Origin of the sequence: Conexibacter sp. CPCC 205762 (assembly GCF_030646155.1) — a bacterium.
GTDB lineage: Bacteria > Actinomycetota > Thermoleophilia > Solirubrobacterales > Solirubrobacteraceae > Conexibacter.
This window is the reverse complement of record NZ_JAUTDN010000035.1, coordinates 1-55,303: the sequence shown is the minus strand read 5'-3', so window position 1 is coordinate 55,303 and position 55,303 is coordinate 1. Positions and strand designations below refer to the sequence as shown.

Here is a 55,303-nt window from a genome sequence, read left to right as displayed (position 1 = left end):
AGCACGACGAGGCCCATCGCGGCCGAGATCAGCACCGCGCCGCGGTAGTCGATCTTCGCCGGATGGCGCGTGTCGGGGATCTTCGCGCGCAGCGTCAGGACCACCGCGATGATCGCGACCGGCACGTTGATCCAGAAGATCGCGCGCCAGGTCCACTCGGTCAGGTAGCCGCCGGCGAGCGGGCCGACCGCGGTCAGGCCGCCGGAGGCGGCGAAGAACAGCGCCAGCGCCTTGCCGCGCTCGCGCACCGGATAGGCGGCGACGACGATCGCCAGCGCGGCCGGGAACAGCAGCGCGGCGCTGGCGCCCTGCAGGACGCGGAAGAAGATCATCCACGCCTCGCCGATGTCGCCGGTCGGCGTCGCGCCGCAGAGGGCGGAGAAGGTCGCGAAGGCGATCACGCCGACGAGCACCATGCGGCGGTGGCCGAGCACGTCGGCGAGCTTGCCGCCGAGCGCGAACAGCGCCGACAGCGCCAGCAGGTAGCCGTTGAGGATCCACTGCGCGCCGGTCGCCGTGACGCCGAGGTCGTGCTGGAGGTCGGGGACCGCGAGGACGACGATCGTCTGGTCGATGAACATCATCGCGACCGCGAAGATCATCGCGATCAGCACAGCTCTACGGTTGGCCATGGGGCCGCCCACCTCCGTGTCGGGATGGGCGGACTCTAAGCCTTGATGCGGCGCACCTGCCAGCAGAGCCACTCGTACGACGACTCGCTGCCGCAGACGCCGCTCCAGCCTCTGAGCGCGCGCTCGACGCCGTCGGCCGGCACGCGGCCGAGGATCCGCACCCCGCCGCCGTGGCCCTCGCCGTCGAGATGGCGGACCGTGTACAGCTCCTGCGTCTCCTCGATCCAGGCGGCGCGGTAGGTCGAGCCGTCGTGCGCTCTCCACCACAGCCCGAGGTCGCGCTCGCGCGAGCGGCGGCGGGCCTCGTCGGCGTAGAGCGCCTTCAGCGAGGGGAGCGACGTCTGGTTTCTCGTCACTGTGGAGGTCACGGCGACAACCTTCCCGCACGCACCTGAAGAGACGCTTGCCGCTTTCTCAGCGTTCGATGAGAGTCGTCGCGGGCCGGTCCCGGCGAGCGCTCGGGGCGCTCCCAGGTTGCTCCCAGGGTGCGGTCGCAGCATGCTCGGTCATGCGACCGAATCCAGCGAAGCTCGAACACGCCGGCGCCGCCGCCGGCAGCGTCGGCGGGCGCGGTGCGCCGGCCGGCGCCGCCCCGGCGGACGCCGCCCGTCCCTCCGCGCGCGACCGCGGCCTGGCCCTCCTCGACGCGCTGCGGCGCCGCCCCGAGCTGCTCGGGCTGCTGGCGCTCGCCGCCGTCCTCTACCTGTGGGCGCTCAGCCGCAACGGCTGGGCCAACGACTACTACAGCGCCGCCGTCCGCTCGATGTCGACGAGCTGGCACGACTTCCTCTACGGCTCGTTCGACAGCAGCGGGCTGATGACCGTCGACAAGCCGCCGATGGCGCTCTGGGTCGAGGCGCTGTCGGTGCGGCTGTTCGGCTACAGCTCGCTGCCGATCCTCGTGCCGCAGGCGCTGATGGGGATGGCGAGCGCCGCCCTCACCTACGACCTCGTGCGGCGCTCCTTCGGTCGTGTCGCCGGCTTCGTCGGCGGCCTCGCGCTCGTGCTGACGCCGGTCACCGTCGCGATCTCGCGCCACAACAACCCGGATGCGCTGCTCGTGCTCTGCTCGGTCGCCGCGATCTGGTTCCTCGTGCGCGGCCTGCAGGACGGCCGCACGAAGTGGATCGTCCTCTCCGGCGTCGCCGTCGGGCTCGGCTTTGAGACGAAGATGGGCGCGGCGCTGCTGGTCGTGCCCGGCATCGCGCTGGCGTGGATGTGGATCGCCCCGCGCGGCCGCGGCCTGCTCGACGCCGCCCGCCAGCTGACGCTCGGCGGGATCGCGCTGGCGGTCGTCGGGCTCGCCTGGCCGGTGCTCGTGTGGCTGACCCCGGCGGCCGACCGCCCGTGGGTCGGCGGCTCGACCGACAACTCGATCTGGTCGCTGATCATGGACTACAACGGCCTCGGCCGGCTCGACGGCCAGGCCGGCGGACCGGGCGGCGGCGCCGGCGGCGGTCCGGGCGGCGGAGGCGGCGGCGCCGGCTCCGTCTTCGGCGGCGACAGCGGCCCGCTGCGACTGCTCGGCAGCTCGCTCGGCGGCCAGGTCGGCTGGATCCTCGGCGTCGCCGTCGTCGGCGGCCTCGGCCTGCTCGTCGCGACGCGGCTGAAGCGCAGCGACGCGCGCAGCGGCTGGCTGATCGCGGTCGGCGGCGCCTTCGCCACCAGCGCGGTCGCGTTCAGCTTCGCGCAGGGCATCTTCCACCCCTACTACGTCTCGGCGCTGGCGCCGTTCGCGGCCGCGCTCGTCGGCGCGGCGGCCGGGCTGGTGCTGGAGGGCGGCGTGCGCGGCCGGATCGTCGGCGCCGCGGCCGTCGCCGGCGGTGCGATCACGACGCTCGCCGTGCTCCACTCCAGCGGCGACATGGGCTGGCTGGCGCCGCTCGTCGGCGTCGGCGCGACCGCGACGCTGGTGGCGCTGGCGCTGCCGGGCGTGACGACGCGGATCCGCAACGCGGTGCTGGCGGCGATGCTGGCGCTGCTGCTGTTCGCGCCGGCGTCATGGTCCTTCCAGACGCTCGGCCACGCGACCAGCTCGACCTTCCCCGCCGGCGGCCCCGCGAGCGCGGGCATGGGCGGCGGGCCGGGCGGCGGCCCCGGCGGCAGAGGCGGCCCCCCTGGGATGAGCCAGCAGGGCGGCGGCGGCTTCGGCGGACCTCCCGGCATGACGCAGCAGGGCAGCACCGGCACGACCCAGAGCGGCACGACCCAGAGCGGCCAGGCCGGCGGCATGGGCGGACCGGGCGGCGGCGCCGGCGGCATGTTCGGCGGCGAGGACCTGACCGAGGCGCTCGCCTACGTCAAGAGCCACGGCGGCGGCACGATCGCGATCGCCAGCCAGTCGGGTGCCTCGGCGTCGATCATCCAGTCGGGCGCGAGCGTCGCCGGCATCGGCGGCTTCTCCGGCCGCGAGTCGACCGTCTCGATCGACTGGCTCGCCAACGCCGTCGCCAGCGGCAAGGTCCGCTGGGTGATCTCCAGCGACAGCACCAGCGGCGGCTTCGGCGGCGGCGGGATCGGCAACGACGGCCGCGCCGGCTCGGAGACGGCGCTGACCGCCGCGGCCCGGGTCGGCACGCAGACGAGCGTCAGCGGGCTCTACGACCTGCAGGGCAAGGCGGCGGCGCTGAAGGCGCTCGGCTCATGAGCGCGCTGCGCGCCACAGCTCACACTCAGGAACTTCCCAGCTTGAGTGGGGATACTGGACCGATGACCGCCACAGGCGAGCAGTCCGCGCATCGCGTCCTCGTCGTCGACGACGAGCCCAACATCGTCGACGTCATCTCGATGGCCCTGAAGTACCAGGGCTTCGAGGTGGCGTCGGCGGCGACCGGCGCGGAGGCGCTGGCGCAGGTGCGCGAGTTCCGCCCGCACCTGATGCTGCTCGACGTGATGCTGCCCGACATGGAGGGCTTCGACGTCGCCAGACGGCTCGGCGCCGAGCGCGCGAAGGTGCCGATCATCTTCCTGACCGCGCGCGACGCGACCGACGACAGAGTGCGCGGCCTGACGCTCGGCGGCGACGACTACGTGACGAAGCCGTTCAGCCTCGAGGAGCTGGTCGCGCGCGTGCGGGCGATCCTGCGCCGCAGCGGCGCCGCCGAGGCGGAGTCGAGCAGACTCGTGTTCGAGGACGTCGAGCTCGACGACGACGCGCGCGAGGTGACGCGCGACGGCCACTTCATCGACCTGACCGCGACCGAGTACCGGCTGCTGCGCTATCTGATGCTCAACCCGCGCCGCGTGCTGACGCGGGCGCAGCTGCTGGAGCACGTCTGGAGCTACGACTTCGGCGGCGACGCGCGCGTGCTGGAGACCTACATCAGCTACCTGCGCAAGAAGCTCGACGCCTTCGGCCCGCCGCTGATCCAGACGGTCCGCGGCGTCGGCTACGCGCTGCGCCTGCCGCGCGGCGCGTGAGGAGCGGGCGCCGGTGAAGTCGCTGCGCACGCGGCTCGTCGCCGGCCTGCTCGCGCTCGCCGCGGTCGGGCTGGTGGCGCTCGCCGGCATCACCTACGCCGAGCAGCGCTCGTTCCTGCTCGACCGCGTCGACCAGCAGCTGCGAGAGGCGCCGATGGCGCTCGCGCACGCGCTCGCTGAGAAGGGCGTCGGGCAGTCGCCCGGACCGGATCGCGGCGGCTTCGGCGGCGAGCCGGGCGGCGGGCCCGGGGGAGGGCCGGGCGGCGCGAGCCTGCCGCCCGGGACCTTCGGCGCCCGCTACGGCGCCGACGGCGCGCGGCTGGGCGCCGTCACGATCCGGCTCGGCGACGAGACCGTCACCGCGCAGCCGCAGCTGCCGAAGACGCTGGAGCCGAACACGACCTTCACCGCCGCCGCCAAGGGCGGCGACGACGTCCAGTTCCGCGTCCGCGTGACGCCCGACCCGGACGGCTCCGGCGGCCTGCTCGTCGCCGCGATCCCGCTGACCGAGGCCAACCAGACGCTCGACCGGCTGCTGCTGGTCGAGGGCCTGGTGATCGCCGGCGTGCTGCTCGTGCTCGGCGTCGGCGCCTGGCTGCTCGTGCGCGTCGGCCTGCTGCCGCTGGACCGGATGGCGCACACCGCCGGGCAGATCGCCGGCGGCGACCTGTCGCAGCGCGTCGACGAGACCGATCCGCGCAGCGAGGTCGGCAGGCTCGGGCTCGCCTTCAACGGGATGCTCGACCGGCTCGAGGTCGCCTTCGAGCAGCGGCGCGAGAGCGAGGAGCGGCTGCGGCGGTTCCTCGCCGACGCCTCGCACGAGCTGCGCACGCCGCTCTCCTCGATCCGCGGCTACGCGGAGCTGTTCCGGATCGGCGCGGCACGCGAGCCCGCCGACACCGAGAAGGCGATGCGGCGGATCGAGGAGGAGGCGTCGCGGATGGGCGTGCTGGTCGAGGACCTGCTCGCGCTCGCGCGCCTGGACGAGGTGCGCGAGGCCGAGCACGGCCCGGTCGACCTCGCCCAGCTCGCGCGCGACGCCGCCGACGACGCGCGCGCGGCCGCGCCCACGCGTGAGATCTCGCTCGACGTGCGCGCCGGCGGCGGCGCGCTGGTCGAGGGCAACGCCCACCAGCTGCGCCAGGTGCTCGCGAACCTGACCCGCAACGCGCTCGTGCACACGCCCGACGGGACGCCGATCGAGCTGACCGTCGAGCGCGCCGGCGGCGCCGCCGCGGCCGTGCGCGTGAGCGTCCGCGACCACGGCAGAGGGCTGCCGCCGGACGTCAGACCGGAGGAGCTGTTCGAGCGCTTCTGGCGCGCCGAGGGCGGCCGCACGCGCGGCCAGGCCGGCGCCGGCCTCGGGCTGGCGATCGTCGCCGGCATCGTCGCCGCCCACAGCGGCAGCGTGCAGGCGCGCAACGCGGCCGGCGGCGGCGCCGAGTTCGTCGTGTCGCTGCCGTCTCGGTGAATTCCCAGGCGGCGCCCACGGTGCTCGCACGGCCGGCCTCGACGCTGGTCTCATGCGAACCGTCTCCACGGCGCCCCAGGTCGAGATCGTCGTCCCCGTCTACAACGAAGAGACGGCGCTCGAGCCCTGCGTGCGGCGCCTCCACCGCTTCCTCTCCGACGAGCTGCCGTTCTCCTGGCGGATCGTCGTCGCCGACAACGCCTCCGTCGACGGCACCGAGCAGATCGGCCGCCGGCTCGCGCAGGAGCTGCGCGACGTCGCCTACCTGCGGCTGGAGCAGAAGGGCCGCGGCCGCGCGCTGCGGACCGCCTGGTCGGCCAGCGAGGCGCCGGTGCTCGCCTACATGGACGTCGACCTGTCGACCGACCTGCGCGCGCTGCTGCCGCTCGTCGCGCCGCTGCTGAGCGGCCACAGCGACGTCGCGATCGGCTCGCGCCTGGCGCACGGCGCGCGCGTCGTGCGCGGACCCAAGCGCGAGCTGATCTCGCGCTCCTACAACGCGATCCTCCACACCGTCCTGCGGGCTCGCTTCAGCGACGCGCAGTGCGGCTTCAAGGCGGTCCGCGCCGACGCGCTGGCGCGGCTGCTGCCGGACGTGCAGGACCAGGGCTGGTTCTTCGACACCGAGCTGCTGGTGCTCGCGCAGCGGCGCGGGCTGCGGATCCACGAGGTGCCGGTCGACTGGGTCGACGACCCCGACTCGCGCGTCGACATCGTCGCGACCGCGAAGACCGACCTGCTCGGCGTCTGGCGGCTGCTGCTGGCCAGCCCGGTCGTCCGCTTCATGTCGGTCGGCGTCGGCTCGACGCTCGCCTACGCGCTGCTGTTCCTGCTGCTCAGCAGCGGCCTCGCGCTCGGCGCGGCGGCCGCCAACCTGATCGCGCTGGGGACGACGGCGGTCGCCAACACGGCCGCCAACCGCCGCTGGACGTTCAACATCCGCGGCCGCGCGGAGCGGCTGCGCCAGTACGCGCTCGGCGTCGTCGTGTTCGCGCTGACGCTGGCGCTGACGAGCGGCGCGCTCGCGGTCCTGCACGGGGTCGACCACGCGCCGGCGCGCTGGCTGGAGCTGACGGTGCTGGTGCTGGCGAGCCTGGCGGCGACCGTGACGCGCTACGTCGCGCTCAAGAGCTGGGTCTTCGCGCGCGCCGCGCGCGCCGCCGCGGCGACGAGTTAGGCTCGCCTAAGGGGGGTCGGATCCCTGGTACCGTCTCGGTGGCGCATGCGCCGTCCCGCCCCCCGATCGCCCCGCTCGCTCCTGCGGATCCTGCTCGCGCTGGTCGCGTTGCTGCTGGCGGTCGCGCTGCCGGCGCAGGCCGACACGGCCGACCCGCTGCTCGCGATCACGGCCGAGGACGGCCAGCCGCCGGTGACGATCCCCTGGTCGCAGCTGGCGGGCCACCTCGACGCCGACGGCGTCGCCTACGACAGCGGCACGAAGACGACGCCGAAGGGGATCTCCCTCGACAGCGCGCTGGCGCTCGCCGGCGTCGCCCCGGAGACCTACTCCCGGGTGGCGGCCGGCGCCAACGTCTCCATCGGCAAGATCGCCCTCATCCGGCATGCCGCGATCCTCTTCCGCAGCGACGACGGCAGACTGCAGCTGCTGCGCTCCAGCGCCGCGGTCGACGACGGCCCCGAGCGGCTCGTCGAGCCGGCCGCCGACGGCACGCTCGCGGTCAGGCTCGACCGCACCCCGCAGCTGTTCCCGTCGATGAGAGAGGTGCGGCCCGGCGGCGAGCTGACCTTCTACGCGACGCTCCCGGCAGAGATCGACCCGAGAACGGTCGTCTACGAGTGGGAGTTCAACGACGGCAAGAACGTGCAGAGAACGACGACGGCGTCGGTCACGCGCAGCTTCCAGGCGCGCAACCGCCAGGACACGCCGTACGACGTCTCCGTCACCTACTACGTCAACGGCGCGCGCTACGACGACATGCTGCCGCTGTCGACGCGGATCGATGTCGTGCTGTCCGACGAGGACAAGTACAAGGGCGAGCGGGGCAGAAACGCCCAGCAGTCGTCGACCAGAGGCAGAAGAAGACCCGACGCCAGACAGCCGAGCAGCAGAACGCCGGCGGAGACCCCGCCGCCGGAGCCCGCGCCGACGCCCAGCTACACGCCGGACGCCGACGGGACCGACTCGGACTCCGGCGCGGTCGGGACGCCGACGCCGACGCCCGCGCCGGCGCAGACCCCGCCGCCGCAGCAGCCGAGAAGAGCGCCGGCCAAGACCAGAAGAGCGACCGTGGCGCCGCCGGCGCCGGCCGGTGAGACGGTCGACGGCTACCTGCTCGCCTCCGCCGACATCGCGCCGGCGCTGGCCGGCGGCGCGGCCGAGAAGGAGCGCCTGCAGCAGCTGAAGGCGCCCGCGCCCGACGACAAGCCGCTCGACGTGCCGACCCCGGTGTGGGTGGCAATCGGCCTGCTGGCGCTGGTCGTGCTTGGATGGGGGCTCGAATCGCGCACGACGCTCCCGTACTTCAGACCATGACGATCGAGAACATCCTCTTCGACATCTCCGACGCGCTCCGGTACCCGGTGCTGATCCTCGCCGTGGTCGCCTTGATCGTCGTGATCTGCGAGGTCGGCAGCCTGCTGGCCGAGATCCGCCGCCGCCGCGTCCGCAGCGTCGCCCGCACCGAGCACGCCGTCGACCTCGCGCGCGACGCGCTCGCGGCCGGCGACAGAGCGACCGCCCTGCGCGCGGTCACGAGCGTCGGCTTCAACGACGCGATGAACGACGCGCTGAAGGCGATCGTCGAGCAGCGCGGCCGGCCCGACTCGGCCAACCGCATCGCCAAGCGCCTGGCCGAGTACGACTACCGCCAGGTGAAGCGGCTGGAGCGGACGCGGATCCTCGTGCGGATGGGGCCGGCGCTCGGCCTGATGGGCACGCTGATCCCGCTCTCGCCCGCGCTCGCGGCGCTCGGCGACGGCGACATCAACCGCCTCACCGACGACCTCCGCGTCGCCTTCAGCGTCACCGTCGCCGGCCTGCTCGTCGGCGCGATCGCCTTCGCCGTCTCGCTCACGCGCGACCGCATGTACGACCAGGACTACTCCGACGTCGAGTACGTCAACGCCCAGCTCGTCGGCGGTCCGCAGCCGACCGCGCTGCACACGCACCCGCGCCAGAGCGTCGGACTGGAGTCCACGGCCGAGAAGCTGTCGGCAGGGCCGCAGGCGTGAGCGAGTGGGGCCAGGCCCCGGCGGGCCAGGAGCAGCCGGCGATCCGCGCTCGCGCCCGCTCGCGCGAGGACCGCGCCGGCGACCCGCTCGACGGCCTCGTCAACCTCTTCGACCTCGGCATCGTGCTGTCGATCGCCTTCCTGCTGTCGTCGCTCTCCTCGCTCAACCTGACCGACGACCTGCTGAAGGGCAGAAGAGACAGCGCCGACACCGCGCCGGCCGGCTCGATCGTGATCAGAAGAGACCAGAGCGCTGACTCGATCGAGGTCAGAAGAGGCGAGAGAGTGCTCGGCCAGGGCGAGAGAGTCGGGACGCTCTACAGACTGGCCGACGGCAGAACGGTGCTGGTGCCCGACAGCGGCACCAGAACGACCCCCTAGCGCGGGAAGCGGTCGCCGAGCGCGGCGACGAGGTCGGTCGGCGAGCCGGCGTGCAGGTCGGCGCCGACCGCGAACGCCTGCGACGGTCTCGTGAAGGCCTGGCCGCCGAGCGCGACGACCGGCGCGAACGGCAGCGCCTTCAGCCGCCGGCAGGCGTCGGCGACCTCGGGGATCCGCAGCGGCAGCGAGACCGAGATCGCGATCACCTCGGCGTGGCGCGCGACGGTCAGCTCGGCGAGCGCGCTGCCCGGCGTCGTGGCGCCGAGGTGGAGCGTGTCCCAGCCGTCGGCCTCGAGGAAGTCGGCGACGATGCGGCTGCCGATCGCGTGCTGCTCGCCGGGGCCGCAGGCGACGATCGCGGTGCGGTTGCGGCGCGGCGTCCGCGGCAGCCGCCCGGCCAGCTCCGCCAGCATGACCTCGCTGACGCTCGTCGCGAGATGCTCCTCGGCGACGTTGACGGTGTCGCGCTCCCAGCGGCGCCCGACCTCGTGCAGCGCGGGGTGGACGACGTCGAGGTAGACCTCCGCGACCGGCACCAGCTCCAGCGCCTCCGCGACGTGCCCGTGCGCGGCGATCGCGTCGCCGTCGAGCAGGGCGCGGACGTAGCGCTCGCGGATCGTTGTCAGCGCATCGTGCGCGGGGGTCGACGTCATGCCGCGTCAATCGTAGTGGCGACTAGGATGGCCGCCTTGTCGGACCGAGAACGAGCCTCAGCGGCGGGTGCGCCCCCGGGCGGCGCCCAACCCCCGGCCGAGGTGATGCTCGACGGCATCTGGGTCGACCTGCGCGCGCTCGCGCGCGAGGTCAGCGTCCGCTTCATCGCCGAGACGCCGGCCTACGTCGACAGATACGGCGAGCACGCCGAGGCGTGGTGCACGCACGACTGCCAGCACATGCTGTCGTGGGCGCTCGGCGCCGAGGAGGGCTACGTCGACCTCGGCGGCCAGGTCGCCTGGCTGGCGCGCGTGCTGGAGGCGCGCGGCTTCCCGCTGGAGTGGCTGGCGCGCGACCTCGAGCTGTCGGCCGCCGTCGTCGGCGAGCGGCTGCCGCGGCGGGCGAACGAGGTGGCGGCGCGGCTGCGCGACGTCGCCGCGACCGTCCGCTCGACGCCCACCTTTCTCGACTGATCCGGCGCGGCGGCGCTCCCGCCTCGCCCGCAGTCGGACGCGAGATCGCCCGCCGCCGCGGGCGATCGGCATCTGTGTGCGCTCGCTCACAGGTAGTTGCACATGCAAACACATCTGGTAATCTAAGTGCTCCCCACTGAGATCCTTCAGAGAGAGCTGAGATATCCATGGCGAACCACGAGCATTCCAGCACCGGCGGCGCGGACACCTGCGCCGTCTGCGGAAAGCGTCCGGGGACCGTTCCGGTCGCTTGGTCCGCGCAGGGTCAGCGCGTCGATGGCGCGCTCTGCGAGTCGTGCGCACGCACGCTGCTCGCGGGCCCGACGACGGCCGGCTCCGGCCGCGACCCGCGGCGCCCGAGCCCCTTCGGCGCCTTCCCGCCGCTCGACGGCGAGGGTCGCGTCGTGCGCGGCCAGCGCGGCATCCCGCAGGCCGGTCCGGCGTGGTCGCCGAACCAGCGCGGCGTGGCGACCGCCGCCCGCGGCGGCGGTGACGGCAACGACTTCGCCACCCCGACGCTCGACCAGTTCGGCCGCGACCTGACCGAGGACGCGCGCAACGGGCGCATCGACCCGGTGATCGGGCGCGACGACGAGATCGAGCAGACGATCGAGGTGCTGGCGCGGCGGCGCAAGAACAACGCCGTCCTGATCGGCGAGGCCGGCGTCGGCAAGACCGCGATCGCGGAGGGCCTGGCGCTGCGGATCGCGCAGAGCCAGGTGCCGGAGACGCTGCGCGACGTGCGCATCGTCGCCGTCGACCTCGGCGGCATGGTCGCCGGCGCGCAGTTCCGCGGCCAGTTCGAGCAGCGCCTGAAGACCGCGCTGCAGGAGGTCGTCGAGAGCGACGGCAAGGTCGTGCTGTTCATCGACGAGCTGCACACGATCGTCGGCGCGGGCGGGGCGGAGGGCGCGATGGACGCCGCCAACCTGCTGAAGCCGCTGCTGGCGCGCGGCGAGCTGCGCGTCGTCGGCGCCACGACGCTGGCCGAGTACCGCAAGATCGAGAAGGACGGCGCGCTCGCGCGGCGGTTCGCGGCGGTCCACGTCGAGGAGCCGACGGTCGCGGCGACGGTCGAGATCCTGCGCGGCCTGCGCTCCGCCTACGAGCAGCACCACGACGTCAAGATCAGCGACGAGGCGCTCGACGCCGCGGCGCGGCTGTCCGATCGCTACGTGACCGAGTACCACCTGCCCGACAAGGCGATCGACCTGGTCGACCAGGCGGCGGCGCGCGTCCACCTCTACGGCGAGCGCGGCGACACCGCCAAGCTGCAGCGCGAGCTGGATCACCTGCACGCCGAGAAGCAGGCCGCGGTCGACGCCGAGGCGTACGAGGACGCGTCCGAGCTGAAGGCGCGGATCGCGCGGCTGGAGCAGCAGCTGGAGGCGCTCGCGGGCGCCGACGGCGAGCCGCTGCCGGCCGGCGGCCTGGTCGTCACCGAGACCGACGTCGCGGCCGTGGTCGGCGCGCGCACCGGGATCCCGGTCGGCGAGCTGGTCGAGGGCGAGCTGGAGAAGCTGGCGCAGCTGGAGTCCGACCTGCACGACCGCGTGGTCGGCCAGGACGGTGCCGTCGAGGTCGTCGCCGACACGATCCGCCGCGCGCGGGTCGGCCTGTCGGAGGGCGATCGCCCGGTCGGCAGCTTCCTGTTCCTCGGCCCGACCGGCGTCGGCAAGACGGAGCTGGTCAAGGCGCTGGCCGAGCGGCTGTTCGGCGACGAGCGCTCGCTGGTCCGGATCGACATGTCCGAGTTCCGCGAGCCGCACACGGTCGCGCGGCTGATCGGCTCGCCGCCCGGCTACGTCGGCTACGGCGACGGCGGCCAGCTGACCGAGCCGGTGCGCCGCCGCCCGTACAGCGTCGTGCTGCTGGACGAGATCGAGAAGGCGCACCCCGAGGTCTGGAACGTGCTGCTGCAGCTGATGGACGACGGCCGTCTGACCGACGGCGAGGGCCGCACCGTCGACTTCACCAACACGATCCTGGTGATGACGTCGAACCTCGGCGCCGGCGGGGCGAAGAAGCGCGGCATCGGCTTCACCGCCGCGGAGGGCGGCGAGCTGAACCGCGAGGAGTCCGCCGAGCGGATGCTCGCGGCGGCGAAGGGCGCCTTCCTGCCGGAGTTCGTCAACCGCATCGACGAGCTGGTCGTCTTCGACGCGCTCAGCGCGGAGCAGATCGAGCGGATCGGCGAGCTGATCGTCGGCCGCGTCGAGGCCCGCCTGCAGGACGAGCGCGGGATCCGGCTCGACACCGACCCGCAGCTGATCGCGCGCCTGGCGCGCGAGGGCTTCGACGCCGAGTACGGCGCCCGCCCGCTCCAGCGCCACGTCCGCCGGACGCTGGAGAAGGAGCTGACGAAGGCGATCGTCGAGGGCCGCCTGAAGGAGGGCGACGAGGTCACCGCCAGCGACGCCGACGGCGAGATCGTGCTGACGATCGCCGCGCCGGCGGTCGCGGAGCCGGTCGCCGCGTAACGCACCGAAAAACGCCTCCCCGCTGACCGGCCCGGTCGCCTTCACGGCGGCCGGGCCGGTTCGCTTTCCGGGCTCCCGAGCTGGCACGATGCCGCGCATGAGAGTGCACGGTGAGGAGTGGGAGGCCGGCGCGCTGCGCCGGCACGTCGGGCGGCTGGAGCAGGTCGCCGGCGTGCGGCTGGTGACGCTCGGGGACGGCGCCGAGCGAGGCGTGCGGGTGCTGGAGTTCTGCACCGGCTCGGGCTTCGCCTTCGAGCTGCTGGTCGACCGCTGCATGGACGTCGGCCGCGCCGAGCTGCGCGGCCGCTCGCTCGCGTGGGAGTCGGCGACCGGCTGGGTCCGGCCCGACCGCTACGAGCCCGACGGCATCGGCTGGCTGCGCTCCTTCGGCGGCGGCCTGATGACGACCTGCGGCCTCGACCACATCGGCGACCCCGACGAGGGGCTCGGCCAGCACGGTCGCGCCTCCAGCCTGCCGGCGCGGCTGGTCGGCTACGGCACGCGCGCCGACGCCGACGGCGGGCTGACGCTGTGGGCCGAGGGGGAGGTGACGCAGACGGCCGTCTACGGCGAGCGGCTGACGCTGCGGCGGCGCGTCGAGGCGCGCGTCGGCGAGAGCCGCCTGCGGATCGACGACGTCGTCGTCAACGACGGCTTCGCGCCGGCCGAGCAGATGCTGCTCTACCACGTCAACGCCGGCTTCCCGCTGCTCGACGCCGGTGCCGAGCTGCTCGTGCCGGCGCGCCGCGTGCGGGCGCTGCTCGACCACCACGGCACGGACGGCTACACGACGATGCTCGCGCCCCAGCGCGGCTGGGAGGGCGAGGTCTACGGCCACGACAACGCCGCGGAGCCCGACGGCCGCGTGCCGGTCGCGCTCGTCAACCGCGCCCGCGGCTACGGCCTCTACGAGCTGTACCGGCGCGACCAGTTCCCGTACCACTGGACCTGGCGGATGCTCGGCGAGGGCATCTACGTGCTCGGGATGGAGCCGTCGACCAACCGCGTCGGGAGCCGCGCGCAGGCGCGCGAGCGGGGCGAGCTGACGCTTCTGCAGCCGGGCGAGGAGCGCGCCTTCGAGCTGGAGCTGGGCGCGCTCGACGGCACCGCCGAGATCGACGCCTTCGCCGCCCGCGTCGCGGCGCTGACGAGCTGAGGCGGCTCCGCCGGCGCGGCTAGATCGCGTCGGCGGCGTCGCTCGGCGACGGGTGCGAGGAGTCGCGGAACTCCTCGAAGTTGCCCGTCAGCATGAAGGCGAGCTGCTCGCCGACGTCGATCGCCTGGTCGCCGATCCGCTCGATCGCGCGCGCGGCGAGGATCATGTGCATCGCCCATTCGCGCGTCTCGGTGTCGATGCCGCTCTTCCAGGCGAAGTGGAAGACGCGCCGGTTCAGCTCGTTGACGTCGCGATCCTCCAGCAGCAGGTCGCGCGCCATCGCGAGGTCGCGCGTGGCGAACGCCTTCCTCGCCTGCTCGACCTCGGCGGCCACGAGCCTTCCCATCACGCCCAGCTCCTCGAGCAGGATCACGTGGACCGGCGGGTGGTAGCCGTCGAGCGGCACGAGCTTGGCGACGTTGACGCACTGGTCGCCCATCCGCTCGAGCGTGCGGCCGACGTGGAACAGCGCCATCGCGCGCCGCAGGTCGGTCGCGACCGGCGCGCGCAGCGCCAGCAGCTCGAGGATGTTCGCGTGCATCTCCGCGTAGAGGCGGTCGATCTCGTCGTCGCCGTGGACGACGGCGCGGGCGAGCGCGATGTCCTGGTGCTCGATCGCGTCGGTGACCGAGACGAGCTGGTCGCGCGCGAGGTCCAGGCCGTACAGCGCGAGCGACTCGACGTGGTCGAGCTGCTCGGTGAAGCGGTCTCCGCTGGTGCGGCTGCGCGCGACCTCGGCCATCAGACCCTCAGCTCGGCATCCGCGAGCGGGGTGGCGACGGCGGCGTCGCTGTCGGGGTCGCCGTCCTCGGCGAGCGCGTGCTGCTGCGGTGAGAAGCGATAGCCGAGACGGTAGTGGGTGTGGATGAAGGTCCACTCCGGCAGGGCGTTGTCGAGCTTGGCGCGCAGCTTGCGGACGTAGACGTCGACCGCGCGGTCGGCCGGATCCATCTCGTGTCTCCAGCACTGCTCGTACAGCCAGGTGCGGGCGAGCACCTCGTCGGGCCGGCGCATCAGCTCGACCAGCAGCTCGAACTCACGCGGTGTGAGCGGAATCACAGAGCCATGTGCGCGTGCTGTGTAGCCAGCGGGGAATACACGCAGTGGTCCCGCTCTCAGCTCCTCCTCCTTGTGCCCGCGTGCCATGCGGAAAGGATGGGCTGCGACCGTTGCCAGCTTGTTACGAATCTGTGTATCGGACGAAAAGCGCTGTGCCCTGACTTGTTACCAAGCGGTTCACAATGTTTAAACAGTCCGACTACGGCGCGATAACAGGATGCAGTCCATCCCCTGTGACGCTGCGATTCACCGTCGCACGGAGAAAGGACTGACATTGAGGTACTCGAAGCTTCTCGCCGCGACCGCGGCCGGCGCACTTGCGATCGGCTTTGCGGCGTGTGGCAGTGATGACGACAACAGCAGCAGCACGTCGGACAGCAGCAGCACCGGCGGCGACGCCACCGCGTCGCTCTCCGGCACGCTGAACGGCGCGGGCGCCACCTTCCCGCAGCCGGTCTACTCCGAGTGGGCCAACAGATTCAGAGAGCAGTTCGGCGTGACGGTGAACTACCAGGGCATCGGCTCTGGCGGCGGCATCGCCCAGTTCACCGAGGGCACGATCGACTGGGGCGCCACCGACGCCGCGCTCGACGACGAGGAGCTGGCCGCGGCGCAGAGAAAGGGCGAGCCGGTTCACATCCCGACCGTCCTCGGCGCCGTCACCGTCTCCTACAACGTCGACGGCGTCGACAGAGGCCTGAGACTCGACGGTGCCACCACCGCCGACATCTTCCTCGGCAGAATCAAGAAGTGGAACGACCCGGCGATCGCCAGACTGAACGACGGCGTCGACCTGCCTGACACCGACATCACCGTCTGCCACCGCTCGGACGAGTCCGGCACGACGAAGAACTTCACGCTCTTCCTGAGCGACTACTCCGAGGCGTGGAGAAACGGCCCCGGCTCGGACAAGAGCGTCCAGTGGCCGACCGGCACCGGCGCCAGAGGCAACGACGGCGTCGCGGGCTGCGTCAAGCAGACGCAGGGCGCGATCGGCTACGTCGAGCAGGCCTACGCGCTGCAGAACGACTTCGCGACGGCCGCCGTCCAGAACAAGGCCGGCAACTTCGTCGAGCCGAGCCTCGAGGCCACGTCGGCCGCGGGCGAGGGCGTCACGCCGCCGGCGGACCTCCGCTTCGCGACGATCGACGCCGACGGCGACCAGACCTACCCGATCGCCGCCGTCACCTTCATGCTCGCCTGGCAGGACGCCTGCAGAGCGGGCCTGAGCAGAGAGACGGCGACCAACGTCAAGGCGTGGCTGAACTACGCCCTCGGCGAGGGTCAGTCGGTCGCTCCGGACCTGGCGTACGCGCCGCTGCCGGACGCGATCAAGGCGAGAGCGCAGGCGAGAGTCGACGCGCTGCAGTGCAACGGTTCTCCGATCGAGGTCCCCGCGGGCTGATCTGAGATGGGAGCCGGAACTATCCAAGCCGCCGGAGATCGCCGCAGAGAGCTGGAAGGCTCTCCGGCGGCCCGGCTTCCCGACCGCTTGCTGCGATGGGGACTGACGGCCCTGTCGGTCGGGGTCATCGTCCTCATCGCCTTCTTCTTCATCCGACTGATCGTCGAGTCGGAGCCGGTCTTCTCCGAGGAGGGGATCTTCAACTACCTCTTCTCGGCCGACTGGGTTCCGTCGAGACAGCTGTACGGCGCGGTGCCGCTGATCGTCGGCACGCTGATCACCTCGGCGATCGCGCTGCTGATAGGCGTGCCGGTCGCGGTCGCGACCGCGCTCTACGTCACCGAGCTGGCGCCCAAGCGCATCAGACAGCCGCTGACCGTCCTGGTCGAGCTGCTGGCCGCGGTGCCGTCGGTCGTCTACGGCCTGTGGGGCTTCTTCTTCCTGATCCCGAAGCTGCTGCCGGCCGAGAGATGGTTCGCCGACACCTTCTCGTTCATCCCCTTCATCGGGGGCAGCGTCACCGGTCCCAACTACTTCATCGCCGGCCTGATCCTCGCGATCATGATCCTGCCGATCGTCTCGGCGATCTCGCGCGAGGTGATGTCGACGGTGCCGCGTGAGCACAAGGAGGCGGCGCTCGCGCTCGGCGCGACGCGCTGGGAGATGATCCGCATGGCGGTCATCCCGTACTCCCGCGCCGGCATCGCCGGCGGCGCGATGCTCGGCCTCGGCCGCGCGATCGGCGAGACGATCGCCGTCACGCTCGTGATCGGCAACGCACCGTCGATCGGTGATTCGATCTTCCAGCAGGGGTACACCTTGGCTGCTGTGATCGCCAACGAGTTCGGCGAGGCCGCATCCGATCCGCTCCACCGCGCGGCGCTGATCGCCGCCGGCCTGGTGCTGTTCGTGCTGACGCTGCTCGTCAACGGGCTCGCGCGCACGTTCGTCGTCCGTGCCGAGCGCGGGACGCGCGCGGCGAAGAAGCCGGCTGCGGGGATGGCGGGATGAGCTCCTTCAGCATCGAGTCCGTCAACCCGCGTCGCCGCCGCACCGACAAGGTCGCGCGCGGCGTCGTGCTGGCGCTGACGCTGATCGCGATCGTGCCGCTCGTGCTGGTCGTCTACTACCTGCTCAAGCAGGGCCTCGGCGCGATCAGCTGGAGCTTCTTCACGACCGACCCGACGGGCTCGTTCCTGGGCGACCCGGGCGGCGTCAAGAGCGCCATCATCGGCACCGTGATGATGGTCGGGCTCGCGACGATCTTCGCCGTCCCGATCGGCGTCGGCGTCGCGATCTGGCTGGTCGAGTTCGGCAGAGAGAGCAAGCTCGCCCACGCCGTCCGCTACTTCATCGACGTGATGACGGGCGTGCCGTCGATCGTCTTCGGCCTGTTCGTCTACATCACGCTCGTCACGAGCGGCTTCGGCGGCACCTCGTTCGCCGGCTGGAAGGGCTCGGTCGCACTGGCCCTGCTGATGCTGCCGGTCGTGACGCGCTCGGCCGAGGTCGTGCTGCTGCTCGTGCCGAACACGCTGCGCGAGGCCTCCTACGCGCTCGGCGCGCCGCGCTGGCGCACCGTCCTGCGCGTCGTGCTGCCGGCCGCGCTGCCGGGCATGATCACGGGCATCCTGCTCGCGGTCGCCCGCGCCGCCGGCGAGACGGCGCCGCTGCTGTTCACCGCCGCGGTCGTCAACGACTCGACGTTCAACCTCGACGAGCGGATGAACTCGCTGCCGGCGTTGATCTTCCAGAACGTCGGCCAAGCGCAGGACCGCCTCGTCCAGATCGCCTGGGGCGCGGCCTTGACCCTCGTGGCGATGATCCTGATCCTGACCCTGCTTGCTCGCCTGATCCAGCGAAGGAGCCGACTGTCGTGAGCGATGACGTAACCCCCCGCACCCGCGAGGACCAGGTCTACAGAGATGACCCCCGCCTCGAGGTGTCCGGCTCGCCGCAGCACGTCGCGCCCGAGACGCCGAGAGTCGAGCAGCGCGAGCCGGGCAGGATAGTCCGCAAGGCGCCGCCGGTCGTGCTCGAGAGACTGAACGCCTGGTACGGCGGGATGCACTCGGTGAGAGACCTGACGCTGACGTTCGAGGCGAACAAGGCGACGGCGCTGATCGGCCCGTCGGGCTCCGGCAAGTCGACCGTCGTGCGCTGCATCAACCGCATGCACGAGGAGATCCCCGGCGCCCGCGCCGAGGGCCGCGTGACGCTCGACGAGGTCGACGTCTACGACGCGAAGGTCGACGTCGTCGCCGTGCGCCGCTCGATCGGCATGGTCTTCCAGAAGCCGAACCCGTTCCCGACGATGTCGATCTACGACAACGTCGGCGCGGGGCTGAAGCTGACGGCCCGCAAGGTCGAGCACGAGCAGGTCGAGAGAGCGCTGCGCGGCGCCGGTCTGTGGGAAGAGGTCAAGGACCGCCTCGACCAGCCCGGCATCGGCCTCTCCGGCGGCCAGCAGCAGCGCCTCTGCATCGCCCGTGCGCTCGCGGTCGAGCCCGACGTGCTGCTGATGGACGAGCCGGCGTCGGCGCTGGACCCGATCTCGACGCTGAAGATCGAGGAGCTGGTCGAGGAGCTGAAGCACTCGATCACGATCGTGATCGTGACGCACAACATGCAGCAGGCCGCGCGCGTCGCCGACTCGACCGCCTTCATGCTCAACGGCGAGCTGGTCGAGCACGGGCCGACGACGAAGATCTTCACCAACCCCGACGACACCCGCACGGAGGAGTACGTCACGGGCAAGTTCGGGTAGCTGGCTGTCGTGGCCACTTCACCGGAGACCCGCAGGCACTTCCACGAGGAGCTGACCGAGCTCGAGCACCAGGCGCTCGGCGGAGTCGACATCGTCACCGGTCAGCTCGGGCGCGTGCTGCAGGCGCTCGAGCACCAGGACGTCGAGCTCGCCGAGCTGGTGGTGGTCGAGGACGATCGCGTCGACGGCCGCTACCTCGAGGTCAACCAGGGGATCCTGTCGCTGCTCGCGCGGCAGGCCCCGGTGGCCGGCGACCTGCGCGTGATCGCGGCGCTGCTGCACGTGATCAAGCATGTCGAGCGGATCGGCGACCAGTGCGTGAACATCGCCAAGCTGATCCCGCTCGCCGGCTACGACGCGCCGATAGACGACGGGCTGTTGCGCAACGTCCTGCAGATGGGGCAGCTCGCCGACGCGCTCGTGCGCCAGAGCAAGGCGGCCTTCGCGGCGCGTGACGTCGAGCTGGCGCGCGACCTCGTGCGGCAGGACCAGAAGATCAACAGGCTGCAGCGCGAGGTCTTCCGGCTCGCGATCGAGATCGGCGACGATCCTGACACGCGCGAGTGGGCGACCCACATGATCCTCGTGGCGCGCGCGCTCGAGCGCGTCGGTGACAACGCGGTCGACATCGGCGAGCAGACGGCGTTCGTCGTGACAGGCCTCTTCCAGGAGTTTTCCGACGCCTCGGCGTAAGCGGTCAGAGCGGCGGCGCTGCGGCGGCTGACGGCTCAAGTCACACCGCCGCGCTGCCGAATCAATCCGAGATGGACCGATCTCGGGCGACTGCACGGGGGCAGCGGCCGAAGCCGCTCTCCGCCCGACTGCTGCGACGACTGAGCCACTGGCGCACCGGCCTCACGACCGAGGCCGGCTCGCTCGGCGTGCTCGTGATCGTGGCGGCGCTGTGCCTGCTGCTCGGCACGATCTTCCCGATCAGCGACAGCGCGCCGGTCGGGCTCGGACGCGTCTTCACGCCGATCGGCTTCGCGCTCGCCGTCGTCGTGCTGGCGGTCGGGCAGCGGCTGCCGCGCTGGGCGATCCACGGCTGCGTCGCGTTCGTCTATCTCGTCGCCTGCGGCCTGATCAGCCAGTCGGCGACCAACGGCGGGATCATGATGACCTCGTGGTCGCTGGCGTGGATGAGCGTCTACGTCGGGATCTTCTTCAGCCGCCGCGCGATCGTGCTGCACGTCTCGGCGATGACGCTGCTGCTGACGGCCGCGGTCGTCGTCGCGTCGGTCCCCGGCACGCTCGTCGAGCTGGCGATGATGACGGTGACGATGTGGACGGCGGCGATCGCGCTCGGCTCGCTGTCGGAGCGGCTGCGCACGCAGGCCGACGGCGATCACCTGACCGGCCTGCTCAACCGCCACGGCTTCGCGAAGGCGGCCAGCCGCGAGCTGGCGCTCGCCGACCGCACCGGCTATCCGCTCGCGCTCGCGCTCGTCGACCTCGACGGCTTCAAGGAGGTCAACGACGAGCACGGCCACGCCGCCGGCGACCGCCTGCTGCGCGATCTCGCGCAGGCGTGGGAGGGGGTCCTGCGGCCCGGCGACCTGCTCGCCCGCTACGGCGGCGACGAGTTCGTCGTGCTGTTCCCGGCGACCGCCGAGGAGGACGCGCGCGCGGCGCTGCAGCGGCTGCGCGAGGCGCACGACGCGCCCTGGTCGGCCGGCGTCGCGCAGTGGCGCAGGGGCGAGTCGCTGGAGGCGTGCGTGGCGCGCGCCGACGGGCAGCTGTACGCCGTCAAGGCAGCGCGCGGCGGGCGCCGCGGAGCGGTTCCGTCCGCGGCCGGCTGAACGCCACCGTTCACACCTGAAACCGGGCGCGCGACGACTGGGAAACCAGGCGATCGTCAACGTCCTTGCGCGGGCGAGACAACTGTGTTTATTGTGTGCTCCTATAGGGCTTTCCGGGCCCGTGCGCGTGGTCGCGCATGGTGGCGGGCGCGGGAAGGCGAGTCGTTCGCAGGAGAGAGGATGGGTCCCCCAATGAAGCTGGCCTTCGGCCGCTGCGCTGCCGCGTGCGCGCACGGCCTTCGACGCTGCCTGCCCAGCCCCGGGCAGTCGCGGCCGGTGCGCAGATGAGGCGCGCCTTCGCAGGGCTGCTGACCGCCGGCGCGGTCGCCGCGAGCGTCGGCGCGCTCGCGCCGTCCGCCGGCGCCGCCGGCAACGCGCTCGAGCTGGCCTCGCCGCTGCGCTCGGAGGGCTTCAACGTCGTCGGCGCCGGCTGGCCCGACGGCAATCACGCCGCCTTCAAGCAGGGCCTGATCGACGCCAACGCCCGCTACGGGGCGCGCAACGCCGACGGCAGCTGGAGCTACGGCACGCTGGAGCCGGTCGAGGCGACGACCAACGCCAACCTGCTCGACGCCGCCGACGACTTCTCGACGAAGATCGTCTACGAGGCGCAGATGTTCCTCAGAGCGGGCGAGCCCGAGACGCTGTGGGTGCAGAACCCCGACGGCTCCAAGAGCACGATCGCCGAATGGGAGCTGGCCGATCCGTTCGCGCCGGCGGCGGACCAGAGAACGGCCAGATACAGCGGCCGCTCGGCCGACGGCCGCACGCTCTACGTCAACGCCTCGACCGGCCTGCTCGACGCGCCGGACAGCAGCGACCACCTCTACCGCTGGCACGACGGCGAGCTGTCGCCGGTCGAGCTGGGCGACACGCGCCCCGACGAGTTCGCGTGCAAGAACGCCGTCATCGGCGGCAGCTACAACCCGTACGTCTCGCAGGGCCAGGAAGGGGTCAGCGACGACGGCGAGACGATCGTCGCGGCGCTGCCGTACTGCTTCGACAGCAACAGCGTCGAGCATCCGCCCGAGCTGTACGCCTGGAACGCCGACGGCGACGCCGTGCTGCTGAACAGACCGTACGCGGGCGCGCCGGCAGCCGGCGCCGAGTTCCGCGGCCTCAGCGCCGACGGCGGCACGGTCTTCTTCACCAGCGCCGGCAAGCTGACCGCCGACGACGACAACGGCTTCCTCGACCTGTTCGCGGTCGACACGACGACCGGCGCGGTCACGCGCCTCTCCGGCGGCAGCGCCGACAGAAGCGGCATCGGCTCGACGATCGTCGCGGCCGGCGGCGGCGCCGTCTGGTTCGCCTCGCCGCGGCCGGTCGACGGCCAGGGCACGAGCGGCAGAGGCAACCTCTTCCGCTGGACGCCGCAGGGCGGCGCGAAGCTGCTGCTGCAGACGCCCAGCCCGAACGACCTCAACTTCCAGACGAGCTTCATCTCGGGCGCCTCCGAGCTGTCCTACGACGGCACGGCGATGGCGCTGGTCAGCACCGCCGACCTGACGCCCGACGCGTCCGGCTCGCAGAAGATCTACCGCATCGACGCGAGCGGCGCGATCGACTGCGTCTCCTGCCGGCCGGACGGCAGAGCGGTCGGCGGGGGCACGCGCCTGACGCCGCCGCCGGCCTCCAACGGCGTCTACTACGGCGTCCCGTCGATCTCCGCCGACGGCTCGAAGATCGTCTTCGAGACCAGCGACGCGCTCGTCCCGCAGGACCAGAACGGCAGATTCGACGCGTACCTGTGGCAGGGCGGCGAGAGCACGCTGCTGTCGACCGGCACGCAGCCGGCCGACGCCAACGCCGCCGGCATCAGCCTCGACGGCGGCACCGCGTACTTCAGCTCGTTCGGCGCGCTGCTGCCGAACACGCGCGACACCTTCTCGAAGCTGTACGCCGTCCGCCTCGGCGCGACGCCGCCGCCGCAGGGCCCGGCGCCGTGCGCCGACGACGCCTGCCAGGGCCCGGGAACGCCCGTGCCGGTGACGCCGAACCCGGCGAGCGAGTCGTTCGAGGGCTCCGGCAACGTGATCCCGGCGCTCGTGCGGTCGTTCGCGCCCACGTGGCCCGGCAAGAGCGCGCTCGGCGCGCTCGCCCGCAGAGGCACGCTCGTGCTGACCGTGACCGGCAGCGACGCCGGCACGGTCGGCGCGACCGTCCAGGCCCGCATCGGCGGCGCCTGGGTGCAGGTCGGCTCGGCCTCGAAGACGATGGCGAAGGGCCGCGTCAAGCTGACGCTGAAGCTGTCCAGAAAGGCCCGCAAGCAGCTGGCCGCCGGCCGCTCGCTGCGGATCCGCGTGACGGTGCGCGCCGCGCGCGTCGCCGGCCAGCGCAGCGCGACGTTCACGCTGAGAGGGACGCGCACGGCGAAGGCCGAGCGCGTGGTGAGGAGATGACGATGAAGCGTTGGATGCGAGCGCTGCTCGCGGCGAGCTGTCTCGCGCTGCCGGCAACGGCCGTCGTGACGAGCAGCGCGAGCGCCGCGTTCGGGATCGAGCCCGGCAGCTTCAGAGTGACGACGTCGGTCGACAACGCCGGCGGTCACCCGGACGTCATGACCTACTTCGGCATCAACAGCCACGAGGTCCCGAGCGAGCTCGACCCGTCGGTGACGATCCCGAACGCGGACGGGGCGACGAAGGACATCGTCGTCGACATGCCGCCCGGCATCATCGGCAACCCGCAGGCGGCGCCGAAGTGCGCGCCGACGGACTTCCCGAACTGCCCGCTGGCGACCCAGGTCGGCGTCGCGGAGCTGAGAACCGACCTGATCCCGCTCGTGGTCGCGCCGGTCTTCAACATCGAGCCGGCCGAGGGCAAGGTCGCCCAGTTCGGCTTCTCGGTGCTCGGCCTGATCACCGTCAACGTCAATGCCAGCATCCGCACCGGCAGCGACTACGGCCTCACGATGACGATCCCGGACACGCCGTCGCTGGCGCCGCTGGTCAGCTCCAGACTGACCTTCTGGGGCGTCCCGGCCGACCCCTCGCACGACGCCGAGCGCGGCCAGACCTGCTTCGACTTCTTCGGCTGGAGCTGCACGGACCCCGGCGGTCACGCGAGCACGTCGAAGCCGCAGCCGTTCATGACCAACGCGTTCGTCTGCGGTCCGCAGCAGCCGGCCGAGCTGCGGCTCAACTCGTGGCAGGCGAAGACCGTCTGGCAGCAGGCGACGACGACGCTGAGAGACGTCACCGACTGCGACGAGGCGGCGTTCGACGCGAGCGTGTCGGCACAGCCGACGACGACCCGCGCCGGCGCGCCGACCGGGCTCGCCGTCGACATCGACATCCCGCAGACCAGCTCCGGCTCGATCCCCGGCACGCCGCCGCTGCGCAAGGCGGTCGTGGCGCTCCCGCAGGGGATGGTCGTCTCGCCGTCGGGCGCCGGCGGCCTCGGCGCCTGCAGCGACGCGCAGGTCGGCGTCGGCGCGGCGACGCCGGACAGCTGCCCGCAGGCGTCGGTGATCGGCAGAGCGCAGATCGTCAGCCCGCTGATGGACGTGCCGCTGAACGGCACGATCGTGCTCGGGCAGCCGACGCCGAACCAGCTGCTGCGTCTGTGGCTGCTGGTCGACGGCGGCGCGATCCGCCTCAAGCTGCCCGGCGTGATCGACGCCGATCCGGTCAGCGGCCGCCTCGTGGCGACCTTCGACGACCAGCCGACGCTCGTCTCCAGCCGCATCTCGCTGCGCTTCAAGGACGGCGACCGCGCCGTGCTGTCGAACCCGGCCAGCTGCGGCGTCGCGACGACGACCGCGACGCTGAACGGCTACGCCGGCGCGCCCGTGACGAGCTCGTCGTCGTACACGGTCAGCGCCGACGGCAACGGCGCGCCGTGTCCGGCGGCCGGCTTCGCGCCGGGCCTGTCGGCCGGCACGACGTCGGCGAAGGCCGGCGCCGCGACGGCCTTCACGCTGTCGTTCACGCGCAACGACGGCGACCGCTCGCTCGGCGGCATCGACGTCACGCTGCCGCGCGGCGTGATGCCGAGGATCGGCACCGTGCCGCTCTGCGCCGAGGCGCTCGCCGCCACTGGCGGCTGCGGAGAGGAGACGCGGATCGGCAGCGCCCAGGTGCTCGCCGGCCCCGGCAGCCAGCCGTTCGGCCTGCCCGGCCGCGTCTACGTCGGCGGCCCCTACAAGGGCGCGCCGTACAGCCTCGCGATCGTCGTCCCGGCGATCGCCGGCCCGCTCGACCTCGGCACCGTGGTCGTGCGCGCCGCGGTCTTCGTCGACCTGCACACGGCGGCGCTGCGGATCGTCTCCGATCCGCTGCCGACGATCCTGAAGGGGATCCCGCTGCAGTTGCGCAAGGTCAACGTGACGATCGACCGCAGCGGCTTCATGGTCAACCCGACCAACTGCTCCGCGCAGACGGTCGGCGCGACGATCGCCTCGGCCGACGGCGCCGCGGCGGCCCGCGGCAGCCGCTTTCAGGTCGGCGACTGCGCGGCGCTGCCGTTCGCGCCGACGCTGACGGTGAAGGTCGGCGGCAAGGGCCAGGTCGGCGCGCGCAAGGCGACCTCGCTGGTCGCGACGCTGACGCAGAAGCCCGGCCAGTCGGCCGCGCGCAGCGTCCGCCTCGACCTGCCGAGATCGCTCAACGCGCGGCTGTCGGTCGTCAACAGAGCCTGCAAGCAGGCCGAGTACGACGCCGCCGGCAGATGCGGCGCGGCCGCGAAGATCGGCAGCGGCAGCGCGGTCACCTCGCTGCTGAGAGCGCCGCTGAAGGGCGACGCCTACTTCGTCAAGAACCCGGCCCGCTCGCTGCCCGACATCGTCGTGCAGCTGCGCGGGGAGGTCACGATCGACCTGATCGGCAGAGTCAGAATCACCGGCACGAGGCTGACGACGACGTTCGACCAGATCCCCGACGTGCCGCTGTCGAAGTTCGTCCTGTCGCTGCCGGCGGCCAACTCGCCGGTGACGGTCACCAGCGGCCTCTGCAGAGCGGCCAGCCGGACGCAGACGGCGACGCAGACGATGAGCGGTCAGAACGGCAAGCGCGTCGTGCGCACGCCGAAGCTGACGATCGCCGGCTGCGCGAAGCGGAAGTAGCGCGCTGAGGTCAGCGCGTCGCGGCTCGCGGCGCGCTGACCCACAGGCTCGATCGGGCTTGCTACATTAGGGCGACCTACTTAGGGCGACCTAACGCGATGAACGACACGACGATCGAGCACACCGAGGACTTTCCCCACGTCGGCTTCCGGGCCCGCCGCTGGCTGCGCTTCGAGCGCGACCTGGCGGAGTGGCTCGCGACGCCCGAGGGTCGGTTCACGCAGTGGTGCGCGCGCCAGCTTGTGGCAGCGCCGCCGACTGCCCCGCTCGACAGCGCCGACGCACCGCGATAGCGTCCGGGCCAGTGGCGGCCGGCGGGTCGGTCGCGTGGCTCGGAAGGAGCAGCGGTGCCCACGACACGGCATGCCTCGGCAGGGATCCTCTCGGACAAGCTCGCCGACAAGCGGCAGGAGATCGTCGAGCTGCTGACGCGCGCGTACTGGATGGAGATGGAGACGGTCATGTCCTATCTCGCCAACGCCTCCAACCTCGACGGCATCCGTGCCGACGAGATCGCCGAGGCGCTCCACGCCGACGTGCAGGAGGAGCTCGGCCACGCGCGCAGATTCGCCAAGCGGATCAAGGAGCTGTACGGCACCACGCCGGGCTCGCTGCAGTTCACGCCCGAGCAGACCTACCTGCAGCCGCCCGAGGACACGACCGACGTCGTGACCGTGATCAAGGGCGTGATCGAGGCCGAGGCCGGCGCGATCGAGCACTACACGCGCATCATCGAGGCCTGCGACGGCGTCGACTGGGCGACGCAGGACATGGTGATCGACGTCCTGCGCGACGAGGAGGGCCACATGCGGACCTTCGAGCGCTACCTCAAGGAGTTCGAGTAGCGCACGAGAACGCCCCGTGCGGAACGCTCGCCGGCCACCACGCCGGCGAGCGGGATCCGCGCACGGGGCGAAGGGTTCAGCGCGTCAGCTCGTGCAGCTTGTCGAGCGACTGCCGCAGCAGGCGTGAGATCTGCATCTGCGAGACGCCCACCTCGGCGGCGATCTCGCTCTGCGTCATGTCGTGCACGAAGCGCATTCTGAGAATCCGCTGCTCGCGCTCGGGCAGGTGCTTGAAGGCCGGCGCCAGCAGCGCGCGCGCCTCGGCGGCTCTGTAGCCCTCTTCGACGTCGCCGAGCGTGTCGGCGATCGTCGCGTCGCCGTCGTCGTCGTTGCCCGCGGGCGTCGCGAGCGACAGCGCGGTGCGGTTGGCGAGCGCGCCGAGCGCTTCGACGACCGCCTCCAGCTCCGCTCCGGTGCGCTCGGCGAGCTGCCGCGGCGTCGGCGCGATGCCGGTCTCGGTCTCGATCGCCTCGGCCGCGGTGCGCACCTTCAGCGCCAGCTCCTGCGTACCGCGAGCGACGTGCACGCCCCAGCCGGTGTCACGGAAGTGGCGCAGCAGCTCGCCGACGATCGTCGGCTGCGCGAAGGTCGAGAACGAGTGACCGCGATCGGGGTCGAAGCGGTCGACCGCCTTGATCAAACCGACCGAGGCGACCTGGACGAGGTCGTCGAGGCTTTCGCTGCCGCGGCGATAGCGGCGGGCGAGCGAACGGGCGAGCGGCAGATGTTCGGCGATCAGCGCCTCACGTGCCCGTGCGTCCCCGTTGCGGGCTCGCGCTGCCAGCATCCGCGTGCGCAGCAGCGAGCTGGCCGAACGCTTCCGTGGCTTCGCGGCACTCTTGGTTGCGAGGTTGGTGGCAGGTCCCATGTGCCTCACGATTACCCGGCGTTCGTCAGGGTCAATCGCGATCGGCTCAGGCTCGATCGCCCTCGACAGCAGTCAGTTCGAAGGTCAGATGGAGGCGTGTCGCCGCTCCGTCGTGGTCGATCTGGACGCCGTCTGCGACCGCGGCCATCAGAGCCATGCCCATTCCGAGGCCGGGGGAGTCGTCGCGCGGGCGGACGCCGCTGCCCTCGTCGGAGACGACGACCTCGAGCGCGCTGCCGTGCGGCTCGGCGCTGACCGACAGCGTCCCGGGCTCGGCCTGCTCGCGGTAGGCGTGCTCGACGACGTTCGTGCACGCCTCGCTGACGGCCAGCGCGACGTCGGCGAGCACGCGCTCGGAGGCGCCGGCCGCGCGCGCCGCCGCGACGACCGCGTGCCGCGCGGTGGGCACACTCTCGACGGTCGCGGGCAGCGTCAGACGCACGGCGCGGATGCTACCCACGTCAGGTGCCCTTGCCACGTGCGCGCGCCGAGATCCCCATCGGAGATCGCCCACCGCGCCATCGGATAGGTTGCGCGGCGAGAGATGGCCGCCGCGCGCGACACCCCGCCGATCCTCTGGACGCCGACGCCCGAGCGCGTCCGTGAGGCGCGCCTGACGCAGTTCGCGCGCTGGCTGCGAGAGGAGCGCGGCGTCGCGGCCGCCGGCGGCTCCTACGCCGAGCTGTGGCAGTGGTCGGTCGACGAGCCGGAGGCGTTCTGGGCGGCGATCTGGGACCACTTCGAGGTGATCGCGCACGCGCCCTGCGAGCGCGTCCTCGGCCGCCGCGAGATGCCCGGCGCACAGTGGTTTCCGGGCGCGACGCTCAACTATGCCGAGCACATCTTCCGCGGCCGCGACGACGCGGCCGTCGCGATCCGTCACGCGACCGAGCTGCGGCCGCTCGCCGCGCTGACGTGGGGCGGGCTGCGGGCGCTGACCGCGCGCATCGCGACCGCGCTGCGCGCCGAGGGGATCGTCGCCGGCGACCGCGTCGTCGCCTACGTCTCGAACCTGCCGGAGGCGGTCGCGACGCTGCTCGCCTGCGCCTCGATCGGCGCGATCTGGTCCAGCGCCTCGCCCGACTTCGGCGCCAGCGGCGTCGCCGATCGCTTCGCGCAGATCGAGCCGGCGCTGCTGCTCGCGGTCGACGGCTACCAGTACGGCGGCAAGCGCTTCGACCGGCTGCCGGTGCTGGCGGAGCTGCAGCGGCGGCTGCCGACGCTGCGGCGGACGGTCGTGCTGCGCCAGCTCGACCCGCAGGCCGACCTCTCCGGCCTGCGCGACGCGGTCGCCTTCGACGCCTGGAGCGGCGCCGTGCCGCTCGGCGAGCCCGATCCGGCCGCGCCGCCGCTGACGTTCGCGGCGGTCCCGTTCGAGCACCCGCTGTGGGTCCTCTACAGCTCCGGCACGACCGGCCTGCCGAAGGCGATCGTGCAAGGGCAGGGCGGGATCCTGCTGGAGCAGCTCAAGCACCAGCACCTGCACGTCGACGCGCAGGCCGAGGACCGCGTCTTCTGGTTCACGACGACCGGCTGGATGATGTGGAACTTCCTCGTCGGCTGCCTGCTGACGCCGGCCTCGATCGTGCTCTACGACGGCAACCCCGGCTGGCCGTCGATGGATCGCCTGTGGCAGTTCGCCGAAGACGCGGGCGTGACGATCTTCGGCACCAGCGCCAGCTACCTGTCGGCGTGCATGAAGGCCGGGATCGCGCCCGGCGCCGCGCACGACCTCAGCCGCCTGCACGCCGTCGGCTCGACCGGCTCGCCGCTGGCGCCGGAGGGCTTCGAGTGGGTCTACCGCCACCTGGGGGAGGAGACGTGGCTGTTCTCGACCTCCGGCGGGACCGACGTCTGCTCCGCCTTCGTCGGCGGCGTGCCGACGCTGCCGGTCCATCGCGGCGAGCTGCAGGCGCGCGCGCTCGGCGCCAAGGTCGAGGCGTTCGACCCGGACGGCAGCGCGGTGATCGGCGAGGTCGGCGAGCTGGTGCTGACCGAGCCGCTGCCGTCGATGCCGCTGTTCCTCTGGAACGACCCCGATGGAAGCCGCTACCGCGACGCCTACTTCGACATGTTCCCGGGCGTCTGGCGCCACGGCGACTGGATCGAGATCACCGCGCGCGGCACCGCGATCATCTCCGGCCGCTCCGACTCGACGATCAACCGCGGCGGCGTGCGAATGGGCACGGCCGAGATCTACCGCTCGGTGCTGGCGCACGACGACGTCGTCGACGCGCTCGTCGTCGATCTGCCCAAGCCCGGCACCGAGGGCTGGATCGAGCTGTTCGTCGTGCTGCGGCCCGGCGCCGCGCTCGACGATCGGCTGCGCGCCACGATTCGCGCGCAGATCCGCGGCGACTGCTCGCCGCGTCACGTCCCCGATGTGATCGAGCAGATCGCCGAGGTTCCGCGCACGCTCTCCGGCAAGGCGCTGGAGGTGCCGGTGAAACGGATCCTCAGCGGGATCGAGCCCGAGCGCGCCGCCAGCCGCGACGCGCTCGCAAATCCTGGCGCGCTCGACTTCTTCGTGGCGCGTGTGAGGTCTGATCAGCATTAGCGCCTTTCCGGTCCGTCGCGCCCATTGGTAAGAATCCCGGCGTGATCGATTGGGCACCAGGGGCCGACTCCAGACCCCAGACCGCGGCCGAGCGCCGCCGGCTGCCGGCGTCCGAACGCCGTGAGCGGATCCTCGACGCGGCCGTGAGACTGTTCGCCGAGCGCGGCTTCCATGCCGCCTCGATGGACCAGATCGCCGCCGCCGCGGGCATCTCGAAGGCGGTCGTCTACGACCACTTCACCTCCAAGCGCGAGCTGTACACCGTCCTGCTGGACACGATCCGGGGCGACATGGACAGCCTGATCGCGGAGGCGATCGCGCCGCTGCCTGAAGGTGACCGCGTCTGGACCGCGATCGACGTCTTCTTCGGCTACGTCGAGAGAAACCGCGACGCCTGCCGGCTGCTGTTCCTGGAGGTGCAGGGGACGACCGAGGTCGCCGCGATCGTGCAGCAGCTGGAGGACCGCGTCGCCGTCGCACTGAGCGCGACGCTCGCGGCTGACCCGGAGATCTTCGACGGCCATCCCGACCGCGAACGGCAGGTGCGGATCCTCGCGGAGCTGCTGAAGTCCGCCATACACGGGCTCGCGAGCTGGTGGTACCGGCACCCGGACGTGCCGCGTGCGGACCTCGTGGCGCGCACGGTCGGGCTCATCACTCCCGCGATCGACGCGGCGAGAGCGTGAACGGGGCGGCGGGGGACGGGGCGCGCTACCAGGCCTGCGCGCTGCCGCAATGCGGGCAGTCGACGCCGGCCGTCACGTCGGCCACGAACACGTAGCCGCAGTGACAGTGGTAGAGCGCGCGGTCCTCGCAGCCGTCGGAAGCAGCCGGCTCGCGGCGGGTGGGCGCGTCGGCGGTCGGTCGCGTCGCTGCCAGCGTCGCGGTCGCCACTGCTGCGTCCCTGCCCGTCCATGGGCGCTTCGTGATGCGGGGCTGTCGAAGTTGCACGGTCATGATCTTTAACAACGAGATCGGCGGATTGTTTCGCGCTCTTGAGCACAAACCCTCGCCTGTCGGCACTCGGAGCGCGACTCCTGCGATACTGGCTGTTCGATGGACCCCAGTCGCAAACGCCGTATCCGCCTCGTCGTCGCCGCCACGGCGGCTCTGCTGCTCGCCAGCGCGCTGATCTACACCAGCTTCAGCGCCGGCTCCGACGAGAAGACCGCCGGTCAGCTGCTGACCAGCGCGAGAGCCGGTGAGACCTACACGCTCGCCGGCACCGTCGCACCGAGATCGGTCAGACGCGCGGACGGCGTGCTGTGGTTCCGCATCCTCGATCCGCACAGAAGAGTCTCCGCGCTGGTGCGCTACACGGGGCTCGTGCCGGATCCCTTCCGCGAGGGCCGCGGTGTGATGGTCAAGGTCCAGCTCGGCAGAGACGGTCTGAGAGACAGCATGACGACCGAGTTCGTCGCCGAGAAGGACTCGATGGTCACGAAGTGCCCGTCGAAGTTCCAGGTCGCGCCCGAGAGACTGCCCGACGGCGCGCCCGAGGATCTTCTGAGAGCGGCGCCGTCGAGCTGATGAGCGCCGTCTCGATGAGCCTGCGCTGATGGCGGTCGTCGGCAGAGCACTGCTGATACTCGCGCTTGGCGTCGCGCTGTACGGCATCGGCGCGTCGGTCTACGGCGGCGTCAAGCGCAGACGCGCCTGGGTCGAGTCCGGCCGTCGCGCGGTCTACGCGCTCGCCGGCACGCTGACGATCGCCTTCGCGATCCTCGAGGTCGCCTTCCTGCGCTCGGACTTCAGCTACTCGCTCGTCACCTCGCACTCGAGCACGACGACGCCGACCTTCTACAAGGCGACCGCCGTCTGGTCCTCGCAGGAGGGCTCGCTGCTGCTGTGGGTCTGGCTCCTGTCCATATGGTCGAGCCTCGTCCTCTTCCTGACGCGCCGCAGCCTGCGCGAGATCGCGCCCTACGCGCAGGCCGTCCTGTGCGGCTTCGCGGTCTTCTTCCTGTTCCTGTCGGTCTTCAAGGCGAACCCGTTCGGGACGCTCGCGTCGGTGCCGACCGAGGGCCAGGGCCTCAACCCGCTGCTGCGCCACCCGGCGATGATGTTCCACCCGCCGGCGCTCTACTCCGGCTACACGCTCTTCTCGATCCCGTTCGCATTCGCGATCGGCGCGCTGATCGCCAACCGCCTCGGCGCCGAGTGGATCCAGGGCACGCGCCGCTTCGCGCTCGCCGCCTGGCTGTTCCTCGGGCTCGGGATCATCCTCGGCGCACGCTGGTCGTACACCGAGCTGGGCTGGGGCGGCTACTGGGCTTGGGACCCGGTCGAGAACGCCTCGCTGATGCCGTGGCTGACCGGCACCGCGTTCATCCACTCGATCATGATCCAAGAGAAGCGCGGGATGCTGAAGGTCTGGAACGCGTCGCTGGTGCTCGCCACCGGCACGCTCGCGATCATGGGCACCTTCCTCGTGCGCTCGGGGATCCTCGACTCGATCCACGCCTTCGGCGCCTCGACGCTCGGGGTCCCGTTCCTGGTCCTGATCGGCGTGATGATCCTCAGCTCGATCGGGCTCGTGCTGTACCGCCGCGAGTCGCTCTCGTCCGAGCACAAGCTCGACTCGCTGCTGTCGCGCGAGGCGGCCTTCATCCTCCAGAACATCATCCTCGTCGCCTTCTGCTTCGTGATCTTCTGGGGCACCTTCTTCCCGCTGATCTCCGAGCTGGTGACCGGCACGAAGACGTCGGTCGGCGGGCCGTGGTTCGACAAATACGTCGTGCCGCTGGCGTTCGTGCTGGTCGCGCTGATCGGGATCGGCCCGCTGATCTCGTGGCGCCGCGCGACCGCCGCCAACCTGCGCCGCAACTTCACCTTCCCGATCGCCACCGGCGTCGTGACGCTGATCGCGCTGCTGTTCGTCTCCGGCGCGACCGCCGAGCCGAAGGCGCTCGCGATGACGGCGCTGGTCGCGTTCGTGCTCGCGGGCGTCGGCCAGGAGCTGTGGCGCGGCGTGCGCGCCCGCCAGGCGATGGCGGACGAGGTCGCGCCGCTGGCGCTCGTCTCGCTGGTGAGACGCAACCGCCGCCGCTACGGCGGCTACATCGTCCACGCCGGCTTCGCGATCCTGCTGTTCGGCGTCGCCGTCTCGTCGTCGTTCGAGCACTCCAAGGACGTCGCGATGAAGCCCGGCGACACGGCCCAGATCAACGGCTTCGACGTCAGATACACGAGAGCCTATGCCGAGGCGCTGCCGGAGAAGATCGTCTTCGGCTCGCAGCTCGACGTCTCCAAGAACGGCAAGCACGTCACGACGCTGAGAACGACGCGCGGCTTCTACCCGGCGACGAACTCGACGACGCTCGGCGTCGTCAGCCGCTTCTTCAACGGCGAGGCGGAGAGCGAGGTCGGCCTGCGGGCCGGATTCGGGCGCGACATCTGGACCGTCGTCAACCCGGACCTGCTGCCGCTGCAGCCGATCATCGATCAGGGCGACAGAGTCTTCGGCGCGCTGCTCAGATCGTGGGCGAACGGCGGCAGACCGGTCAGCAGAGAGCAGCTCGACGCCTTCTACCGGCAGCGCGACGAGGCCGTCAACGGGCTCGCCAGACGCTGGGAGACGAGACCGTGGACGTCTGACTTCCGCCTGATCGTCTCGCCGATGGCGACGTGGATCTGGATCGGCGCGATCATCACGATATTCGGCGGCGCGGTCGCGCTCTGGCCGGCGCCGGCGACCGCGCGCCGCCGCGTCACCGCCACCTACGCCGCGCGCCTCGCGCGCGACCTGCAGCGCAGCTGAGGGCTCGTCCGTGGAGTTCCTGCTGATCGTCGTCGTCTTCGCGCTCGTGGTCCTCGTGATCGCGACGCCGCTGAGACGCGGCCGGGTCGAGCAGAGCGAGCGCCGCGAGGCGCTCGAGCTGGCCGAGCTGGAGGCCGCCAAGGAGGCGAAGTACCACGAGATCCGCGACGCCGAGATGGACTTCCGCACCGGCAAGCTGTCGAAGGAGGATCACCGCATCCTCGACCGTCAGCTGCGCGGTGAGGCGATCCAGCTGCTGCGGCGGATCGACACGATCAAGCCGCCGGCGGAGGCCGCTGCCGGCGGCCTCGGCCCGGGCGGGAGAGCGGCCGCGGAGGCCGCCGCGAGAGCGGCGCCGGACGACGATCCTGCCGACGGCTCCGAGGCCCCGCCGCGCGAGGACTCCACGTCGGCTACGATGCGCTGAGCATGTACACGCTTCTGTCCGTCATCCAGGTCTTCATAGCCGTCGTCCTCGTGCTGCTGATTCTCATGCACAGCGGAAGAGACACCGGCCTCTCCGGCGCCTTCGGCGTCGGCACCGGCAGCGGCCCCTTCGGTGGCGGCTCGCTCGTCGAGCGGAACCTGAACCGCTGGACGATAGCCTTCGCGATCGCCTTCGGTCTCAACACCGTCATCCTCTTGAAATTGAGTTGACGGCGGCGGGCGCTCGTGCGTCCGCCGGCTGCTCACGTCGTGCCCGACGCCCGCGCTTGCGGGCGTTTTGCGTTCTGGGCGATGGGGTGGCGCACGGGTGGCGCGACTTTTGCCGCCAATCTGTCTGAGCAATCAGTAGGATTTGCGAAGACCGCGACGGGCAGGGGTGCGCGCCGCGGTCTGTCGTGCGGTCCGGGACGGCTTCAGAGCAGCGTGCAGCGGAGCTGCTCGAGCGCCTCGTCCGGGATCGCCATGAACTGCGCGGCGACCTCCGGATCGAACTGCGAGCCGGCGCCCTGGGCGATCACGGTGCGCGCGTCCTTGAAGGAGGAGGCGGCGCGGTAGGGGCGATCGCTGGTGAGCGCGTCGAAGGTGTCGGCGACGGCGAAGACGCGGGCGGCGAGCGGGATCTGCTCGCGCGCGAGCCGGTCCGGGTAGCCGGTGCCGTCCCAGCGCTCGTGGTGGGAGCGGACGACGTGGCGGGCCTCGCCGAGGAAGTCGATCCCGCTGACGATCTCGTCGCCGATCACGGGGTGCTGGCGCATCACGTCGATCTCCGGCGCCGTCAGCGAGCCGGGCTTGTGCAGGATCGCGTCGGAGATCGCGACCTTGCCGATGTCGTGCAGCAGGAAGCCGAACTCGATCTGCGGCTCGTCGACCTTCATCCCGCAGGCGCGCGCCAGCGCGAGCCCGTAGGCGGCGACCCGCTCGGCGTGCTTGCCGGTGTAGGCGTCGCGCGCCTCGACGGCGTCCGCCAGCGCCCTGACGGTCGCCTCGTAGGAGCGGCGCAGCTCCAGCGCGCGCATGTGCTCGCGCTCGGAGGCGCGCCGCAGCTGCTCGGCGTAGCGCTGCAGCTCGACCGCGCGCTGCTCCGCCTCGCGCTCGCGCAGCGCCAGCTCGGCGCGCAGGCGGTCCAGCTCTTCACGCAGCTGTTCGAGTTCCGCGCTCACCATCGTCGTCACGAGCCTACCCCGCTGCCTCGTCTGTCGCCTCGCCGCTCGCGATCGGAAGACCGCGGGCGACCCAATCGCTCCACGAACCTGCGTAGAGCTTCACGTCTTCACGGCCGGCCGCGGTCAGCGCGAGAACCAGCGCCGTCGCTGTCACGCCCGAGCCGCAGGAGGCGACCAGCGTGGTGTCGGCCGGCAGGTCCGCCGGGGGCGGAAAGGCCTGCGCCGCCAGCAGGTTGCGGGCGCCGGGGATGTGGCCGGCGACCGGGTCCAGCGGCTCGGCCTCGCCGCGGAAGCGCTCCGGCGCGCGGGCGTCGAGGACGAGGTAGCGGCGCTCGCCGGGCGGCTGCTGCAGGTCGTGCGCGAGCTCGTCGGCGGTGACCAGGTCGTCGGCGAGGTCGGCGGCGCTCGGCGCGAAGTCGCCGGGCGACGGGGGAGGCTCGCCGCCGGCGCCCAAAGGCCCCTCCCAGGCGGCGAGCCCTCCGTCGAGCACGGCGACGTCGCGGAAGCCGCAGTGGCGCAGCAGCCACCACAGTCGCGCGGCGCCGCCGCTCATCGCGTCGTCGTAGGCGACGACAGTCGTGCCAGCGCCGATCCCCGCCCGCCGCACGGCGGCGGCGAAGCGGTCGAGCGCGGGCAAGGGGTGACGACCGCCGACCGGACCCCGCTCCGGCGTCCCCGGCGCGGGTGCGCCGGGCGGATCGGAGAGGTCCGCGTCGAGGTCGAGGAAGACGGCGCCGGGGATGTGCCCGGCCGCGTACGCGGCGCGCCCCGCAAGCGGGTCGCCAAGCGTGAAGCGGCAATCGACGACGCGCAGCCGCGGCTCCTCGAGCCGCGCGGCGAGCCAATCCTGTGACACGAGCGGGTCCATCGGCAGGCTGTGGTTTCCACGCGCAGGACCGGTGTCCTGCGCGGCGGGGCTGGCGCGGGCGCGCTTGTGCAGCGTGGGCGTTCCGTTGCGGGGGTTGCGCGCGGGCCGATGGGGCGGAGGCAAGGTTAGGATGCCACCGTGTCGCGCCGCGTCAGACCGGTCGAGCCCAGACTGCTGTCGGTGGTCGGCTTCACCGACCACGCGATCGAGCGCTTCGCCGAGCGCGCCGGGCTCGACGTCGCCGATCGCCGCCGTGTCGAGCCGATCGCGCGCGATCTGCTGCTGCAGGAGGGCAGCTCGTCCTATGACCCGCCGCGCTGGTACCGCTCCTCCAACGCCGCCGACGGCTACTTGGAGGCGGGCGAGTGGATGCTGTTCGTGCTGCGCACTTCGCGCCGGCGGCCCGGCGCCTGGGACGTCGTCACCGTCCTGAGCAACGGCGACGGCACGACCTGGCCGGTCGCCCGCAGACGCGGCCTGATCCTCACCCCGCCGCCGCTCCCGCCGCGCCCGCGCCGCCGCCGCGTCCGCGTCAGCTGGCTGGGGAGCGTGTGGGCGGGCCTGCGCGCGCGGCGGCGGGCGCCTGCAGCCGTTGCACCCGGCTCGCGCGTGTCGGCAGATGCGGCGCCCGGTCGCTGGGCGTCGATCCGCACCGCCCACGCCGCGCGCCGCGCCGCGGCCGCCGCGCGCGAGGCGTCCGATGGCGCGGCGGCGTGGGAAGCCGCGCGCTCGCGCCATGAGGCCGAGCGCGAGGCCGCGCGAGCGGCGCATCGGCGGCGCTACGCGCGCGGCTGAGTCGCGGCCCGGCTGCGCCCAAATTCCTCGGTGGGGACCCAGCATCCAATCGCACTGCTTTGAGGTAGGTTGGCGCGATCCTGCCCCCGACGTGCGTGCGCCCGCGCGCGCGTGAAAGGACCCTGCGTTGCCTCGAATCTCCGCCGTCATCGCCAGTTCCACCGCTGCGGCCGTCGCACTCGCCAGCCTGGTGATCGTGCCGGCCGCCGGCGCCGCGCTGCCGTCCAACAGAGACAAGACGATCGTGCCCGGCGTCTCGATCGGCGGCGTCAAGGTCGGGATCGGCGCGAGAAAGGCCGTCGCCACGTGGGGCCCATCGGACTGCGCCCAGGCGGCCGACATCCTCTGTCACTACGAGGCGAGCCCGTCGAGCGCCAACTTCAACACCGGCAACACCGCGTTCGAGCTCACCGGCGGCAAGGTCACCGTCGTCTCGATCACCTCGGCCTACGACTTCGACAGAGCGCGCAACCGCGTGCCGCTCTTCAGCAGAGCGCTGACGAAGTACAAGACGGCTGACGGCATCGGCCTCGGCGCGAGCGTCGCGCAGGTCAGACGCGCGTACCCGGCGATCAGAGGCAGAACCTTCGGCGGCGGCATCGCGGCCCTGTACACGCTCGGCCGCGGCGCGAGAGCGACCGCGTTCGACTTCGCCGCATCGAACGGCAGACTGCGCCTGTTCGCGATCCGAATCGGGCGATCGGGCGTCTGAGACAGCCCCAGAACGGCCAGAGCCCCCGATCGCTCGGGGGCTCTGGTGGTGCTGCTCACAGTGCACGCGGCGCGCTGGACGGCCCAGCCAGGGTTGAGACGCTAACGCTGCGCGGTTAGCCCCTGGGCCCAGCGAACTGCGCCTTCGGCAGTCACGAGCGCGGCCTTGCGGTCGAGCGGCGCGGCCGGTTCGTCATAGCGCATGTCTGCCGCCCACGGAGTGAGCCAGTCCGCTTCCCTGAGCGGTTCTGGGAGCGCGACCTCGGCACGCTCCGCGAGTGAGACGAGGAACGTGACGTCATGAGTGCGCGGGAACGTCGTGCGCGTGAAAGCCGATGACGTCGTCGTCGGTCTCGTCATCGGCTGCGAGGATGCGGCAGGCATGCAGGTCGCTCGCGGCGCGGCGGAGGAGCTGCTCGGCGACCTCGCGATTGTCAGCCGGCATCGAGGAGGCGGCCGTCGGTGAGCGCGTGGTGGACCATCGTGCCGGGGACGTTGGCGCGGCTCGCGGCGGTGGTGCTGTCGAGCACGATCACGTCGACCGGAACGCCGACGTCGCCGATCGCGCGGCGCAGCCGGACGGCCTCCTTGGCACGGTCTTCGACGATCGGCTCGATCACGAGGAAGTCGAGATCGCTGTCCGGTCCCGTCTGCTGGCGAGCGGCGGATCCGAAGAGATAGACGCGAGCCGCATCGGGGATCGCCGCCGTGAGGCGGCTGCTGGCCAGGGCGATCGTTCGCTCGTCGATCATGACCGAACGGTACCGGCAACAAGAAGGGCCCGCACGTGGTGCGGGCCCTTCAGGTGCTTCTCACAGTGCGGTCGAGAGGACTCGAACCTCCACGGGGTTATCCCCCACAAGGCCCTCAACCTTGCGCGTCTACCAATTCCGCCACGACCGCGTGGGGACGCGCAGTATAGCCAGGCGGGGGCGCGGGGCGCGTACCGGTCGGCGGGGCGATCGGAGGCGGCGATTTGGAGTCCGTCCGCGGCATGCGTATCATTCTCGAACACATGTTCGTCTCGACCCCAAGCAACGAGGAGTCAGTCGCCTGATGGTGGACCTCACGAAGCGCCAGCAGGAGATCTTCGAGTTCATCAAGTCCTACTCGGCTCGATACGGCTACCCGCCCACGGTGCGCGATATCGGCAAGGCGGTCGGCCTCGCGTCGTCGTCGACGGTGCACGCCCACCTCGCCAACCTGGAGAAGGTCGGCCTGCTGCGGCGGGATCCGTCGAAGCCGCGCGCGATCGAGCTGCTCGACAAGGCCGTCGACGGGATCAAGAACATCGTCAAGCCGGCCGGCCTGCCGCTCGTCGGCTCGGTCCAGGCCGGTCAGCCGGTGCTCGCCGAGGAGGAGATCGAGGACTACATCGAGACCCCGGTGGTCGCGGGCGGGGCGGAGGGCGAGTACCTCCTGCGCGTGCGCGGCGAGTCGATGAAGAACGCCGGCATCCTGCCCGACGACCTCGTCGTCGTGCGCAGACAGGAGACGGCGCGGGACGGTGAGATCGTCGTCGCGCTCGTCGGCGAGGAGGCGACCGTCAAGCGCTTCTTCCAGGAGCAGGACCACATCCGCCTGCAGCCGGAGAACGAGACGATGGAGCCGATCCGCGTCAGGGAGGTTCAGATCCTCGGCAAGGTCATCGGCTTGATGCGGAGCATGTGATGGCGGTCGTCGTGGCGGATCGAATCGAACGCCCGCAGTCGCTGTTCGACTTGCTCGACGGTCCGGCCCCGGGTGCGCCTGGGAGGGTGGATCGCGCGCCGGCGGCGCCGCTTGAGCGGCGCCTGCTGGAGGAGCGTGACGCGGAGGTCGCGCCGGAGGCCGCCGGTGCGGCATCCGCGACCGACACACCCGGGGCCGACCTCGACGCTGGTGGAGTGACGCACGTGCACGGCGGCGTGGGCGCTGAGCCGACGCTCGACGACCTGCTCGTCGGGACGTGGGAGGGGCTCACCGTCCAGTCCGCCGCCGTGCCGTGCCCGCTCTGCGACGGCACGCTGCGCCCGCTCTACGCCGACGCCGGTGCCGCCGCACCGGTCGTGGCCGGGCGCTGCGACAGCTGCGACACCGTGCTGTCGTAGCGCGGACGCGGGCATCGTCTACTGGCACGCGCCGCCGGAGACGAGCAGGTCGGCTGCCGTGCGCCGGGCTTGCGCAGCGCTGATGCAACCGCGTCTGTAACAAACGGAGGCGTCACCTCAGGGCCGTTGTCCGGCCCCATCTGCTTAGACTTCCTCGCCCCCGAATTGGGTGGTCGCGGGTCCGTGTCGCCTGGGGAGGGGAGCGGACTCGCGACCTTGGGGCGCCTTCTTCGCGCGCAAGCGTCTCCAGATCATCCGTGTCGCAGCGGCGGAACCGTGTGCGTGCCGCGGCGGTGTCCCCCGGCGGCGCGCCCGCGCGGGGTGGGCGGTTGGGAGGCTTGTGCGCGCGGGCGGCGGTAGGGGTTGGCCGCATAGACGATCGAAACGAAAGTTGTAATCGCTTTACGCTTCCGATTTGATGGAACGAGTCATCGAACGGAAGGGTCAACGTGGTCTCCGATAGTCGTCTTCAGCAGCTGCTCGCGCGCGAGCGGGAGTCGTTCGCGCAGCGCAACCCGCGCTCGCGGGCGGCGTACGAGGCGGCCGACCATCTCTTCGGCCGCGTGCCGATGACCTGGATGAACAAGACCGCCGGCGGTCATCCGCTCTACCTCGACAGGGCCGAGGGTGCGCACGTGTGGGATCTCGACGGGCACGAGTACGTCGACCTCTGCCTCGGCGACACCGGCGCGATGGCCGGGCACTCGCCCGCGCCGACGGTGGCGGCGGTGCAGCGGCGCTTCGGCGAGCTGGGCGGCGCGACCGCGATGCTGCCGACCGAGGACGCCGCCTGGGTCGGCGCCGAGCTGGCGCGCCGCTTCGGGCTGCCGCTGTGGAGCTTCTCGCTGACCGCGACCGACGCCAACCGCTGGGCGATCCGGCTCGTGCGCGCCGTCACCGGGCGGCCGAAGATCCTCGTCAACAGCTACTGCTACCACGGCTCGGTCGACGAGTCGCTGATCGTCGTCGGCGCCGGCGGCGAGGCGGAGAGCCGCGAGGGCAACGTCGGCGCGCCCTGCGACGTCACGCTGACGAGCCGCGTCGCCGAGTACAACGATCTCGAACGGCTCGAGCGCGAGCTGGCCCACGGCGACGTCGCCGCCGTGCTGATGGAGCCGGCGCTGACCAACATCGGCATCGTGCTGCCCGAGCCCGGCTACCTGGAGGGCGTCCGCCGCCTCACGCGCCAGCACGGCACGCTGCTGATCAACGACGAGACGCACACCTTCTCCGCCGGCCCCGGCGGCGCGACGCGGGCGTGGGGCCTGGAGCCTGACGTGCTGACGATCGGCAAGGCGCTCGCCGGCGGCATCCCCTGCGGCGCCTACGGTCTCAGCGCCGAGCTGGCGGCGAAGATCGACGCGCGCGACGACCTCGACCTGGTCGACATGGGCGGCGTCGGCGGCACGCTCGCCGGCAACCCGGTCTCGACCGCCGCGATGCGCGCGACGCTCGCCGAGGTGCTCACCGACGAGGCGTTCGCGGGTATGACCGCGCTCGCGACCCGCTTCACCGACGGCGTCCGCGCGATCATCGACGAGCACGGCCTGCCGTGGTCGATCCAGCAGCTCGGCGCCCGCGCCGAGTACCGCTTCGCCAGCCCCGCGCCGCGCAACGGCGGCGAGTCGCACGCCGCCCACCAGCCCGACCTGGACGACTACCTCCACCTCCACCTCGCCAACCGCGGCGTGCTGCTGACCCCCTTCCACGCGATGGCGCTGATGTCGCCCGCGACGACCGCCGCCGACGTCGACCGGCACCACGAGGTCTTCGCCGAGGCCGTGCGGGAGCTGGTCGCGTGACGGGGATGGATCTGCGGGGGCGCGTCGCGCTCGTCACCGGCGCCGGCAGCGCCGAGGGGATCGGCTTCGCGGTCGCGCGGCGGCTGGCGCAGCTGGGGGCGGGCGTGCTCGTCGCCGCGACCAGCGAGCGGATCCATGAGCGCGCGCGGGAGCTGACGCAGCAGACCGGGGTGGAGGCCGCCGGCTTCGTCGCCGACCTGACCGACCCGCAGCAGGCCGACGCGCTCGTCGCGGCCGCGATCGCCCGCTTCGGCCGCCTCGACGTGCTCGTCAACAACGCCGGCATGACGGCGACGACCGATCCGCAGCAGCCGCAGGCGCTCGCCGTCACGACCGACGGGCAGTGGCGCGCGGCGCTGGAGCGCAACCTCTCGACCGCCTTCCACGTCACGCGCGCGGCGCTGCCGGCGATGACGGCCGCCGGCTTCGGGCGGATCGTCAACGTCGCCTCGACCTCGGGCACCGTCGGCGCCTACGCCGGCGACGCCGCCTACCACGCGGCGAAGGCCGGCATGGTCGGCCTCACGCGCGCGCTCGCGATCGAGACCGCCGCGCAGGGGCTCACCGTCAACGCTGTCGCCCCCGGCTGGATCGCGACGCCCTCCTCGACCGAGGAGGAGCTGCGGGCCGGTGCCGCGACCCCCGTCGGCCGCTCCGGCACGCCCGACGAGATCGCCGCCGTCGTCGCGCTGCTCGCCGCGCCGGCGGCGTCGTACCTGACCGGCCAGCTGATCGTCGTCGACGGCGCCAACTCGATCATGGAGGAGAAGCAGCATGCCGGAGTCTGAGCGCGTCCTCATCAGCGGCGCCGCGGGCGGGATGGGCGCCGCGACCGCGCGGCGGTTCGCGGCCGGCGGCTGGACGCCGGTCCTGACCGACCTGCCCGGCCCGAGGCTCGACGCGATCGCCGGCGAGCTGGACGCGCAGGCGATCCCGGCCGACCTGCGCACGAAGCAGGCCTGCGACGCCGTCGTCGCGGAGGCGGGCGCGCTCGACTGCCTCGTCGCGGCCGCCGGCCTCTGGACCGAGGGACCCGCCGAGGAGACGACCGAGGAGGCGTGGGATCGCGTCCTCGACGTGAACCTCAAGGGCCTCTTCTTCCTGACGGCGGCGGCGATTCCGGTGCTGGCGCGCGCGGGCGAGGGCGGCGCGCGAGCGGCCGGCTCGATCGTCGCCGTCTCCTCCGACGCCGGCCTCCACGGCAACACCGGCGCGGCCGTCTACTGCGCCTCCAAGGGCGGCGTCTCCAACCTCGTGCGCGCGCTCGCGCTCGAGCTGGCGCCGCGCGGGGTGCGCGTCAACGCCGTCTGCCCCGGCGACGTCGAGACGCCGATGCTGACGTACCAGGCGGAAACCTTCGGCGGCGGCGACCCCGACGGCTACCGCCGCGCGCTGCTCGCCTCCTACCCGCAGAAGCAGCAGGCCCGCTTCACGCAGCCGCACGAGGTCGCGGAGCTGATCTGGTACCTCGCGCAGCCGGCCGCGGCGCCGATCACCGGCGCCAACCTGTCGATCGACTTCGGCCTCACGGCGGGGGTGTGACGATGCCCGCGCCGCGCAGACCCCGCGAGCAGGTCGCGCTCGACGCGACCGACAAGGCGCTGCTGAGAGCGCTGCAGCGCGACGGGCGGATGTCGTACGCGCAGCTCGGGCCGCTCGTCAACCTGTCCGCGCCGGCGGTGCGGCAGCGCGTCCAGCGGCTGCTCGACACCGGCGTGCTGAGAGTCGTCGGCGTGACCGACCCGCTCGCGCTCGGGCTGCCGCTGATGGCGATGGTCGGCGTCAAGGCCGACGGCGACGTGCGCGCCGTCGCCGACCGCCTCTCAGAGCTGCCGGCGGTGATCTACGTCGTGCTGACGAGCGGCGTCTACGACCTGCTGGTCGAGGTCGTCTGCCGCGAGCCGCACGAGCTGCTCGACCTCGTCGAGGACGCGATCAAGCCGATCGACGGGGTGCGCGGGGTCGAGTCGCTCGTCTACCTCGACATCCACACGCACCGCTTCACCTGGGACGTGCCGTAGCCGGCCGACATGGCGGCTCGCCGGAAAGGCGAGCCGCCAGGCGAGCGTTTCCGAGGCGATCCGAGCCGCTAGGCGAGGACTCGCCCCAGCTCGCTCAGCGACGGGATCCCGTGGAGGCCGCTCGCGGAGCGGACGGCGTCGCGGATCGCCGCGGCGACGACCTCGGTCGTGACCGCCTCCAGCGCCAGCGCCGATCTGACCTCGACTCTGCCGGTCGCCACCGCGAAGGCGGTGTCGCCGTCGAATCCGGTCGCGCACGGCGAGATCGCGTGCGCGATCCCGCTGTGGCCGGCCTGCGCCAGCCGCCAGGTCTCGCGCTTGGGCAGCTTCGCGTCGGTCGCGACGAACACGAGCGTCGTCGCCTGACCCCAGTCCAGCTCGGGATCGGCCTCGTTGGCGAGGTACTCCGAGACGCGCGCGAACCTGCCGCTGCGGCGCAGGCCGGCGAGCACCTGGCCGTCCTCGCCGATCACGTCGCCGACCGGGTTGACCGCGGCCCAGGCGGCGACCGTCGCGCCCTGTGCCGTCTTGCGGTGGGCGCGGCCGAAGCCGCCCTTGGTCGAGCTGCGGGCGTCGAGCGCGGAGCCGGCCAGCACCCCGGTGCCGACGCCGACGGTCCCTCTCTCCTCCTCGCCGGCCGGCACGGCGGCGGCGATCGCGGCGGCGGCCGAGTCGCCGTTGGGCCAGGCGTAGTCGCCGATGTGGATGTCGTAGACGACGGCGGCCGGGACCATCGGCACGGGGCCGTCGACCGTTCTGCTGCCGATCCCGTCCTTCGCCAGCAGGCCCGGCACGGCCGCGGCCGCCTCCAGCCCGAAGACGGTGCCGCCGGTCAGCACGACGGCGTGCGCCTCGTCGGCGGAGCCCTGCGGCTCGAAGACGGGGATGTTGATCGTGCCGGTCGACTGGCCGCGCGCCTCGGCGGCGCAGACGTTGCCGGGCGGCAGCAGGAAGACGGTCATGCCGGTGCCGGCGTCGAGGTCGGTCCAGTGGCCGATGCGGATGCCGTCGATCAGTGAGGTCATGCGTGGGGGGTCCTTTTAGATCTCGCTCGCACGCTGGAGCGCGCGCGTGTACGGGTGCGTCGACGGCTCATAGAACGAGGCCGCGGTGCCCTCGTCGACGATCTCGCCGCCGCGCATCACGACGATGCGGTCGGCGGCGTAACGCGTCGCCGCGAGGTCGTGGGAGATGAACAGGGCGGCGAAGCCGTGCTGCCGCTGCAGCCGCCGGATGAGGTTGAGGATCTGCGACTGGATCGAGACGTCCAGCGCGGAGACGGCCTCGTCGAACAGCACGAAGCGCGGCTCGGTGATCAGCGCCCGTGCGACGGAGGCGCGCTGGCGCTGGCCGCCCGACAGCTCGGCCGGGTAGCGATCGGCGAAGTCGCGGTCGAGGCCGACCTCGGCCAGCATCTGCTCGACCTGCGCCCGCCGCGACGCCTTCGTGCCCGTGCCGCTGATCGCGAGCGGCTCCTCGATCGAGGCGGCGACCGTCAGGCGCGGGTCCAGCGACCACTGCGGATGCTGCAGCACGACCGCGAAGCGGCCGCGCTGGGCGCGCCGGTCCAGCGGCGCGCCGTCGAAGCGGACGGCGCCCTGCTGTGGTCTCAGCAGACCGAGGCAGAGCTTGCCGATCGTCGACTTGCCGGAGCCCGACTCGCCAACGAGGCCGACGGTCTCGCCGCGCCCTGCGGCGAGCGAGACGCCGTGCAGCGCCGGCACACGTCTGCGCGCCCACGGCGGCCCGGCGACGTAGTCGAACCTGACCGCGTCGAGTTCGAGGACGGGAGCGCTCATGCGGCCTTCTCCTTCACCGGCGCCAGATGGCACAGCACGTCGTGGTCGTCGCTGTGGACGACGGGACGCTCGACCGAGCAGGCCTCGACCGCGCAGGCGCAGCGGCCGACGAAGGCGCAGCCTCTGAACGCCCCGTGCAGCACCGGCGGGATGCCGGCGATCGGTCTCAGCGTCTCGCCCGGCGCCTCCGCCCCCGGCGCCGCGTCGAGCAGCGCGCGCGTGTACGGGTGCTGCGGCGAGGAGAACAGCTCCTGCGCCGGCGCCGTCTCGACCACGCGCCCGCCGTAGACGACCGCGACGCGCGTGCAGAAGCGGCGCACGGCGCGCAGGTCGTGGCTCATCAGCATCAGCGCCGTGCCGGCCTCGCGCGTCAGCGAGACGAGCAGCTCGAGGATCTCGGAGCGGACGGAGGCGTCGAGCGAGGCGGTCGGCTCGTCGGCGATCACCGCCTGCGGCGCGCGTGCGAGCGCCAGCGCGATCGAGACGCGCTGCGCCATCCCGCCCGACAGCTGGTGCGGGAAGGCCCGCAGCGTCCGCTCGGGATCGGGCAGTCTGACTCGCTCCAGGTGCTCGACCAGCTCGCGGTCGCCGGGCTTGCCGCCGATCATCCAGCCGAGCTGGCGGCCGATCCGCGCGGTCGGGTCGAGCGTGCCGATCGGGTCCTGGAAGACGAACCCGAGCGTGTCGCGCCGCAGCGCTCGCAGCTCCTCGTCGCCCATCGCCAGCACCGAGCGGCCGCCGACGAGCACGTCGCCCGAGGACACGCGCGCGTTCCCCGGCAGCAGCCGCGCCAGCGCGACGCCGATCGTCGACTTGCCCGAGCCGGACTCGCCGACGACGCCGACGACCTCGCCCGCGGCGACCTCCAGCGAGGCCTCGTCCAGCGCCCGCACGGGCCCGCGCCGCGTCGCGTACTCGACCACCAGGTCGCGCGCCTCCAGGAACGCCATCACGCCTCCCGTTCGAGCGTCGGGTCGGTCTCGCGCCGCAGCGCGTCGCCGACGAGGTTGAAGGCCAGCACCGCCAGCCCCAGCACGACGCCGGGGACGAGCGCGTAGGCCGGGTCGATCGTCAGGTACAGCCGGCCGGAGCCGACGAGCGAGCCGAGCGACGCCGCCGGCGCCTGCACGCCGAGGCCGAGGAAGCTCATCCCGCCCTCGATCAGCATCCCGAGCGAGATCGCGTAGGCGACCTGGCCGATCACGACGCCGCGCACGTTCGGCAGCAGGTGGACGCGCAGCAGCCGCCAGCGGCTCGCGCCCGCGACCTCGGCCGCGGTCACGAAGTCGCGCTCGACGACCGGCAGCGCCGCCGCCCGCACGACGCGCACCATCGTCGGCAGCGTGACGGCGAAGACGGCCGCCATCGCCGCCGCGCGGCCGGGGCCGGCGACGACGCTGACGAGGATCGCGATCAGGAAGACGGGGAAGCTGAAGATCACGTCGGTGGCGCGCACGATCAGCTCGTCGACGCGGCGGCCGGCGAGCGCGGCGAAGCAGCCGGCGAGCACGCCGACGACCGTCGCGACAAGCACGACGCCGGTCGCGATCAGGATCGTCTCGCGGATCCCCTCGACGATCCGCGGCAGCAGCGCGCGGCCGAGTTCGTCGGTGCCGAGCAGGTGGCCGTCGCCGGGCGGCGCGAGGCGGTCGCCGGTCGACTCCGTCGGCGAGCCGATCGGCAGCGCCGGGCCGAACAGGCCGATCGCAACCAGCGCGATCAGCAGGAAGAGGCCGAAGCGGCCGAGCGGGTCGCCCTTGAAGGGGACCCGCGGGCGCCGGCGGCCAGCGGAGGGAGCCGCCGGCGCCGCGGGGGTGGGGGAGGGGAAGGTGACGCTCACTTCGCGCTCCGCGCGCCGATGCGCGGGTCGAGGACGCCGTACAGGAGGTCGACGAGCATCGAGATCAGCACGAAGGCCGCCGCGGCGACGAGCACCGCGCCCTGCACGACCGGATAGTCGCGGTGGCCGGTCGCGTCGATCACGTAGCGGCCGATCCCGTCGAGCGAGAACAGCACCTCCGCGATCACCGCGCCGCCGAGCAGGTAGCCGAGGTAGACGGCGAAGACCGTCAGCACCGGCACCGAGGAGTTGCGCAGCACGTGGCGGCGGACGATCTGCCCGCGCGTCTCGCCGCGCGCGATCGCCGCCTGCACGTACGGCTCCGAGGCGATCTGCGCGACCGCGCCGCGCGTCGTCGTCATCACGAAGCCCATGCCGAGCACCGAGATCGTCAGCGCCGCCGGCAGCGCGGCCTGCAGGTTCGCGTACGGGTCGGAGAACAACGGCTCCCAGCCGCCGACGGTGAACGGCACCTCATAGGTGGAGATCACCCACACCAACAGGGCGCCGACGAGGATGTCCGGCAAGCTCAGCAGGACCGAGTTGCCGACCCGCACGAAGCCGGTCGCGCGGCGGCTGCGGCTGATCCCGCCGACGAGCCCGAGCGGCACGCCGACCAGCAGCGCCAGCAGGCCGCCGAGCAGCGCCAGCTCGACCGTCACCGCCGCGCGCGAGCCCAGCTCCGAGACGACCGAGTCACCGGAGGTGAGCGAGTCGCCGAGGTCGCCGGTGAGCGCGTTGCCGGCCCACTTGAGGTACTGGGCCGGCAGCGGGTCGTCGAGGCCGTACTTGTCGATCAGGGCAGCGCGCGCCTCGGGTCTGGCGTTGGTCGGCAGCATCACGTCGGCGTAGCTGCCCGGGACCGAGCGCATCGCGGCGAAGACTGCGACCGAGATCACCGCCAGCGTCACGAACGCGATCAGCAGGCGAACGCCGGCGAAGCGCGCGAACTGCCCCATCGATCAGGCCGCTCTCGCGAGCGCGTACTCGGGCGAGTGGCGCAGCGGGTGGATGTTGCCGTCCTTGTCGTCGACCTCGACCCTGATCAGGTCGGTGCGCCAGGCGATCGTCGCGTTCTTGGTCACGAGCGGGATCATCGACGCCTGCTCGTCGACCGCCGCCGAGGCCTGCTTCAGCGCCTCCGGCTCCGCGTCTCTGCTCGCCTGCTGCGCTCTGACGATCAGCTGCTGCGTTCTCGGGTCTCTGACCTGGAAGGCGAACGGGCTGATGTCGAGGTTCCAGAGGTTGAGCGCCTGCGCCGGGCCGACGTAGGCCGCGTACCAGGAGACGGTCGCGTCGAACTTCGGCGGTCTCTGCGTGTAGACGCGGTCGACCCAGACGCCCTCCTCCAGCGAGCCGAGCGTCACCTTCACGCCGACCGCCTCGAGGTTCTGCTGCAGCACCTGCGCGATCCGGCCGAACGCCTCGCCGGGGTAGACGATCTCGAACGAGAGGTCGGGCTCGCCGGCCTGCTGCAGCAGCGCTCTCGCCTTCTCGGGGTCGTGCGCGAGCGTCGGTCTCGGCGCTATCGCGCCGAAGGCGGCGCTGACGACGCCGGTCGGCTGGCCGGTGCCGGCGAGCGCGATGTCGCGGATCTGGTCGCGGTCGATCGCGTAGGAGATCGCCTGCCGCACGCGCTGGTCGGTGAACGGCGAGCCCTTGCCGGTCGCGTTCAGCACGAGCACGTAGAAGTCGGTCCGGTCCTGCACCTTGACCTCGGTGTTCGGCACGTCGGCGAGCAGCCGCTCGGCGTCCGGCACGTCGAAGTAGGTGAGGTCGATCGAGCCGTCGCGCAGCGCCGCGATGCGGGCGTTGTCGTCGGGCATGATCTTGATCGACAGCCTGTCGGCGATCGGCGGCTGCCAGGCGTGCGGGTTTCTCACCAGCATCCAGCTCGAGCCGGCCTTGTGGCTCTGGACCATGAACGGGCCAGTGCCGAGCATCTGTCTGGAGAGGTCGACTCTGCCGGCTCTGACCTCGGCCATCGGCAGGATCACCGCGTAGGCGGAGGCGAGCGCGGACAGGAAGGTCGAGCTGGGGGCGGGCAGCGTGAATCTGACCGTTCTCGCGTCGACGCTCGCGACTCTCGTGCCGGGCGCGACGAACGACGCCAGCGACGAGGCGACTCTCGGGTCGAAGTAGCGCTCGAAGGTCGCGACGACGTCGTCGGTCGTGAGCGCGCGCCCGTTGGAGAATCTGACGCCGTCACGCAGCGTGAAGACGATCTCGGTGTCGCTCGGCTGCTCCCAGCTCTCGGCCAGGCCGGGGATCAGTCTCAGCTCGCCGTCGACCGCGATCAGCGGGTCGTAGACGATCTGGAACAGCTCCATCGAGCTGCCGACGCCGCCGGTCGTCGGGTCCAGCAGCGTCGCCTCGGCCGGCTTGCCCCAGACGATCGTCCCGCCTCTGGCCGTCGCGATCGTCGACGCGCCCGTGGCCGTGCCGGCCTCGTCGCGCTTGCCGCACGCGGCCAGCACCGACGAGCCGCCGATCGCGGCACTGCCGACCAGCATGCCCCGCAGCACGCTGCGGCGCGACACCCGCTGGGTGTCGAACAGATCCTGCAACACGGTCACTCTCTTCCTGGTGGTTACAGCTCTTTGACGTACGCGTCTTCGATCCAGTCGTCGATCTCCGACGACGTCCCGTGCGGCGCGCCCTTCTCGATCTCCATCAGCGAGAAGACGCCGATGCCGCGCGTCATGTCGTCGGCGAGCGACTGCCAGCGCGGGTCCCACATGCCGCTGCGGATCAGCGCCTTGCCGCAGTGCAGGTAGACCTCGTTGACGTCGATCACGAGCGCGAGCTTGGCGCGGCGCCCGTCGGCGGTGAAGCGGCTCAGCAGCTCCGCGTCGTCGGTGACGTAGGCGTCGCCGTTGACGCGCAGCGTCTCGCGCAGCCCGGGGATGAAGAAGAGCGTGCCGACGGCCGGGTTCTGGAGGATGTTCCGGAACGACTGCACGAGGTTGTTGCCGGTGCGGTCGGGCAGCGCGATCGTGCGCTCGTCCAGCACCTTCACGAAGCCGGGCCCGTCGCCGCGCGGCGAGCAGTCGGCGCGGCCCTCGCGGTCGCAGGTCGCGAGCGAGAGGAACGGCGAGTGGGCGATGAAGCGGCGCGCCGTCTCGCCGATCGTCGGCACGACCTTCGCCTCGGTCGTCTCGTGCGGGAAGCCGAGCACGGCGCGGATCCCGTCGAGGTCGAGCCGGTTGAACGCGGGCCGCGCCGGCCGCTGGGGGCGCGCGGTGCGCGTGGCGACGTGCGTGACCTCAGACATCGAGCACCAGCCGATCGCCGCGGGCGCGCGAGACGCAGACCATCATCGCCTCGCCGGCCGCGCGCTGGGCGGCGGAGAGGATGTCGTCGCGGTGCTCGACGGCGCCCTCGATCACGCGCGTCTCGCAGGCGCCGCAGACGCCCGATCTGCACGACGAGGAGACGCCGATGCCGGCGCGCAGGAGGCCGTCGAGCAGCGACTCGCCCTGCTCGATCGCGACCGTCGTGCCGCTGCGGCGGGCCTCGACCTCGAACGCCCGGTCGGGCGCGTGCTCGTGGACGGTCGGGGCGAAGCGCTCGAAGCGGACGTCCTCCTGCGCCCAGCCGACTCGCGCCGCCGTCTCGCGGACGGCCTCGATCAGCTGCTCGGGGCCGCAGCAGTAGACGAGCGTGCGGCGGCTCGGGGCGCTCAGCAGCTCGTCGAGCGGGAGCCGCCCGCGCAGGTCTGAGGGCCACAGCTCGACGCGGTCGCCGTAAGCGGCGCGCAGCTCGCGCCGGTAGGCCATCGAGCGCAGCGAGCGGCCGCCGTAGTGGAGGCGCCAGTCGGCGTCGCGGGCGTCGGCGGCGCGCGCCATCGACAGCAGCGGCGTGATGCCGATCCCGCCGCCGATGAAGCGGTACTCGTCGGCCGGGTCGAGCGAGAAGTGGTTGCGCGGCGCGCCGATGCGGACGCGCTGGCCGGGGCGCAGGAAGACGTGCACGTACTCGGAGCCGCCGCGGCTGTTGCGCTGCTGCAGCACGGCGATGCGGTAGGAGCTGAGGTCGGCCGGCGAGTCGATCAGCGAGTACTGGCGGGTGATTCCGACGGGCAGCACGAGGTCGACGTGCGCGCCCGGCTGCCAGGCCGGCAGCGGCTGCCCGTCGACGCGCTCCAGCCGGACGGACACGATCCCGTCGGCTTCGAGCGTGAGCTGTGTGGTGACGACCTCGAAGTCGCTCAATTGAACATCTCTCATGTGCTGCTCCAGTGACGAGCCCGCAGCGCCGGCACGACCGCCGGGCGCTGCGTTTTTCGTACGAATCAGCAAAACAGGGGTTGTCCGTGATGTCAAGCGATTCGTTGAAAGTGGCGTGGCAACGGGGAATGTGCGCCGTATGGAGGTCGCGAGCTTGAGATTTTCGTACGACTGTCTAAGATCATCGCCACCCATGGCGCGAACCCGAATTCAGACGCTCCGGCGTCAGCAGATCATCGAGGCCGCTCGCAGATCGATCGTCGAGCGCGGGCTCGAAGAGGTCGGCGTGCGCGACATCGCCGCCGCGGCGGGGATGTCGCCGGGATCGATCACCTACCACTTCCCTGCGCTCGACGACCTGCTGCAGCAGGTGCAGGACGAGGCGACGACGCGCTTCTCGACCGAGCGCTGGAGAGCGATCGAGGCGATCGAGGATCCGCGCCAGCAGCTCGTCGCGCTGTGCGAGGGCGGGATCGCGACCGGCCCCGACGACGAGCTGTACGCGCTCCTCTACGAGTTCACCGGCCTCGCGCGGCGCGAGCCGTCCTACCGCAACCTCTGGAAGACGCAGTACGACCGCCAGGTGCCGCTCTACCAGTCAGTCCTGGCGACCGGCGCCGGCGTCGGCCTCTTCAGGCTGGTCGCCTCCTCGCAGACGATCGCGCACCACCTCGTCGCGCTGGAGGACTCGCTCGCCTTCCACGTGCTGACCGGGGTCAGCTTCGACCGCGACACCGCGGTCGAGATGATGCTGCGCTACGCGAACGTCGCCACGGGCTGCGAGCTGAGACGGACGACGGAGGCAGCCGCATGAGCATCGCGACGACGATCCCGACCTGGCGTCACGTCGAGCACGACCCGCGCCTGCGCGGCCTCGCCTTCGGCACCACCTGGCGCGAGCAGATCGCGGTCACCTTCGACGGCTACGCGAGGCTGTTCGCGGCGGCGGGGCTGTCGGTCGAGCGGCAGCGGACGGTCGCGCTGGACTGCTTCTCGCACGCGGAGTCGTGGGCGCCCGCGCTGGCGCAGGAGATCGCGGCGGTCGCCGACGGCGCCGGCCTCGAGCTGTGGCAGCTGGCGGCGCTGAACGCGCGCACCGAGCTGCTCGCGGTGGCGCGCGCCGCCCGCGGCGAGTGCTCGACCTTCGCGGTCGCGCCGCCGGCCGGCGGCCCGCCGCGGACGCTGCAGACGTGGGACTGGTACGACCATCTGCGGGACGGCGCGGTGACGGTCGAGCTGCAGCCGCGCCCCGGGCGGACCGTGCGGCTGTTCACCGAGTTCGGCGTCGTCGGCAAGATCGGCGTCAACGACGCCGGGTTCGGCCTCCACTTCAACATCCTCGCCCACACCGCCGACGGCCGGGAGGAGGCCGGCGTCCCGGTCCACGTCGTCGCGCGGCGGCTGCTGGACGAGGCGGCGTCGGTCGACGAGGCCGAGGCGCTCGTGCGCGACGTGCCGCTGTCGGCCTCGACGGTGCTCACCTGCGTCGACTTCGACGGCGCGCGCGGCCGCGTGCGGATGCTCGAGCTGAGCCCCGCCGGCGTCGCCGCGATCACGCCCGCGACACGGGACGAGGGCGTGCTGCTGCATACCAACCACTTCCTCGACCCGGGCCTGGCGGCCGGCGAGCGGATGGCGCGGATAGACACCTCGACCGGCCCGCGGCTGGAGGAGCTGCGCGAGCGGGCGCTGGCGCTGGTCGGCGCGGCCTCCGCCGAGGAGCGCGCCGCCGCGATGCTCGACCACGGCGGCCCCGGCCTCTGCTGCCATCCCGCCGCCGACGCGCCGTTCGACGAGCGCTGGGAGACGCTCGCGACGATCTCGCTCGACATCGCGCAGGCGCGCCTGCGGCTCCACGCCGGCGGTCCCTGCGCCGACGCGGAGTGGCAGACGGTCTAGCCGCGGCTTGGCGGTGCGCGGCGGGTCGCCGTGCGCCGCGCGCCGCGCGCCGGTGCGGCCTAGTAGGCGTGGCCGCGGTGGACTCTCTTGGGGACGTGGTGGCCGGCTGCCCTTCTGCGCAGGTCGGCGATCGAGTCGGTGATGTCGTCGGCGAGCGCGTCGGCCAGCTCGCGTGACTGGTTGACCTTCACGAGGATCCGCAGGATCTGCTGGTCGTCGTTGTCGGGCGGCAGCTGGTAGGCCGGGACCATCCAGCCGCGCCGCTGCGCCAGCTCGGCGACGAGGTCGGTGCCGTTGAAGCGCTCGTCCGGGCGGACTCTCGCGATCACGAGCGGCAGCCGCGGCTCGCCGCCGACCAGCTCCAGCGCGTCCTCCGCCGCCAGCCGCTCCGACAGCGCGGCCGCGTTTCTGTCCATCGCGCGCACGAGCGAGGCGTAGCCCTGCCGGCCGAAGCGGACGAAGTTGTAGTACTGCGCGAGGATGAACGCGGAGCTGCCGGAGAAGTTGAGCGTGAAGGTCGCGTCGCGCTCGCCGAGGTAGTCCTCGTAGAAGACCAGCGGCTCCGGCAGCTGGTGCTCGTCGCGGAAGACGAGCCAGCCGACGCCCGGGTAGACGAGCCCGAACTTGTGGCCCGAGACGTTGATCGACGAGACGGTGTCGAGCCGGAAGTCCCACTCGAACTCGGGGTTGCTGAAGGGGAAGACGAAGCCGCCGCTGGCCGCGTCGACGTGCATCGGCACCTCGAGCCCTCTCGTGCTCTGCAGGTGTCTCAGCATCGCGTCGATCCCGGCGACGTCGTCGCACTCGCCGGTGAAGGTCGTGCCGACGACGGCGACGACGCCGATCGTGTTCTCGTCGATCTGCGGCTGCAGGTCGTCGGCACCGACCGTGAAGCGCCCGCGCGGCAGGTTCACCTGGCGCGGCTCGACGTCGAAGTAGCGGCAGAACTTGTCCCACACGACGTGCACGTCGGCGCCGTAGACGAGGTTCGGCTTCGCGGTCGACTTGCCGGCCTTCTCGCGCGCCGCCTTCCAGCGCCACTTCATCGCCAGCGCGCCGAGCATCACCGCCTCGGAGGAGCCGGCCGTCGCGGTGCCGGGGATCTCCGGGCACTCGACGCCGTGGAAGAGGTGGTGCAGCATCCGCACGCAGCGGTTGGCGATCTCGTTCGTGCGCGGGTACTCGGCGTGGTCGATCCAGTTGCGGTGGAGGTTGTTCTCGATCACGTAGCGCGCCTCGGGCTCCATGAACGTCGTCACGAACGTCGCGAGGTTCTTCGCCGGGTCGCCGTCGAGCAGCATCTCCGACTCGAGGATCGACAGCGCGACGCGCGGGTCGCGGCTGTGCTCCGGCATCTCCCGCACCGGCGCCGGCTGCGTGAAGTATCTCTCCGCGAAGGTGATCTCTCTGCCGTCTTCGGTCTGCTCGTCAAGCACGGTTGCGGCTCCCTCGTGTTTTCGGTGCGGTGGCGCGACGCTATCACCGCCCTTTATGCCCGGTCGATGACTGGTCTCCTGCACCAGCAATCGACCGGGGCTCCGGTTGGTTGAGGCGGGAGGGCGGCGCGGGTCAGTGCCAGGCGGCGGCGAGCGGGCGGGCGGCGCGGGCGCGCGGGCGGCGTGGGCGCGCGGGCGGCGTGGGCGGGCGGGCGGCGTG

Annotated in this window: 57 protein-coding genes and 1 tRNA gene (1 of these 58 cut by a window edge); 36 read left to right on the top strand and 22 right to left on the bottom strand. The window is 72.2% G+C overall.

Translation table 11 applies throughout. The features are described 5' to 3' along the window. Together Q7L73_RS21905 and Q7L73_RS21900 are read right to left on the bottom strand one after the other, a co-directional pair. Positions 1–632: the beginning of an MFS transporter gene (locus Q7L73_RS21905; protein WP_304691535.1), read on the bottom strand. It extends 916 nt beyond the left edge of the window; 632 of the gene's 1,548 nt are visible here — the first part of the coding sequence; its start codon is at positions 630–632; its stop codon lies off the left edge, out of view. 35 nt (positions 633–667) lie between these two features. Next, on the bottom strand, positions 668–1,000 hold the full coding sequence (locus Q7L73_RS21900) for a hypothetical protein (protein ID WP_304691536.1): 333 nt from the start codon (positions 998–1,000) through the stop codon (positions 668–670). Positions 1,001–1,140: 140 nt separating this feature from the next. Here Q7L73_RS21900 and Q7L73_RS21895 point away from each other — a divergent pair, with 140 nt between their 5' ends. The 7 genes from Q7L73_RS21895 to Q7L73_RS21865 all read left to right on the top strand — a co-directional run bounded on the left by Q7L73_RS21895 (position 1,141) and on the right by Q7L73_RS21865 (position 9,095). Beyond that, positions 1,141–3,279: a glycosyltransferase family 39 protein gene (locus tag Q7L73_RS21895; protein WP_304691537.1), complete on the top strand. Its 2,139-nt coding sequence runs from the start codon at positions 1,141–1,143 to the stop codon at positions 3,277–3,279. 62 nt (positions 3,280–3,341) lie between these two features. Then, positions 3,342–4,052, top strand: coding sequence for a response regulator transcription factor (locus tag Q7L73_RS21890; protein WP_304691538.1), 711 nt, complete (start codon positions 3,342–3,344; stop codon positions 4,050–4,052). 13 nt (positions 4,053–4,065) lie between these two features. Continuing rightward, on the top strand, positions 4,066–5,523 hold the full coding sequence (locus tag Q7L73_RS21885) for a cell wall metabolism sensor histidine kinase WalK (RefSeq protein ID WP_304691539.1): 1,458 nt from the start codon (positions 4,066–4,068) through the stop codon (positions 5,521–5,523). Between the two features lie 52 nt (positions 5,524–5,575). Further along, the gene (locus tag Q7L73_RS21880; protein WP_304691540.1) at positions 5,576–6,700 is read left to right on the top strand and encodes a bifunctional glycosyltransferase family 2/GtrA family protein; all 1,125 of its coding nucleotides are present in this window, start codon (positions 5,576–5,578) and stop codon (positions 6,698–6,700) included. A 45-nt stretch (positions 6,701–6,745) separates the two neighbouring features. Then, positions 6,746–8,017, top strand: a complete 1,272-nt coding sequence (locus Q7L73_RS21875) for a hypothetical protein (protein WP_304691541.1) — start codon at positions 6,746–6,748, stop codon at positions 8,015–8,017. Continuing rightward, on the top strand, positions 8,014–8,715 hold the full coding sequence (locus tag Q7L73_RS21870) for a MotA/TolQ/ExbB proton channel family protein (RefSeq protein WP_304691542.1): 702 nt from the start codon (positions 8,014–8,016) through the stop codon (positions 8,713–8,715). Before Q7L73_RS21875 ends, Q7L73_RS21870 begins: the two co-directional genes overlap by 4 nt. Next, a complete protein-coding gene (locus Q7L73_RS21865; protein ID WP_304691543.1) occupies positions 8,712–9,095 on the top strand; it encodes a DUF2149 domain-containing protein in 384 nt (127 codons plus the stop codon). Before Q7L73_RS21870 ends, Q7L73_RS21865 begins: the two co-directional genes overlap by 4 nt. Here Q7L73_RS21865 and Q7L73_RS21860 read toward each other — a convergent pair. Beyond that, positions 9,092–9,748 carry a B12-binding domain-containing protein gene (locus tag Q7L73_RS21860; protein ID WP_304691544.1) on the bottom strand — a complete coding sequence of 219 codons (657 nt, stop codon included), beginning with the start codon at positions 9,746–9,748 and terminating at the stop codon, positions 9,092–9,094. The genes Q7L73_RS21865 and Q7L73_RS21860 overlap by 4 nt on opposite strands. A gap of 36 nt (positions 9,749–9,784) precedes the next feature. On the opposite strand from Q7L73_RS21860, the gene Q7L73_RS21855 reads away from it, so the two are divergent. The 3 genes from Q7L73_RS21855 to Q7L73_RS21845 all read left to right on the top strand — a co-directional run bounded on the left by Q7L73_RS21855 (position 9,785) and on the right by Q7L73_RS21845 (position 13,858). Further along, positions 9,785–10,222 carry a hypothetical protein gene (locus Q7L73_RS21855; RefSeq protein WP_304691545.1) on the top strand — a complete coding sequence of 146 codons (438 nt, stop codon included), beginning with the start codon at positions 9,785–9,787 and terminating at the stop codon, positions 10,220–10,222. A gap of 167 nt (positions 10,223–10,389) precedes the next feature. Further along, the gene (locus Q7L73_RS21850) at positions 10,390–12,702 is read left to right on the top strand and encodes an ATP-dependent Clp protease ATP-binding subunit (RefSeq protein WP_304691546.1); all 2,313 of its coding nucleotides are present in this window, start codon (positions 10,390–10,392) and stop codon (positions 12,700–12,702) included. 97 nt (positions 12,703–12,799) lie between these two features. After that, positions 12,800–13,858, top strand: a complete 1,059-nt coding sequence (locus Q7L73_RS21845; RefSeq protein ID WP_304691547.1) for an aldose 1-epimerase family protein — start codon at positions 12,800–12,802, stop codon at positions 13,856–13,858. Positions 13,859–13,877: 19 nt separating this feature from the next. Here the strand turns inward: Q7L73_RS21845 and phoU (Q7L73_RS21840) are convergent, their stop codons facing one another. Beyond that, positions 13,878–14,600, bottom strand: a complete 723-nt coding sequence (gene phoU, locus Q7L73_RS21840; protein ID WP_304691548.1) for a phosphate signaling complex protein PhoU — start codon at positions 14,598–14,600, stop codon at positions 13,878–13,880. Then, positions 14,600–14,917 carry a helix-turn-helix domain-containing protein gene (locus Q7L73_RS21835; protein WP_304691549.1) on the bottom strand — a complete coding sequence of 106 codons (318 nt, stop codon included), beginning with the start codon at positions 14,915–14,917 and terminating at the stop codon, positions 14,600–14,602. Before Q7L73_RS21835 ends, phoU (Q7L73_RS21840) begins: the two co-directional genes overlap by 1 nt. Before the next feature lie 274 nt (positions 14,918–15,191). Here Q7L73_RS21835 and pstS point away from each other — a divergent pair, with 274 nt between their 5' ends. The 10 genes from pstS (at position 15,192) to Q7L73_RS21785 (ending at position 26,798) form a co-directional block, all read left to right on the top strand. Continuing rightward, positions 15,192–16,322, top strand: coding sequence for a phosphate ABC transporter substrate-binding protein PstS (gene pstS / locus Q7L73_RS21830; RefSeq protein WP_304691550.1), 1,131 nt, complete (start codon positions 15,192–15,194; stop codon positions 16,320–16,322). Positions 16,323–16,409: 87 nt separating this feature from the next. Beyond that, a complete protein-coding gene (gene pstC / locus Q7L73_RS21825; RefSeq protein ID WP_304691551.1) occupies positions 16,410–17,333 on the top strand; it encodes a phosphate ABC transporter permease subunit PstC in 924 nt (307 codons plus the stop codon). Then, on the top strand, positions 17,330–18,202 hold the full coding sequence (gene pstA / locus Q7L73_RS21820; RefSeq protein ID WP_304691552.1) for a phosphate ABC transporter permease PstA: 873 nt from the start codon (positions 17,330–17,332) through the stop codon (positions 18,200–18,202). Before pstC ends, pstA begins: the two co-directional genes overlap by 4 nt. Positions 18,203–18,330: 128 nt before the next feature. After that, a complete protein-coding gene (gene pstB, locus Q7L73_RS21815) occupies positions 18,331–19,089 on the top strand; it encodes a phosphate ABC transporter ATP-binding protein PstB (protein WP_304691591.1) in 759 nt (252 codons plus the stop codon). A gap of 9 nt (positions 19,090–19,098) precedes the next feature. Next, a complete protein-coding gene (phoU, locus tag Q7L73_RS21810; protein ID WP_304691553.1) occupies positions 19,099–19,782 on the top strand; it encodes a phosphate signaling complex protein PhoU in 684 nt (227 codons plus the stop codon). Positions 19,783–19,853: 71 nt separating this feature from the next. Then, complete coding sequence (locus Q7L73_RS21805; protein ID WP_304691554.1) at positions 19,854–20,888, top strand: diguanylate cyclase; 1,035 nt, start codon at positions 19,854–19,856, stop codon at positions 20,886–20,888. Positions 20,889–21,172: 284 nt separating this feature from the next. Continuing rightward, positions 21,173–23,290, top strand: a complete 2,118-nt coding sequence (locus tag Q7L73_RS21800; protein ID WP_304691555.1) for a hypothetical protein — start codon at positions 21,173–21,175, stop codon at positions 23,288–23,290. Positions 23,291–23,292: 2 nt separating this feature from the next. Then, entirely contained in the window at positions 23,293–25,953 is a 2,661-nt protein-coding gene (locus Q7L73_RS21795; protein WP_304691556.1) for a hypothetical protein, read from the top strand. 98 nt (positions 25,954–26,051) lie between these two features. Next, positions 26,052–26,246: a hypothetical protein gene (locus Q7L73_RS21790; RefSeq protein WP_304691557.1), complete on the top strand. Its 195-nt coding sequence runs from the start codon at positions 26,052–26,054 to the stop codon at positions 26,244–26,246. Positions 26,247–26,330: 84 nt separating this feature from the next. Next, a complete protein-coding gene (locus tag Q7L73_RS21785) occupies positions 26,331–26,798 on the top strand; it encodes a ferritin-like domain-containing protein (RefSeq protein ID WP_370552414.1) in 468 nt (155 codons plus the stop codon). A 76-nt stretch (positions 26,799–26,874) separates the two neighbouring features. Here the strand turns inward: Q7L73_RS21785 and Q7L73_RS21780 are convergent, their stop codons facing one another. Both Q7L73_RS21780 and Q7L73_RS21775 read right to left on the bottom strand, forming a co-directional pair. Continuing rightward, the gene (locus Q7L73_RS21780; protein WP_304691559.1) at positions 26,875–27,585 is read right to left on the bottom strand and encodes a SigB/SigF/SigG family RNA polymerase sigma factor; all 711 of its coding nucleotides are present in this window, start codon (positions 27,583–27,585) and stop codon (positions 26,875–26,877) included. 127 nt (positions 27,586–27,712) lie between these two features. Continuing rightward, complete coding sequence (locus tag Q7L73_RS21775; RefSeq protein ID WP_304691560.1) at positions 27,713–28,108, bottom strand: ATP-binding protein; 396 nt, start codon at positions 28,106–28,108, stop codon at positions 27,713–27,715. Between the two features lie 102 nt (positions 28,109–28,210). On the opposite strand from Q7L73_RS21775, the gene Q7L73_RS21770 reads away from it, so the two are divergent. Both Q7L73_RS21770 and Q7L73_RS21765 read left to right on the top strand, forming a co-directional pair. Beyond that, the gene (locus Q7L73_RS21770) at positions 28,211–30,223 is read left to right on the top strand and encodes an acetoacetate--CoA ligase (RefSeq protein ID WP_304691561.1); all 2,013 of its coding nucleotides are present in this window, start codon (positions 28,211–28,213) and stop codon (positions 30,221–30,223) included. 41 nt (positions 30,224–30,264) lie between these two features. After that, complete coding sequence (locus Q7L73_RS21765; protein ID WP_304691562.1) at positions 30,265–30,909, top strand: TetR/AcrR family transcriptional regulator; 645 nt, start codon at positions 30,265–30,267, stop codon at positions 30,907–30,909. 25 nt (positions 30,910–30,934) lie between these two features. On the opposite strand, the gene Q7L73_RS21760 is transcribed toward Q7L73_RS21765, so the two are convergent. After that, positions 30,935–31,117, bottom strand: a complete 183-nt coding sequence (locus tag Q7L73_RS21760; protein WP_304691563.1) for a hypothetical protein — start codon at positions 31,115–31,117, stop codon at positions 30,935–30,937. Positions 31,118–31,279: 162 nt separating this feature from the next. Between Q7L73_RS21760 and Q7L73_RS21755 the strand changes: the two genes are divergently transcribed. Genes Q7L73_RS21755 through secG form a run of 4 tightly spaced genes read left to right on the top strand, consistent with a single transcriptional unit; the run spans position 31,280 to position 34,640 of the window. Next, positions 31,280–31,753: a cytochrome c maturation protein CcmE gene (locus Q7L73_RS21755; protein ID WP_304691564.1), complete on the top strand. Its 474-nt coding sequence runs from the start codon at positions 31,280–31,282 to the stop codon at positions 31,751–31,753. 28 nt (positions 31,754–31,781) lie between these two features. Continuing rightward, a complete protein-coding gene (locus Q7L73_RS21750) occupies positions 31,782–33,983 on the top strand; it encodes a heme lyase CcmF/NrfE family subunit (RefSeq protein WP_304691565.1) in 2,202 nt (733 codons plus the stop codon). Positions 33,984–33,993: 10 nt separating this feature from the next. Then, positions 33,994–34,410 (top strand): hypothetical protein, encoded by a 417-nt coding sequence (locus Q7L73_RS21745; protein WP_304691566.1) that lies wholly within the window; start codon positions 33,994–33,996, stop codon positions 34,408–34,410. A gap of 2 nt (positions 34,411–34,412) precedes the next feature. Further along, a complete protein-coding gene (gene secG, locus Q7L73_RS21740; protein WP_304691567.1) occupies positions 34,413–34,640 on the top strand; it encodes a preprotein translocase subunit SecG in 228 nt (75 codons plus the stop codon). A 203-nt stretch (positions 34,641–34,843) separates the two neighbouring features. Here the strand turns inward: secG and Q7L73_RS21735 are convergent, their stop codons facing one another. After that, complete coding sequence (locus tag Q7L73_RS21735; protein WP_304691568.1) at positions 34,844–35,593, bottom strand: HD-GYP domain-containing protein; 750 nt, start codon at positions 35,591–35,593, stop codon at positions 34,844–34,846. 13 nt (positions 35,594–35,606) lie between these two features. Then, positions 35,607–36,449: a sulfurtransferase gene (locus Q7L73_RS21730; protein ID WP_304691569.1), complete on the bottom strand. Its 843-nt coding sequence runs from the start codon at positions 36,447–36,449 to the stop codon at positions 35,607–35,609. A 150-nt stretch (positions 36,450–36,599) separates the two neighbouring features. Here Q7L73_RS21730 and Q7L73_RS21725 point away from each other — a divergent pair, with 150 nt between their 5' ends. Next, positions 36,600–37,256: a hypothetical protein gene (locus tag Q7L73_RS21725; protein ID WP_304691570.1), complete on the top strand. Its 657-nt coding sequence runs from the start codon at positions 36,600–36,602 to the stop codon at positions 37,254–37,256. A gap of 127 nt (positions 37,257–37,383) precedes the next feature. Further along, on the top strand, positions 37,384–37,968 hold the full coding sequence (locus Q7L73_RS21720) for a hypothetical protein (protein ID WP_304691571.1): 585 nt from the start codon (positions 37,384–37,386) through the stop codon (positions 37,966–37,968). A 101-nt stretch (positions 37,969–38,069) separates the two neighbouring features. On the opposite strand, the gene Q7L73_RS21715 is transcribed toward Q7L73_RS21720, so the two are convergent. The 3 genes from Q7L73_RS21715 to Q7L73_RS21705 form a co-directional block, all read right to left on the bottom strand. After that, positions 38,070–38,327, bottom strand: a complete 258-nt coding sequence (locus Q7L73_RS21715) for a hypothetical protein (protein ID WP_304691572.1) — start codon at positions 38,325–38,327, stop codon at positions 38,070–38,072. 74 nt (positions 38,328–38,401) lie between these two features. Continuing rightward, on the bottom strand, positions 38,402–38,719 hold the full coding sequence (locus Q7L73_RS21710; RefSeq protein WP_304691573.1) for a nucleotidyltransferase domain-containing protein: 318 nt from the start codon (positions 38,717–38,719) through the stop codon (positions 38,402–38,404). 66 nt (positions 38,720–38,785) lie between these two features. Further along, positions 38,786–38,870 (bottom strand) — tRNA-Leu (locus Q7L73_RS21705). A gap of 153 nt (positions 38,871–39,023) precedes the next feature. Between Q7L73_RS21705 and lexA the strand changes: the two genes are divergently transcribed. The 6 genes from lexA (at position 39,024) to Q7L73_RS21675 (ending at position 43,880) form a co-directional block, all read left to right on the top strand. Continuing rightward, positions 39,024–39,638, top strand: coding sequence for a transcriptional repressor LexA (gene lexA, locus Q7L73_RS21700; protein ID WP_304691574.1), 615 nt, complete (start codon positions 39,024–39,026; stop codon positions 39,636–39,638). A gap of 86 nt (positions 39,639–39,724) precedes the next feature. Further along, a complete protein-coding gene (locus Q7L73_RS21695; protein WP_304691575.1) occupies positions 39,725–40,057 on the top strand; it encodes a hypothetical protein in 333 nt (110 codons plus the stop codon). Positions 40,058–40,506: 449 nt separating this feature from the next. Continuing rightward, on the top strand, positions 40,507–41,859 hold the full coding sequence (locus Q7L73_RS21690; protein WP_304691576.1) for a transaminase: 1,353 nt from the start codon (positions 40,507–40,509) through the stop codon (positions 41,857–41,859). A gap of 5 nt (positions 41,860–41,864) precedes the next feature. Next, positions 41,865–42,647, top strand: a complete 783-nt coding sequence (locus Q7L73_RS21685; protein WP_304691577.1) for an SDR family NAD(P)-dependent oxidoreductase — start codon at positions 41,865–41,867, stop codon at positions 42,645–42,647. Beyond that, positions 42,634–43,401 carry an SDR family NAD(P)-dependent oxidoreductase gene (locus Q7L73_RS21680; RefSeq protein ID WP_304691578.1) on the top strand — a complete coding sequence of 256 codons (768 nt, stop codon included), beginning with the start codon at positions 42,634–42,636 and terminating at the stop codon, positions 43,399–43,401. Before Q7L73_RS21685 ends, Q7L73_RS21680 begins: the two co-directional genes overlap by 14 nt. Before the next feature lie 2 nt (positions 43,402–43,403). Beyond that, the gene (locus Q7L73_RS21675) at positions 43,404–43,880 is read left to right on the top strand and encodes an Lrp/AsnC family transcriptional regulator (RefSeq protein WP_304691579.1); all 477 of its coding nucleotides are present in this window, start codon (positions 43,404–43,406) and stop codon (positions 43,878–43,880) included. Positions 43,881–43,948: 68 nt separating this feature from the next. Here the strand turns inward: Q7L73_RS21675 and Q7L73_RS21670 are convergent, their stop codons facing one another. Genes Q7L73_RS21670 through Q7L73_RS21635 form a run of 8 tightly spaced genes read right to left on the bottom strand, consistent with a single transcriptional unit; the run spans position 43,949 to position 51,733 of the window. Beyond that, entirely contained in the window at positions 43,949–44,905 is a 957-nt protein-coding gene (locus tag Q7L73_RS21670; protein ID WP_304691580.1) for a P1 family peptidase, read from the bottom strand. A 15-nt stretch (positions 44,906–44,920) separates the two neighbouring features. Then, positions 44,921–45,679: an ABC transporter ATP-binding protein gene (locus tag Q7L73_RS21665; RefSeq protein WP_304691581.1), complete on the bottom strand. Its 759-nt coding sequence runs from the start codon at positions 45,677–45,679 to the stop codon at positions 44,921–44,923. Beyond that, complete coding sequence (locus tag Q7L73_RS21660; protein ID WP_304691582.1) at positions 45,676–46,629, bottom strand: ABC transporter ATP-binding protein; 954 nt, start codon at positions 46,627–46,629, stop codon at positions 45,676–45,678. The genes Q7L73_RS21665 and Q7L73_RS21660 overlap by 4 nt, the downstream gene beginning before the upstream one ends. Next, positions 46,629–47,519: an ABC transporter permease gene (locus tag Q7L73_RS21655; RefSeq protein WP_304691583.1), complete on the bottom strand. Its 891-nt coding sequence runs from the start codon at positions 47,517–47,519 to the stop codon at positions 46,629–46,631. Before Q7L73_RS21655 ends, Q7L73_RS21660 begins: the two co-directional genes overlap by 1 nt. After that, positions 47,516–48,478, bottom strand: a complete 963-nt coding sequence (locus tag Q7L73_RS21650) for an ABC transporter permease (protein WP_304691584.1) — start codon at positions 48,476–48,478, stop codon at positions 47,516–47,518. The genes Q7L73_RS21655 and Q7L73_RS21650 overlap by 4 nt, the downstream gene beginning before the upstream one ends. 3 nt (positions 48,479–48,481) lie before the next feature. After that, a complete protein-coding gene (locus tag Q7L73_RS21645) occupies positions 48,482–50,089 on the bottom strand; it encodes an ABC transporter substrate-binding protein (protein ID WP_304691585.1) in 1,608 nt (535 codons plus the stop codon). A 20-nt stretch (positions 50,090–50,109) separates the two neighbouring features. Continuing rightward, positions 50,110–50,793 carry an MSMEG_1061 family FMN-dependent PPOX-type flavoprotein gene (locus tag Q7L73_RS21640; RefSeq protein WP_304691586.1) on the bottom strand — a complete coding sequence of 228 codons (684 nt, stop codon included), beginning with the start codon at positions 50,791–50,793 and terminating at the stop codon, positions 50,110–50,112. Continuing rightward, the gene (locus Q7L73_RS21635) at positions 50,786–51,733 is read right to left on the bottom strand and encodes a PDR/VanB family oxidoreductase (RefSeq protein WP_304691587.1); all 948 of its coding nucleotides are present in this window, start codon (positions 51,731–51,733) and stop codon (positions 50,786–50,788) included. Before Q7L73_RS21635 ends, Q7L73_RS21640 begins: the two co-directional genes overlap by 8 nt. Before the next feature lie 208 nt (positions 51,734–51,941). Here Q7L73_RS21635 and Q7L73_RS21630 point away from each other — a divergent pair, with 208 nt between their 5' ends. Next, a complete protein-coding gene (locus tag Q7L73_RS21630; protein WP_304691588.1) occupies positions 51,942–52,562 on the top strand; it encodes a TetR/AcrR family transcriptional regulator in 621 nt (206 codons plus the stop codon). Further along, a complete protein-coding gene (locus tag Q7L73_RS21625; RefSeq protein ID WP_304691589.1) occupies positions 52,559–53,647 on the top strand; it encodes a C45 family peptidase in 1,089 nt (362 codons plus the stop codon). The genes Q7L73_RS21630 and Q7L73_RS21625 overlap by 4 nt, the downstream gene beginning before the upstream one ends. Positions 53,648–53,706: 59 nt before the next feature. On the opposite strand, the gene Q7L73_RS21620 is transcribed toward Q7L73_RS21625, so the two are convergent. Continuing rightward, on the bottom strand, positions 53,707–55,083 hold the full coding sequence (locus Q7L73_RS21620; protein ID WP_304691590.1) for a glutamate decarboxylase: 1,377 nt from the start codon (positions 55,081–55,083) through the stop codon (positions 53,707–53,709). Between the last annotated feature and the right edge of the window lie 220 nt (positions 55,084–55,303).

Coding starts and splice junctions, on each gene's coding strand:
- Q7L73_RS21845 (WP_304691547.1), top strand. CDS start 12,800: ATGAGAGTGCACGGTGAGGAGTGGGAGGCCGGCGCGCTGCGCCGGCAC.
- Q7L73_RS21750 (WP_304691565.1), top strand. CDS start 31,782: ATGGCGGTCGTCGGCAGAGCACTGCTGATACTCGCGCTTGGCGTCGCG.
- Q7L73_RS21780 (WP_304691559.1), bottom strand. CDS start 27,585: ATGCTGGCAGCGCGAGCCCGCAACGGGGACGCACGGGCACGTGAGGCG.
- Q7L73_RS21870 (WP_304691542.1), top strand. CDS start 8,014: ATGACGATCGAGAACATCCTCTTCGACATCTCCGACGCGCTCCGGTAC.
- Q7L73_RS21670 (WP_304691580.1), bottom strand. CDS start 44,905: ATGACCTCACTGATCGACGGCATCCGCATCGGCCACTGGACCGACCTC.
- Q7L73_RS21860 (WP_304691544.1), bottom strand. CDS start 9,748: ATGACGTCGACCCCCGCGCACGATGCGCTGACAACGATCCGCGAGCGC.
- Q7L73_RS21790 (WP_304691557.1), top strand. CDS start 26,052: ATGAACGACACGACGATCGAGCACACCGAGGACTTTCCCCACGTCGGC.
- Q7L73_RS21625 (WP_304691589.1), top strand. CDS start 52,559: ATGAGCATCGCGACGACGATCCCGACCTGGCGTCACGTCGAGCACGAC.
- Q7L73_RS21795 (WP_304691556.1), top strand. CDS start 23,293: ATGAAGCGTTGGATGCGAGCGCTGCTCGCGGCGAGCTGTCTCGCGCTG.
- Q7L73_RS21805 (WP_304691554.1), top strand. CDS start 19,854: ATGGACCGATCTCGGGCGACTGCACGGGGGCAGCGGCCGAAGCCGCTC.
- Q7L73_RS21850 (WP_304691546.1), top strand. CDS start 10,390: ATGGCGAACCACGAGCATTCCAGCACCGGCGGCGCGGACACCTGCGCC.
- Q7L73_RS21800 (WP_304691555.1), top strand. CDS start 21,173: ATGAGGCGCGCCTTCGCAGGGCTGCTGACCGCCGGCGCGGTCGCCGCG.
- Q7L73_RS21665 (WP_304691581.1), bottom strand. CDS start 45,679: ATGAGCGCTCCCGTCCTCGAACTCGACGCGGTCAGGTTCGACTACGTC.
- secG (WP_304691567.1), top strand. CDS start 34,413: ATGTACACGCTTCTGTCCGTCATCCAGGTCTTCATAGCCGTCGTCCTC.
- Q7L73_RS21890 (WP_304691538.1), top strand. CDS start 3,342: ATGACCGCCACAGGCGAGCAGTCCGCGCATCGCGTCCTCGTCGTCGAC.
- Q7L73_RS21755 (WP_304691564.1), top strand. CDS start 31,280: ATGGACCCCAGTCGCAAACGCCGTATCCGCCTCGTCGTCGCCGCCACG.
- Q7L73_RS21735 (WP_304691568.1), bottom strand. CDS start 35,593: ATGGTGAGCGCGGAACTCGAACAGCTGCGTGAAGAGCTGGACCGCCTG.
- lexA (WP_304691574.1), top strand. CDS start 39,024: ATGGTGGACCTCACGAAGCGCCAGCAGGAGATCTTCGAGTTCATCAAG.
- Q7L73_RS21685 (WP_304691577.1), top strand. CDS start 41,865: ATGGATCTGCGGGGGCGCGTCGCGCTCGTCACCGGCGCCGGCAGCGCC.
- Q7L73_RS21880 (WP_304691540.1), top strand. CDS start 5,576: ATGCGAACCGTCTCCACGGCGCCCCAGGTCGAGATCGTCGTCCCCGTC.
- Q7L73_RS21715 (WP_304691572.1), bottom strand. CDS start 38,327: ATGACGAGACCGACGACGACGTCATCGGCTTTCACGCGCACGACGTTC.
- Q7L73_RS21895 (WP_304691537.1), top strand. CDS start 1,141: ATGCGACCGAATCCAGCGAAGCTCGAACACGCCGGCGCCGCCGCCGGC.
- Q7L73_RS21875 (WP_304691541.1), top strand. CDS start 6,746: ATGCGCCGTCCCGCCCCCCGATCGCCCCGCTCGCTCCTGCGGATCCTG.
- Q7L73_RS21650 (WP_304691584.1), bottom strand. CDS start 48,478: ATGGGGCAGTTCGCGCGCTTCGCCGGCGTTCGCCTGCTGATCGCGTTC.
- Q7L73_RS21675 (WP_304691579.1), top strand. CDS start 43,404: ATGCCCGCGCCGCGCAGACCCCGCGAGCAGGTCGCGCTCGACGCGACC.
- Q7L73_RS21640 (WP_304691586.1), bottom strand. CDS start 50,793: ATGTCTGAGGTCACGCACGTCGCCACGCGCACCGCGCGCCCCCAGCGG.
- phoU (WP_304691548.1), bottom strand. CDS start 14,600: ATGGCCGAGGTCGCGCGCAGCCGCACCAGCGGAGACCGCTTCACCGAG.
- pstA (WP_304691552.1), top strand. CDS start 17,330: ATGAGCTCCTTCAGCATCGAGTCCGTCAACCCGCGTCGCCGCCGCACC.
- Q7L73_RS21680 (WP_304691578.1), top strand. CDS start 42,634: ATGCCGGAGTCTGAGCGCGTCCTCATCAGCGGCGCCGCGGGCGGGATG.
- Q7L73_RS21660 (WP_304691582.1), bottom strand. CDS start 46,629: ATGGCGTTCCTGGAGGCGCGCGACCTGGTGGTCGAGTACGCGACGCGG.
- Q7L73_RS21710 (WP_304691573.1), bottom strand. CDS start 38,719: ATGATCGACGAGCGAACGATCGCCCTGGCCAGCAGCCGCCTCACGGCG.
- Q7L73_RS21770 (WP_304691561.1), top strand. CDS start 28,211: ATGGCCGCCGCGCGCGACACCCCGCCGATCCTCTGGACGCCGACGCCC.
- Q7L73_RS21630 (WP_304691588.1), top strand. CDS start 51,942: ATGGCGCGAACCCGAATTCAGACGCTCCGGCGTCAGCAGATCATCGAG.